At 41.0% G+C, this 57671-nt stretch carries 59 protein-coding genes and 1 tRNA gene (1 of these 60 running past the window's edge); 13 read left to right on the top strand and 47 right to left on the bottom strand.

All coding sequences use genetic code 11. The annotated features are described in order from the left end of the window. On the top strand, window positions 1-461 hold the 3' portion of the coding sequence (locus HKX40_RS01865; protein WP_171587880.1) for a hypothetical protein. It extends 310 nt beyond the left edge of the window; 461 of the gene's 771 nt are visible here — the last part of the coding sequence; the start codon falls outside the window, past its left edge; the stop codon is at window positions 459-461. A gap of 113 nt (window positions 462-574) precedes the next feature. Here HKX40_RS01865 and HKX40_RS01860 read toward each other — a convergent pair whose 3' ends face one another. From HKX40_RS01860 to HKX40_RS01850, 3 genes are all read right to left on the bottom strand, one after another. Further along, window positions 575-1504, bottom strand: a complete 930-nt coding sequence (locus HKX40_RS01860) for an electron transfer flavoprotein subunit alpha/FixB family protein (RefSeq protein ID WP_171587879.1) — start codon at window positions 1502-1504, stop codon at window positions 575-577. 1 nt (window position 1505) lies between these two features. After that, window positions 1506-2255, bottom strand: a complete 750-nt coding sequence (locus tag HKX40_RS01855) for an electron transfer flavoprotein subunit beta/FixA family protein (protein ID WP_171587878.1) — start codon at window positions 2253-2255, stop codon at window positions 1506-1508. A gap of 93 nt (window positions 2256-2348) precedes the next feature. Continuing rightward, on the bottom strand, window positions 2349-3230 hold the full coding sequence (locus HKX40_RS01850) for a histone deacetylase family protein (protein WP_171588064.1): 882 nt from the start codon (window positions 3228-3230) through the stop codon (window positions 2349-2351). A 184-nt stretch (window positions 3231-3414) separates the two neighbouring features. On the opposite strand from HKX40_RS01850, the gene mltB reads away from it, so the two are divergent. Further along, window positions 3415-4542, top strand: coding sequence for a lytic murein transglycosylase B (mltB, locus tag HKX40_RS01845; protein ID WP_171587877.1), 1128 nt, complete (start codon window positions 3415-3417; stop codon window positions 4540-4542). Between the two features lie 285 nt (window positions 4543-4827). On the opposite strand, the gene HKX40_RS01840 is transcribed toward mltB, so the two are convergent. From HKX40_RS01840 to orn, 6 genes are all read right to left on the bottom strand, one after another. Continuing rightward, complete coding sequence (locus HKX40_RS01840) at window positions 4828-6045, bottom strand: MFS transporter (protein ID WP_171587876.1); 1218 nt, start codon at window positions 6043-6045, stop codon at window positions 4828-4830. A 179-nt stretch (window positions 6046-6224) separates the two neighbouring features. Beyond that, the gene (gene pgsA / locus HKX40_RS01835; protein ID WP_425500431.1) at window positions 6225-6797 is read right to left on the bottom strand and encodes a CDP-diacylglycerol--glycerol-3-phosphate 3-phosphatidyltransferase; all 573 of its coding nucleotides are present in this window, start codon (window positions 6795-6797) and stop codon (window positions 6225-6227) included. Between the two features lie 29 nt (window positions 6798-6826). Next, a complete protein-coding gene (gene uvrC / locus HKX40_RS01830) occupies window positions 6827-8650 on the bottom strand; it encodes an excinuclease ABC subunit UvrC (protein ID WP_171587874.1) in 1824 nt (607 codons plus the stop codon). Beyond that, on the bottom strand, window positions 8613-9653 hold the full coding sequence (nagZ, locus tag HKX40_RS01825) for a beta-N-acetylhexosaminidase (RefSeq protein ID WP_171587873.1): 1041 nt from the start codon (window positions 9651-9653) through the stop codon (window positions 8613-8615). Before nagZ ends, uvrC begins: the two co-directional genes overlap by 38 nt. Continuing rightward, the gene (acpS, locus tag HKX40_RS01820; RefSeq protein ID WP_171587872.1) at window positions 9653-10081 is read right to left on the bottom strand and encodes a holo-ACP synthase; all 429 of its coding nucleotides are present in this window, start codon (window positions 10079-10081) and stop codon (window positions 9653-9655) included. Before acpS ends, nagZ begins: the two co-directional genes overlap by 1 nt. 66 nt (window positions 10082-10147) lie before the next feature. Next, window positions 10148-10708 carry an oligoribonuclease gene (orn, locus tag HKX40_RS01815; RefSeq protein WP_171587871.1) on the bottom strand — a complete coding sequence of 187 codons (561 nt, stop codon included), beginning with the start codon at window positions 10706-10708 and terminating at the stop codon, window positions 10148-10150. Between the two features lie 64 nt (window positions 10709-10772). Here orn and HKX40_RS01810 point away from each other — a divergent pair, with 64 nt between their 5' ends. The 3 genes from HKX40_RS01810 to HKX40_RS01800 all read left to right on the top strand — a co-directional run bounded on the left by HKX40_RS01810 (window position 10773) and on the right by HKX40_RS01800 (window position 14745). Then, window positions 10773-12032, top strand: coding sequence for a M48 family metallopeptidase (locus HKX40_RS01810; protein ID WP_171588063.1), 1260 nt, complete (start codon window positions 10773-10775; stop codon window positions 12030-12032). A 26-nt stretch (window positions 12033-12058) separates the two neighbouring features. Continuing rightward, window positions 12059-12946 (top strand): ribosome small subunit-dependent GTPase A, encoded by an 888-nt coding sequence (gene rsgA / locus HKX40_RS01805; protein ID WP_171587870.1) that lies wholly within the window; start codon window positions 12059-12061, stop codon window positions 12944-12946. Window positions 12947-13086: 140 nt separating this feature from the next. Continuing rightward, window positions 13087-14745 (top strand): phosphoethanolamine transferase, encoded by a 1659-nt coding sequence (locus HKX40_RS01800; protein ID WP_171587869.1) that lies wholly within the window; start codon window positions 13087-13089, stop codon window positions 14743-14745. On the opposite strand, the gene HKX40_RS01795 is transcribed toward HKX40_RS01800, so the two are convergent. The 3 genes from HKX40_RS01795 to rplS form a co-directional block, all read right to left on the bottom strand. After that, entirely contained in the window at window positions 14716-15438 is a 723-nt protein-coding gene (locus tag HKX40_RS01795) for a CoA pyrophosphatase (protein WP_171587868.1), read from the bottom strand. The genes HKX40_RS01800 and HKX40_RS01795 overlap by 30 nt on opposite strands. 38 nt (window positions 15439-15476) lie before the next feature. Next, window positions 15477-17024, bottom strand: coding sequence for a bifunctional peptide-methionine (S)-S-oxide reductase MsrA/peptide-methionine (R)-S-oxide reductase MsrB (gene msrAB / locus HKX40_RS01790; protein WP_216605135.1), 1548 nt, complete (start codon window positions 17022-17024; stop codon window positions 15477-15479). Between the two features lie 420 nt (window positions 17025-17444). Beyond that, window positions 17445-17816 carry a 50S ribosomal protein L19 gene (rplS, locus tag HKX40_RS01785; protein ID WP_171587867.1) on the bottom strand — a complete coding sequence of 124 codons (372 nt, stop codon included), beginning with the start codon at window positions 17814-17816 and terminating at the stop codon, window positions 17445-17447. 671 nt (window positions 17817-18487) lie between these two features. Between rplS and HKX40_RS01780 the strand changes: the two genes are divergently transcribed. Then, window positions 18488-18760, top strand: a complete 273-nt coding sequence (locus HKX40_RS01780) for a hypothetical protein (protein ID WP_171587866.1) — start codon at window positions 18488-18490, stop codon at window positions 18758-18760. A gap of 221 nt (window positions 18761-18981) precedes the next feature. Here the strand turns inward: HKX40_RS01780 and HKX40_RS01775 are convergent, their stop codons facing one another. From HKX40_RS01775 to HKX40_RS01710, 14 genes are all read right to left on the bottom strand, one after another. Continuing rightward, window positions 18982-20763, bottom strand: coding sequence for an acyl-CoA dehydrogenase (locus HKX40_RS01775; RefSeq protein ID WP_171587865.1), 1782 nt, complete (start codon window positions 20761-20763; stop codon window positions 18982-18984). A 445-nt stretch (window positions 20764-21208) separates the two neighbouring features. After that, on the bottom strand, window positions 21209-21541 hold the full coding sequence (locus HKX40_RS01770; RefSeq protein ID WP_171587864.1) for a DUF192 domain-containing protein: 333 nt from the start codon (window positions 21539-21541) through the stop codon (window positions 21209-21211). 174 nt (window positions 21542-21715) lie between these two features. Beyond that, entirely contained in the window at window positions 21716-22585 is an 870-nt protein-coding gene (locus HKX40_RS01765) for a type II secretion system F family protein (protein ID WP_171587863.1), read from the bottom strand. A gap of 155 nt (window positions 22586-22740) precedes the next feature. After that, window positions 22741-23586, bottom strand: coding sequence for a type II secretion system F family protein (locus HKX40_RS10825; protein WP_171587862.1), 846 nt, complete (start codon window positions 23584-23586; stop codon window positions 22741-22743). 11 nt (window positions 23587-23597) lie between these two features. Beyond that, window positions 23598-25253 carry a TadA family conjugal transfer-associated ATPase gene (locus tag HKX40_RS01755; RefSeq protein WP_171587861.1) on the bottom strand — a complete coding sequence of 552 codons (1656 nt, stop codon included), beginning with the start codon at window positions 25251-25253 and terminating at the stop codon, window positions 23598-23600. 14 nt (window positions 25254-25267) lie between these two features. After that, entirely contained in the window at window positions 25268-26812 is a 1545-nt protein-coding gene (locus tag HKX40_RS01750) for a type II and III secretion system protein family protein (RefSeq protein ID WP_246233518.1), read from the bottom strand. A gap of 42 nt (window positions 26813-26854) precedes the next feature. Further along, on the bottom strand, window positions 26855-27799 hold the full coding sequence (cpaB, locus tag HKX40_RS01745; RefSeq protein ID WP_171587860.1) for a Flp pilus assembly protein CpaB: 945 nt from the start codon (window positions 27797-27799) through the stop codon (window positions 26855-26857). A 260-nt stretch (window positions 27800-28059) separates the two neighbouring features. Continuing rightward, window positions 28060-29070: a hypothetical protein gene (locus HKX40_RS01740; protein ID WP_171587859.1), complete on the bottom strand. Its 1011-nt coding sequence runs from the start codon at window positions 29068-29070 to the stop codon at window positions 28060-28062. A 14-nt stretch (window positions 29071-29084) separates the two neighbouring features. Further along, window positions 29085-30041 carry a pilus assembly protein gene (locus HKX40_RS01735; protein ID WP_171587858.1) on the bottom strand — a complete coding sequence of 319 codons (957 nt, stop codon included), beginning with the start codon at window positions 30039-30041 and terminating at the stop codon, window positions 29085-29087. After that, window positions 30038-31477, bottom strand: coding sequence for a TadE/TadG family type IV pilus assembly protein (locus HKX40_RS01730; RefSeq protein WP_171587857.1), 1440 nt, complete (start codon window positions 31475-31477; stop codon window positions 30038-30040). The genes HKX40_RS01735 and HKX40_RS01730 overlap by 4 nt, the downstream gene beginning before the upstream one ends. 81 nt (window positions 31478-31558) lie before the next feature. Beyond that, window positions 31559-31789, bottom strand: coding sequence for a hypothetical protein (locus tag HKX40_RS01725; protein WP_171588060.1), 231 nt, complete (start codon window positions 31787-31789; stop codon window positions 31559-31561). 423 nt (window positions 31790-32212) lie between these two features. Then, complete coding sequence (gene ung, locus HKX40_RS01720) at window positions 32213-32869, bottom strand: uracil-DNA glycosylase (RefSeq protein WP_171587856.1); 657 nt, start codon at window positions 32867-32869, stop codon at window positions 32213-32215. 161 nt (window positions 32870-33030) lie between these two features. After that, entirely contained in the window at window positions 33031-34080 is a 1050-nt protein-coding gene (locus HKX40_RS01715; RefSeq protein ID WP_171587855.1) for a c-type cytochrome, read from the bottom strand. After that, the gene (locus tag HKX40_RS01710; protein ID WP_171587854.1) at window positions 34080-34724 is read right to left on the bottom strand and encodes a c-type cytochrome; all 645 of its coding nucleotides are present in this window, start codon (window positions 34722-34724) and stop codon (window positions 34080-34082) included. The genes HKX40_RS01715 and HKX40_RS01710 overlap by 1 nt, the downstream gene beginning before the upstream one ends. A 260-nt stretch (window positions 34725-34984) precedes the next feature. Between HKX40_RS01710 and HKX40_RS01705 the strand changes: the two genes are divergently transcribed. Continuing rightward, complete coding sequence (locus HKX40_RS01705) at window positions 34985-35683, top strand: glutathione S-transferase family protein (RefSeq protein WP_171587853.1); 699 nt, start codon at window positions 34985-34987, stop codon at window positions 35681-35683. 3 nt (window positions 35684-35686) lie between these two features. On the opposite strand, the gene HKX40_RS01700 is transcribed toward HKX40_RS01705, so the two are convergent. From HKX40_RS01700 to HKX40_RS01650, 11 genes are all read right to left on the bottom strand, one after another. Then, window positions 35687-36328: a phosphoribosylanthranilate isomerase gene (locus HKX40_RS01700; protein WP_171587852.1), complete on the bottom strand. Its 642-nt coding sequence runs from the start codon at window positions 36326-36328 to the stop codon at window positions 35687-35689. A 9-nt stretch (window positions 36329-36337) separates the two neighbouring features. Continuing rightward, a complete protein-coding gene (locus HKX40_RS01695) occupies window positions 36338-37984 on the bottom strand; it encodes a TRAP transporter large permease (RefSeq protein WP_171587851.1) in 1647 nt (548 codons plus the stop codon). A 2-nt stretch (window positions 37985-37986) separates the two neighbouring features. Then, window positions 37987-38598 (bottom strand): TRAP transporter small permease subunit, encoded by a 612-nt coding sequence (locus tag HKX40_RS01690; protein ID WP_171587850.1) that lies wholly within the window; start codon window positions 38596-38598, stop codon window positions 37987-37989. Window positions 38599-38758: 160 nt separating this feature from the next. Then, window positions 38759-39580: a tRNA pseudouridine(38-40) synthase TruA gene (gene truA / locus HKX40_RS01685; protein ID WP_246233534.1), complete on the bottom strand. Its 822-nt coding sequence runs from the start codon at window positions 39578-39580 to the stop codon at window positions 38759-38761. Between the two features lie 90 nt (window positions 39581-39670). Next, window positions 39671-40801, bottom strand: coding sequence for an aspartate-semialdehyde dehydrogenase (gene asd, locus HKX40_RS01680; protein WP_171587849.1), 1131 nt, complete (start codon window positions 40799-40801; stop codon window positions 39671-39673). Window positions 40802-40976: 175 nt separating this feature from the next. After that, on the bottom strand, window positions 40977-42053 hold the full coding sequence (gene leuB / locus HKX40_RS01675; protein ID WP_171587848.1) for a 3-isopropylmalate dehydrogenase: 1077 nt from the start codon (window positions 42051-42053) through the stop codon (window positions 40977-40979). A 9-nt stretch (window positions 42054-42062) separates the two neighbouring features. Beyond that, window positions 42063-42707, bottom strand: coding sequence for a 3-isopropylmalate dehydratase small subunit (gene leuD, locus HKX40_RS01670; RefSeq protein ID WP_171587847.1), 645 nt, complete (start codon window positions 42705-42707; stop codon window positions 42063-42065). An 11-nt stretch (window positions 42708-42718) separates the two neighbouring features. Next, window positions 42719-44119 carry a 3-isopropylmalate dehydratase large subunit gene (gene leuC, locus HKX40_RS01665; RefSeq protein ID WP_171587846.1) on the bottom strand — a complete coding sequence of 467 codons (1401 nt, stop codon included), beginning with the start codon at window positions 44117-44119 and terminating at the stop codon, window positions 42719-42721. 149 nt (window positions 44120-44268) lie between these two features. Next, window positions 44269-44345, bottom strand: a tRNA-Val gene (locus tag HKX40_RS01660). 80 nt (window positions 44346-44425) lie between these two features. After that, entirely contained in the window at window positions 44426-44920 is a 495-nt protein-coding gene (locus HKX40_RS01655; RefSeq protein ID WP_171587845.1) for a TIGR00645 family protein, read from the bottom strand. A 167-nt stretch (window positions 44921-45087) separates the two neighbouring features. Further along, window positions 45088-46512: an MATE family efflux transporter gene (locus tag HKX40_RS01650; protein ID WP_171587844.1), complete on the bottom strand. Its 1425-nt coding sequence runs from the start codon at window positions 46510-46512 to the stop codon at window positions 45088-45090. A 112-nt stretch (window positions 46513-46624) separates the two neighbouring features. Between HKX40_RS01650 and HKX40_RS01645 the strand changes: the two genes are divergently transcribed. Further along, entirely contained in the window at window positions 46625-47497 is an 873-nt protein-coding gene (locus HKX40_RS01645; protein WP_171587843.1) for a DMT family transporter, read from the top strand. Window positions 47498-47531: 34 nt separating this feature from the next. Here HKX40_RS01645 and HKX40_RS01640 read toward each other — a convergent pair whose 3' ends face one another. From HKX40_RS01640 to HKX40_RS01620, 5 genes are all read right to left on the bottom strand, one after another. Continuing rightward, window positions 47532-47918: a HEPN domain-containing protein gene (locus HKX40_RS01640; protein ID WP_171587842.1), complete on the bottom strand. Its 387-nt coding sequence runs from the start codon at window positions 47916-47918 to the stop codon at window positions 47532-47534. Continuing rightward, window positions 47906-48244 carry a nucleotidyltransferase domain-containing protein gene (locus tag HKX40_RS01635; RefSeq protein ID WP_171587841.1) on the bottom strand — a complete coding sequence of 113 codons (339 nt, stop codon included), beginning with the start codon at window positions 48242-48244 and terminating at the stop codon, window positions 47906-47908. The genes HKX40_RS01640 and HKX40_RS01635 overlap by 13 nt, the downstream gene beginning before the upstream one ends. A 153-nt stretch (window positions 48245-48397) precedes the next feature. After that, window positions 48398-48673, bottom strand: coding sequence for a HigA family addiction module antitoxin (locus HKX40_RS01630; protein WP_216605134.1), 276 nt, complete (start codon window positions 48671-48673; stop codon window positions 48398-48400). Next, the gene (locus tag HKX40_RS01625; RefSeq protein WP_171587840.1) at window positions 48670-49920 is read right to left on the bottom strand and encodes an APC family permease; all 1251 of its coding nucleotides are present in this window, start codon (window positions 49918-49920) and stop codon (window positions 48670-48672) included. Before HKX40_RS01625 ends, HKX40_RS01630 begins: the two co-directional genes overlap by 4 nt. Before the next feature lie 115 nt (window positions 49921-50035). Then, window positions 50036-50533: a DUF6622 family protein gene (locus HKX40_RS01620; protein WP_171587839.1), complete on the bottom strand. Its 498-nt coding sequence runs from the start codon at window positions 50531-50533 to the stop codon at window positions 50036-50038. A gap of 278 nt (window positions 50534-50811) precedes the next feature. Here HKX40_RS01620 and HKX40_RS01615 point away from each other — a divergent pair, with 278 nt between their 5' ends. Genes HKX40_RS01615 through HKX40_RS01600 form a run of 4 tightly spaced genes read left to right on the top strand, consistent with a single transcriptional unit; the run spans window position 50812 to window position 52040 of the window. Then, on the top strand, window positions 50812-51060 hold the full coding sequence (locus tag HKX40_RS01615) for a type II toxin-antitoxin system Phd/YefM family antitoxin (protein WP_171587838.1): 249 nt from the start codon (window positions 50812-50814) through the stop codon (window positions 51058-51060). Next, window positions 51050-51316, top strand: coding sequence for a type II toxin-antitoxin system RelE family toxin (locus HKX40_RS01610; RefSeq protein WP_171587837.1), 267 nt, complete (start codon window positions 51050-51052; stop codon window positions 51314-51316). Before HKX40_RS01615 ends, HKX40_RS01610 begins: the two co-directional genes overlap by 11 nt. Window positions 51317-51376: 60 nt before the next feature. Then, on the top strand, window positions 51377-51745 hold the full coding sequence (locus HKX40_RS01605; protein WP_343042940.1) for a type II toxin-antitoxin system RelE/ParE family toxin: 369 nt from the start codon (window positions 51377-51379) through the stop codon (window positions 51743-51745). Further along, entirely contained in the window at window positions 51732-52040 is a 309-nt protein-coding gene (locus HKX40_RS01600; RefSeq protein WP_171587836.1) for an addiction module antidote protein, read from the top strand. Before HKX40_RS01605 ends, HKX40_RS01600 begins: the two co-directional genes overlap by 14 nt. Before the next feature lie 69 nt (window positions 52041-52109). On the opposite strand, the gene HKX40_RS01595 is transcribed toward HKX40_RS01600, so the two are convergent. The 4 genes from HKX40_RS01595 to HKX40_RS01580 form a co-directional block, all read right to left on the bottom strand. Then, window positions 52110-52736 (bottom strand): LysE family translocator, encoded by a 627-nt coding sequence (locus tag HKX40_RS01595; protein ID WP_171587835.1) that lies wholly within the window; start codon window positions 52734-52736, stop codon window positions 52110-52112. A gap of 104 nt (window positions 52737-52840) precedes the next feature. Continuing rightward, entirely contained in the window at window positions 52841-53749 is a 909-nt protein-coding gene (locus HKX40_RS01590) for a DMT family transporter (protein ID WP_171587834.1), read from the bottom strand. Window positions 53750-53769: 20 nt separating this feature from the next. Continuing rightward, on the bottom strand, window positions 53770-55017 hold the full coding sequence (locus HKX40_RS01585) for an ATP-grasp domain-containing protein (RefSeq protein ID WP_171587833.1): 1248 nt from the start codon (window positions 55015-55017) through the stop codon (window positions 53770-53772). Next, on the bottom strand, window positions 55001-55786 hold the full coding sequence (locus HKX40_RS01580) for an HAD-IIA family hydrolase (RefSeq protein WP_171587832.1): 786 nt from the start codon (window positions 55784-55786) through the stop codon (window positions 55001-55003). The genes HKX40_RS01585 and HKX40_RS01580 overlap by 17 nt, the downstream gene beginning before the upstream one ends. Before the next feature lie 472 nt (window positions 55787-56258). Here HKX40_RS01580 and HKX40_RS01575 point away from each other — a divergent pair, with 472 nt between their 5' ends. Continuing rightward, complete coding sequence (locus HKX40_RS01575; protein WP_171587831.1) at window positions 56259-56552, top strand: nucleotidyltransferase family protein; 294 nt, start codon at window positions 56259-56261, stop codon at window positions 56550-56552. Window positions 56553-56749: 197 nt separating this feature from the next. On the opposite strand, the gene HKX40_RS01570 is transcribed toward HKX40_RS01575, so the two are convergent. Next, entirely contained in the window at window positions 56750-57238 is a 489-nt protein-coding gene (locus tag HKX40_RS01570; RefSeq protein WP_171587830.1) for a hypothetical protein, read from the bottom strand. Between the last annotated feature and the right edge of the window lie 433 nt (window positions 57239-57671).

Here is a 57671-nt window from a genome sequence, read left to right as displayed (position 1 = left end):
TAACACTGATTACCTTTGTCTTATTGAATTTCACCTTGCCTAGTATGCCGATTTCTATGGAGGCCTTTATGGATTTGAGTTCTGCACAGATGCAAACCATGCTAGAGCAGACTTTTACCCCCTCCACTATGGCAACAAGCATTGTAGTAATGTTGGTTTTCTATATCCTTACTTTCTGGATTTACCCACTGATATGCTGGGAAGATATGAGAGTAGTACAAGCATTTATGCAGTCTTTTAAAATTAGCATGTCGAATGCCCTACCCATCAGTCTTATGGTTATTTTCTTTGGGGTTATTGCTGTGTTAGGAGTTCTAATAACTTCCATGCTGTCATGGATTATGCCCTATTTAGTTTTGGTAGTCTTACTATTCGGAATCAATATCTTGATGGTAGCATTTTATATGAGTTTATTCTGTTCCTATATGGAAATCCTTTATGGAGAAAACCAATCTATATAGACACATATACACTAGTAAATTACTAAAAAAGCCAGCTTGACGCTGGCTTTTTATATCAGGAGAACTACACTGAAAGTAAGAAGTTCTCCTAAAAAGAGCTAAGAACTCTTTAATTAAAGTGCTTTTTCTAGCTCAGGAACAGCCTCGAACAAATCTGCTACTAGACCATAATCAGCTACACTAAAGATAGGCGCTTCTGGGTCTTTGTTAATCGCTACAATGACTTTAGAGTCTTTCATACCTGCCAAATGTTGGATGGCACCTGAAATACCCACGGCGATGTAAAGCTGTGGAGCCACAATCTTACCTGTTTGCCCCACTTGCAGGTCATTGGGAGCATAACCAGCATCTACCGCAGCACGAGAAGCACCTACAGCAGCCCCTAATTTATCCGCCAATGCATCAAGAATCTTGAAGTTCTCTGCACTACCTAGACCACGGCCACCTGATACGATAACAGAAGCAGCTGTTAGCTCTGGACGAGCACTCTTCACAACTTCACGACCCACAAAAGCACTTAATCCACTATCGGCAACAGCAGCAATAGACTCAACACTCGCGCTACCACCTGAAACAGCTACCGCATCAAATGCTGTCGTACGTACAGTGATAACTTTTTGTGCATCAGCACTCTTAACCGTTGCGATAGCATTACCTGCGTAGATTGGACGCTCAAATGTATCTGCGTCAATGACCGCTGTAATCTCTGAAATCTGTGCTACATCTAGCTTGGCTGCCACACGTGGGGCAGTATTTTTGCCAGATGCAGTAGCTGCAAATAAGATATGTGAATAGCCATTTGCTACTGCTAGTACTTGTGCAGCAAGATTTTCTGCCAAATCATGTGCTAAAGGATCAGCATCAGCCACCAATACTTTGGATACACCAGCAATACTAGCCGCTGCACTAGCAACCGCACCGACATCTTTGCCAGCTACCAGCACATGAATATCATCACTAAGTTTTGCAGCTGCGGCAACGGTATTGAGTGTAGCACCTTTAAGAGTGCCATTATCATGTTCTGCAATTACTAATACTGTCATCTTAAATCACCTTTGCTTCATTTTTAAGTTTGTCTACAAGTGTTGCCACATCAGGTACTTTAATACCAGCTTTACGTGCAGGTGGCTCGCTCACTTTGAGTACGCTTAAGCGTGGTGTCACATCGACACCGAGGTCTTCTGGCTTAAAGGTATCAATAGGTTTTTTCTTGGCCTGCATAATCTTAGGTAAAGTGGCATAACGAGGCTCATTAAGACGTAAATCTGTGGTAATAATCGCAGGCAATTTAAGACTTAATATTTCTAGGCCACCATCAATCTCACGAGTCACCTTGACACTATCACCCTCAACATCAACTTTGCTAGCAAATGTTGCTTGAGGCCAACCTAGTAAGGCTGCCAACATCTGACCTGTCTGGTTAGCATCATCATCAATAGCTTGTTTACCAAGAATGACCAGTTGTGGTTGCTCTTTGTCAATAACTGCTTTAAGTAATTTAGCAACCGCAAGAGGCTGTAATTGAGCGTCTGTCTCAACTAATACGCCACGATCAGCACCAATAGCCATCGCAGAGCGGATTTGCTCCTGACATTGAGTTACCCCGCATGATACAGCAACTAACTCAGTAGCTACCCCCTTCTCTTTGAGACGAGTTGCCTCTTCGACTGCAATCTCATCAAAAGGATTCATCGCCATCTTAACATTGGCAATATCTACATCTGTATTGTCAGATTTCACACGTACCTTGACGTTATAGTCAACCACACGTTTTACAGGTACCAATACCTTCATCCACTATCTCCTAGGATAAAATTAAAGTCAATGCTCTATAATAACACTGCCCACATACAAAAAGGGTAAAAGCCTTGCATTAAAGAGGAAAAGTCACAGTCCCGCTAGGGTTTTAATATGTTCTACTGCACTTCTGCCTAGTGAGGATAAGTCATATCCTCCCTCTAAAAAACTAATCACACGCCCTTCACAATACTCGTCGGCTACAGCCATTAATTGTTCTGTTAGCCAGACAAAGTCTTTTTCAACAAGAGTCATTTGCCCCATTTCATCTTCACGATGAGCATCAAAACCCGCACAGATAATCACCATTTCAGGTTGATACTCTCGCATATTGGGTAACCACTGCTCATTGACTACCTTTTCAACCTCTGCAAAACCCGAGTAAGCAGGCAATGGCGCATTAATCATATTGGGCGCAACATTTTCAGTCCCTGAATGAGGGAATAAAGGGTGCTGGAAAAAACTATACATGCGTACATAAGGATGATTTTCAAAAATACGCTCTGTGCCATTACCATGATGGACATCAAAATCAATAATAGCAATGCGACGCAAACCATATTTTTCGATGGCATAGGCCGCAGCAACAGCAGCATTGTTGAAGAAACAAAATCCTGTGCTACGATTAGGCTCAGCGTGATGCCCTGGGGGACGCACACAACAAAAGGCATTTTTGGATTGCTTGGACATCAACTGATCTACCGCCAAAATCCCAGACCCTGCCGCATGTAAAGCAGCTGTATAGGTATGCGGATTAAGGCAAGTCTCCTCGGTATCAATATTAAAATAGCCTTCTTCAGGGGTGTTTTCACGGATAAAATCAATATAGGACACATGGTGTACTCGTGATAAATCCACCACAGAAGCCTTGGGAGCATCCATATGAGTTAAGTAAGAGCTTAAACCACTTGCCAACAGCCTATCATTAATCGTATCAATACGCTTTGGAGACTCTGGATGCCAACGGTGCATCATGTGCAAGCGGCACGTAGGGTGCGTAATGAATAGCGTATCCACGAGTATCTCCTGTTTTAGCTTTACCTTAACGTTAAGTTTAACCAAATTTATCTTTTTTGTCCTTAAGTGTTTCCACTGATATTGGTAATCCTGTTAAACTGATACCAACTTTATCTTAAGCATTTTACATCCAACTCTTATGTCAATATACAAAACCAGTGTGCTATGGTTAGCAAGTAGCCTTGCCTTAACAGCCTGTGCTAGCCACTCCCCCTCTTCTCAAACACCTTCTTTCACTACATCAGCAACCACGGTTAGCTCAACTACCGTGTCTGCAGGATGGCAAACGGAGAATACGTCTTTAAGTGCAGATAAAGCTACGTTTATTGCGGAGGTATCTCAGCGCTATCAGATTCCTGCAAGTTTTGTTGAAAAGATGTTAGATAGTGCCAAGATTAATGACCGAGTACTACGCCTTATGAGCCCCAAAACAACTGCTAAAGTAAAGCGTCATTGGGCGACTTATCGCAGCCGTTTTGTAGAACCTATCCGTATCCGCAAAGGGACAGCCTTTTGGAACAATAATCGAGGAGATTTAGCTGAGGCTGAACGTCAATATGGTGTTCCTGCTGCGGTTATTGCCGCAATTATTGGGGTAGAAACAGTTTATGGTGAGCAAATGGGGACATTCAATATCCGTGATGCTCTTTATTCACTTGGGTTTTATTATCCCGATCCCAATCGTCCTGATAAAGGGAAAATCTTTCGTAACCAACTAGCTGCATTGATTGCTCTCACCTATACAGGACATTTTGATGGATACCATGCTGAGGGCTCTTTTGCTGGTGCCTATGGTATGGGGCAATTTATGCCTGTTAGTATCATGCATTATGCCGTAGATGCAGATAATAATGGTCGAATTGAATTAGATAATAGTGTCAAAGATGCAATTTTTTCTGTAGCTAACTTTCTTGCAAAACATGGTTGGCAACGAAATATGCCAATTTTTGCCCCGGTGAAGTTGCCAGCCAATCCAGCTAAGCTGGTGGATGGTGATTTGGAAGCACATAGTTCTTGGGCACAATTACATTCCAAGGGGGCGACCACCTCAGTGAAAAATGCAAACTGGCAACAAGGTCTACGACTTGATGTGATTGACTTGCGCGACGATGTGTATGGAAATCATGAATATCGTGTGGCAACACAAAACTTTTTTGCGATTACCAAGTATAACCGAAGCTATTTCTATGCTGCATCGGTCGCTGACTTGGCTACAGTACTCGCAAACCAACAACTTGCCTCTGGTTATCAAGTCACTAAGCCATAATTTTTCAACACCACTTACGCCATTAGTCACAAGGACAAGTTAAAAAGCGTGTTCTGCTAATGGCGAAGAGAGAATCAGCGTGCTTAAAAGCAACCCCAGACTTGATCTGCAAGACTAATAAATAGGCTGGGATCGCGGTACCACATGAAGACCCCAGCTAAAATAAGCAATAAGCACAAGTAGATAAATAATTTTTTCATCTATTTCAACAGACTTTCTAGCTCAACAACCCAATTAGCAATGATTCTATATATATTCTTGTCTAGATGAGCCTTTAATCATATTTTAAGCAATACTTTGAGCAAGACGGCGATGAGGTCCTTCATTTACCCAAATATGCACAAGTGCTGCAAGCACACTCAATCCAATAGAAATATACCACACCAAATCGTAGCTGCCGTAAGTATCATATAACACGCCACCTAGCCATACCCCAAGAAAAGAACCTATTTGGTGACTAAAGAACACACACCCACTTAACATTGAGAAATGACGCAAACCAAAAACCTGTGCCACGATAGCGTTGGTTGGCGGCACTGTTGATAACCACAGCAGACCCATAGTAGCAGCAAATACATAAACGCTCATAGGGCTAAGTGGTGTACTAATAAAGATAATAATCACAATAGCACGTAGCATATAAATACCCAATAACAAAAAGCGTTTAGGATATTTTTGACCTAGTAAACCAATGCCATAGGTACCAAAAATATTAAATAAGCCAATCAAGGCAAGTGCAATACTACCTACATGGGGCTGCATGCCAAAATCCTTAATGTAGGAAGGTAAATGAACACCGATAAATACTACTTGGAAACCGCAGGTAAAGTACCCCACAATCAACAATAAAAAGCTACGATAACTAAAGGCTTCTACAATAGCTTCTTTAATACTTTGTTGACCAGCATGATGCCCTCCTCCTATGGCAGACTCACGCAAACCACGAGCAAGAATAATAATAGATAAGCTGAGTATTGCACAGAAAACCAGGGCATTTTGCCAATCTAACCAGTCAATAAGCACATTTTCTACAGGCACCATAAAGAATTGACCAAAAGAACCTGCTGCTGCAATTAATCCCATTGCCCAGGATCGCTTATCAGGGGAAATATTGCGTCCCAATACCCCATATACTACAGCGTAAGTAGTTCCTGATTGAGCAAAACCAATCAAACACCCTGTACTTAAAAAGAAACCCAGCGGAGTTGTACTATAGGCCATCCCTAGTAAACCCAAGGCATAAGTAAGTGAGCCTAGCATCAACACACGGTAGGCACCTAGTCGGTCTGCCAACATACCTAGAAAAATACCGAAGAATCCCCAGCTTAAATTCTGTAATGCAATGGCAAAAGAAAATGTAGAGCGATCCCAACCATTAGTAGCAATAATAGGTAGTTGCCACAAGCCAAAGCCATGACGAATCCCCATAGATAGCGTTACGATGATAGAGCCACAAATGAGTAGCTGACGTAAAGGAATTGTCCCCGTATTTGTTGTATTCATTTCCCACCCTAAATTTCAATAAAAAAAGACTGCTATAAAAACAGCCTTAAAAACACTGAGTCTAATACATCAACACAAACTCACTTCTGTATTTTCTGCCGCCTTGATTAAGGTTATCACACTGAATACAGATGAAAAATTTACACAATTGATTAATCGCTAATGACAGAGAATCACACCTAGTGACTTTTAATAATTGGCCAAGCCTTGTGTAAATAATAGAACATTGACCAAATGGTAAGCACTGCCGCTACATAAATCAAAATATTGCCCAACCATAAACCATCAATACCTAAAATAGGCTGAGCAAACATCAATAGAGGAATTGCTGTCATTTGTGCAGCAGTCTTAAACTTACCTAGCCAGTGTACAGCCACACTACCCCGTGATCCCAAGGTTGCCATCCACTCACGCAGTGCAGTAATCGCAATTTCACGCCCAATAATGATTAACACAATAAAGGAATCAATGCGGTTTAAATCTAATAGAATTAGCAAAGCGGCACAAACCATCAGCTTGTCCGCCACCGGATCTAAGAATGCCCCAAAAGAAGTCGTTTGATTCCAGCGTCGTGCCAACCAACCATCAAACCAATCAGTCAGTGCAGCAAACACAAAAGCAACGGCACCAATCGTATCGCGCAAATGGATACCCATCCACTCTGTAGGAAGATAATACAAAGCGACCACCAATGGAATCATGGCGATACGCATCCAAGTTAAAGCGATGGGAATATTCATAAAATTCTTCATAGGCATTATGCTATCACTAACTTAATTAATTAATGCAAAGATTCATAAATTTTTTCTGCAAGTTGTTGCGAAATTCCATCAACTGAACACAAATCCTCAACACTTGCATTCACTACTCCAGAAAAACCACCAAAACGAGCAAGCAGCTTTGAGCGTCTTTTAGCTCCCACACCCTCAATTTCTTCAAGACGAGACACATTGCGCTGTTTGGCACGTTTGGCACGCATGCCTGTAATAGCAAACCGGTGTGCCTCATCGCGAATATTGGCAATCAACATGAGGGCGGCAGAGCCCACTCCCAAGGCTAGAGGGGGACGACCATCGGTAAAGACTAGAGTTTCCAATCCAACTTTCCTCCCCTCTCCTTTTGCTACGCCAATGATTTTGCTAATATCTAGACCATACTCCTCAAATACTTGGCGAGCCATTTCAATTTGTCCCTTGCCCCCATCAATTAAAACAATATCTGGCATGGTATCAGGCTCTTCACTCGCCTTGGCATAGCGCCGTTGTAATGCTTGGCGCATTGCAGCATAGTCATCTCCTGGCGTGATGCCCACAATATTGAAACGTCGATAGCGAGAAGATTGCATGTCGTGATATTGATATACCACACAAGAAGCCTGGGTTGCCTCGCCAGAACTATGACTAATATCAAAACACTCAATCCATAAATTATTAAGACTATCTGGGTCTAATGGCAAGCCAAGTAGCTCAGCTAAAGCCAGTGTACGAGCTTCTTTAGCGCTGTTTTCAGACAGTACGCGCACCAAGGCAAGATGGGCATTTTTTTGTGCTAATTCTAACCAAACTTTCTGAGTCTCATTAGGACGCAAGACCAAACGAACCTTACGGGACTGTTGCTCCATCAATAAATCCAGCAACTCTTTATCAGGGAGTGGATGTGAGAGGATAAGCTGTGAGGGAAGCTGGTTATCTAGATAATGAGAAGCAAGAAAGGCTGCTAATACATCCGCTTCACTGTCGCCATTAACTTGAGTAGGAAAAACGGCTTTATCACCTAGGTGTCTCCCTCCTCGGACCATTGCTAAATTCACACAGCATTTGCCTTGCTCAAAAACCACAGCAATAATATCCACATCCACCTGAGCATTAAGTTCCATGGATTGACCACTCATCACAGTAGCCAAAGAGTGCATTTGATCCCGATAAAATGCGGCTTGCTCAAAGTTCCACTCGGCAGAGGCTTGCTGCATTTTTTGCTCAATATTGCTGATTACATCACTAGCCTGCCCTTCTAAAAAACGCAAAGCATTATTTGTGTCTTGCTGATAGTCTTCTTCAGAAATCAATCCCACACAAGGAGCTGTACAGCGATTAATCTGATGCAATAGACAGGGACGAGAACGATTACTAAAAACACTGTCTTCACAGGTGCGTAGGCGAAAGACCTTTTGTAAAATCTGAATAGAATCTCGTACCGCATAAGAGTTAGGAAATGGTCCAAAAAACCGTCCTGGTTTATTTGTGGAGCCGCGGTAATACGCCAAACGAGGGAATGCATGGTGGCTTAACATCAAATAGGGATACGATTTATCATCTCTAAAAAGAATATTGTATTTGGGGTGTAGGCTCTTAATCAGATTATTTTCTAGAATCAACGCCTCTGCTTCTGAACGTGTCACCGTATACTCTGTACGTACTGAACGTGCAATCATATGAGCGATACGAGGACTGGCGAGATTTTTCTGAAAATAGGAAGAGACACGTTTTTTTAAATCACGTGCCTTACCAACATAGAGTACCTCGTCATTTTCTCCGATATGTCGATACACACCAGGAAGATGAGGCAACTCATTTAAAAAAGATTTGAGCTTGATAGGATCTTGCATCTTGATAGCGTGTATATTGTTGCAACTCTGGCCAAGACATAAACGGTTGTTTAGGCAAAAGCCGTAACAAACGTTGTGTCGAGTCTGGGTTAATAGGTATATCTAACTGAGATAATAACTGGTCGGCTAAATCAGGACGATTGCATACCAGCACCATATCAGCACCAGCCGATAGTGCCGCCTTTGCTCTATCAGTGATATTACCAGCAACACTGGCTCCCTCCATCGTAAGGTCATCTGAGAAAATCATGCCCTGATAATGTAAACGCTGACGCAAAATATCTTGTAGCCAAATCTTAGAAAAACCAGCATTTTTACTATCTACTTTGGGGTAAATCACATGGGCAGGCATTACTGCTGGCAGTACCATATCACCTAGCCAGGTATAAGGCATAGAGTCTTCATTGAGAATATCTTCTAGCTCTCGCTCATCAACAGGAATAGCGATATGTGAATCAGCATCCACAAAACCATGTCCTGGGAAATGCTTACCACAAGCTGCCATCCCAGCCAAAGCCATGCCCTGAATCACCGATTTTGCTAATAGTGTTACTACGGTGGGGTTGCGGTGAAAGGAGCGGCTCCCAATCACGGTACTCACCTGGTAATCTAAATCTAATACGGGAGCAAAAGATAAATCAACATCACAAGCACGTAATTCAGCCGCTAATACATAGCCTATCTCTGTCGCTGCACGCAGAGCCAACATGGGTTCAGTATCGTAATATTTCCCCAAATCTTGCATGGAGGGTAGATGGGTAAAACCATTATCACGAAATCGCTGTACTCTCCCTCCTTCGTGGTCTACTGCAATGAGCAAAGGACCAGGACGTGCTGCACGTATCTGCTGAGTCAAGGCACAAAGCTGCTCAGGTGACTCATAATTACGGGCAAAAAGAATAATGCCACCTACCAATGGGTGTTGTATACGTTTTGCTTCCTCATCAGTTAAGGTTTTGCCCTGTACATCCACAAGTACAGAACCAGGAGTTAGTTGCTTCATTATTTCTCTCGTTTAAGTGTTTCTATTATGACAAAAGCCATCACTAAATCCGATTCATCGGTTAGTGAAACATGAGCAGCACCAAACCGCTCTTCATACCAGCTTTTTAATGGCTCCGATAAAACTACCACAGGCTTGCCACTAGGTTCATTCAGTATCTGTACTCTAGACCATGCCATTGGGTGGTGTATCCCCAGGCCGATAGCCTTGGAGAAAGCCTCTTTACCAGCAAAGCGAGTAGCTAGAAAGCGTAAACCTCGTTGACTATCACGGACATAGCGAGCTTGGAATTTTTGTTGCTCTTGAGCTCCCAGAATACGTTTAACAAAACGCTCACCAAACCTTGCAAAGGAAGACTCAATACGATGTAAATACAGCAAATCCGTACCTATACCTGCAATAGAGGGAGAAGTGAGTAATTCTTGCATGATTATACCTATTTGAGCCAACTATCCTGCGAGTGTGCCTATGATAATACCGGTTATTCAGTACAGTTAAGCCTGAGGCATCTCTGCCTTAATAAAGTGCTCACGATAGTAGGCTAATTCATCAATAGATTCTTTAATATCAGCAAGCGCCTCATGGCGTGATTTCTTTTCAAAACCCTTGTACACATCTGGTCGCCAACGTTTGGCTAATTCTTTAAAGGTGCTGACATCTACCGTACGGTAGTGCAAATAGGCTTCTAATTTAGGCATATATTTAAACATGAAGCGACGATCTTGGCTGACCGAGTTACCACATAAAGGCACCACCTTCTCAGGAATATACTGTTTTAAGAAAGTCAATAACTGTTCTTCTGCCTCAGCCTCTGTTAGCGTAGAGGCTTTTACCTTATCAATTAATCCTGAACGACCATGAGTGCCTTTATTCCATGCGTCCATGCCATTAAGTACCGCATCGCTTTGATGAATTACAAGCACAGGGGCTTCGGCTACAATAGTCAAATCTGCTTCGGTAATAATCAGTGCAACTTCGAGAATACGATCTTTTTCTGGGTCTAGTCCGCTCATTTCCATATCAATCCAGACTAAACGTTGTGTATTATTTGCCATAAAGCTTACTTCCTCATAAAATTAACGTTATTTTCGCATAGACTGATGGACTAATGCCGTGATGATGACTATTTTTTCGATTATTTTTATTGTTTTACTTTTGATACAAACCCTGACACAGTGCTATCTTAGCGTGCGTCAAATCCGTTATGTTAGCCAACACAAGGGACAAGTTCCAGAGGCTTTTGCCCATAAAATTAGTTTAACCAGTCATCAACGTGCGGCGGATTACACTATTGCACGTCAACGTCTACACCTTATCGAAATTTTTATTAATGTCATTGTACTCCTTGGTTTTACCTTATTTGGCGGTTTGACAGCACTTAACAACCTTATTGCAGAACATATTAGTTCTCCTATCTGGTATCAAATACTTCTTTTAATTACTGTTTCTGCAATTTCCCAAATTATAAGCTTACCCTTAGCATGGTATCGCACTTTTGTATTAGAGCAATCTTTTGGTTTTAATCGCATGACACCAGGGCTTTTTATCAAGGATTTAATCAAAGAAACCTTATTAGGGCTTGTAATTAGCATACCTTTGTTTTATGGTTTATTTGCTTTTTTAGAGGCTTTTTATACTCCCTATTGGTGGGTTTGGGCTTGGGCAGGCTTCTCTGTATTTATGCTCATAATGATGTTTATCGGCCCCACCATTATTATGCCTTTGTTCAATAAATTCACCCCTTTGGACAACCCTGAGTTACAAGAGCGTATTCAGTCCTTAGCCAAACGCGCCAATTTTGCACTCAAGGCCTTATTTGTGATGGATGGTTCCAAGCGTAGTGCCCATGGTAATGCGTTCTTTACAGGGTTTGGTAAAAATCGTCGCATTGTTTTTTTTGATACATTGCTCAGTAAACTTACCCCTGCCGAGATTGAGGCGGTACTAGCACATGAGCTTGGGCATTTCAAACACAAACATATTATCAAGCGTCTTATCATGATGTTTGTGATGATGTTTGTCTTCTTTGCTGTGCTAGGCTTTTTAATCGATAAAGTATGGTTCTATGCTGGCTTAGGAGTATTCCCAGGCATTAGCCAACCCATCTATGGTATTGCTATTGTGTTATTTATGTTGGTATTGCCTGTTTTCACCTTTTTATATACCCCTATCAGCAGTTGGTTCTCACGTAAAGATGAGTTTGAAGCCGATAGCTATGCCGCAAAACAAAGTGATGCACATGAGCTAATCAGCGCTTTGGTGAAATTGTATGATGATAACGCTAGCACACTTACACCAGATCCAGTACATTCAGCTTTCTACGATAGTCATCCTCCTGCGAGTATCCGCATAGCCCATTTAAAAGCAGCCATGCACTGATTTGAGAAAAAACACAGGAAAAATCTATGAAAGGACGTGTAATTACTGCTTATGGACGACATTTTACCGTGCAGCTAGAAGATGGCTCTATTCGTCATAGTTATATGAAAGGCAAAAAAACAGGGGTATGCGTGGGTGACTACGTACGACTTGCCTTACAAGGAGCAGAAGAAGCTCGCATTGAGGAGGTCTTACCTAGAGAGAATCTGCTATACCGCTCTGATGAGATGCGTTCAAAACAATTTGCTGCCAATGTAAATCAGTTGCTTATTGTGATTGCTGTACAACCCACATTTTCAGATGATTTACTCAGTCGAGCCTTGGTCGGGGCTTGGAGTGCCCATATTCAGCCTTTCATTCTTTTAAATAAGGTCGATTTAGTTGAAGACTACCCTGCCGCAAAGGAAAGACTAAAAGATTATGCCAACCTCGGTGTACCGATTATTGAAACAAGCACGCTAAATCCTGAACAATTACGCGCCCAGCTACTCCCTATTCTAGAAAATAAAACCAGTTTACTACTCGGTCAAAGTGCTATGGGAAAATCAAGTATTCTAAATGTCATTGTCCCTGATGCACAAGCTCACACCCAAGAACACTCTGTCGCTTTAGATGCGGGTAAGCATACCACCACGACAACAAGTCTTTATGCTTTACCTAAAATTAAGGGGGCAATTATTGATTCTCCAGGTTTCCAGAGCTTTGGGCTTAGGCATCTAAAAGCAGCGGAAGTAGTAGATGGTTTTCCTGAGTTTCATGACTATCTGCATCTTTGTAAATTCTATAATTGCACTCACCTACATGAGCCAGGTTGTGGGGTATTGCAAGCCTTAAAAGAAGGTAAGATTTCTGCAAAACGCCATGAAATGTACGAACGTATTTTAAATGAGTGTATGGCACCAGAGAAATATTAAAGTAACTTCATAATACGACCTCTTTAAAAATCAAGCATAATTTATTTGAAAAAATATTGCGTTTTTTCTTTGTCTTAAGACAGCGTTAAGATTTCCCTCCTATTCTTGCAAATCATCCATAAACCACGGATTTTTTGCCTATGAATAGCTATAAAGATTTTTTCGCAAAACTGCCCTCTTTTCAAATCAATAACCAAGTTTTTATCATTATTTCGGCTTTGTTTTTTACTATTTTCCAAAACACAGCCTTTTGGAGAAAAGCCTATGAACTCCAGTCTATCAGCTCATTTCATGACGCCTTGTTTTTTGCCTCTTTATTCTTTTTTATTTTCTGTGCATTAATTATCATTTTTGGCTGTTTATGCTGGAAATTTACAAGCAAAGTTTTTCTGACCTTCTTTTTGCTGACTAGTGCCACAACCAATTATTATGCACTTACCTATGGCGTTTACATGGATAAAACTATGGTTGCTAATGTGCTGCAAACCACGCCACAAGAGGCTTCAGGATTAATTACAGGAAAATATATCCTGTGGCTATGTATTTTTGGCATACTACCTACGTTTTTACTCTGGCGAACCAAGTTATTGCCATCGAGTAAATGGTGGAAAACCATTGTTATTCGTTTGGCGCTCATGGTGTTTGCCTTTGCCTTATTATTGGCAACAGGTCTTCCCTTTTATAAAAATTATGCCTCTTTTATCCGTAATAACCGTGAAATCGTAAAACTGTTAACCCCAAGCAATTATATCGTTGGATTGATTGGATATAGCAAACAGCTTATAGCGAAAAATAAACCGATTGAACCTATTGGCTTAGATGCCAAGGTGGTCGGGGCTCCCATGAAACCTAGTTTATTGATTTTTGTAGTAGGAGAAACTTCACGTGCACAAAATTTCGCACTTAATGGGTATCAACGTGAAACCAATCCCAATCTTCGTAAATATGCTGATTTAGTGAATTTCACACAAGCCTCTTCCTGTGGTACTGCTACAGCAGTATCCGTCCCCTGTATGTTTTCTCATATGACAAGGGAAGAATATTCTGCAAGCCGTGCTGAATTCCAAGAAAATGTACTTGATATTATCCAACGTGTCGGCATTCAAACTTATTGGCGTGACAATGATAGTGGTTGCAAAGGAGTATGTAACCGTATCCCGAATCAAGAAGTCGCACAATATCTTTCTGCAACGTCTGAAAACTCTAATGATGGTCTTTTTTATGATGATTTGCTATTGGCTGACTTGAATAAACATATTGATACCCAAACGGGTAATAAAATGATTGTATTACATACCGCAGGTAGCCATGGTCCGACCTATTATCAACGCTACCGTCATAACCTAGCTGGTCTTTTTACCCCAGACTGTGATACCAAACAAATAGAACAGTGCGACCATCAACAACTAGTCAATGCTTATGATAATACCATCTTGGCTATTGATGATATGCTCAATAAAACTATCCAATTCCTGCAAGGTTATGAGGATAAATACAATGTTGCCATGCTTTATCTATCTGATCATGGAGAGTCTTTAGGAGAAAATGGTATCTATTTGCATGGTACGCCTTATGTGGTAGCCCCCAAAGAACAAACCCATATTCCTATGATATTTTGGGCAAATGCTGGTTTTTATCGAGATAATCAGATAAATTTAACTTGTATGCAGAAGAAAGCACAGTCCGAAGCAGTATCACAAGACAATGTATTCCATACGTTATTAAGTTTCTGGCATATTCAAACCAAGGAACTCAATCCTAAACTTGACTTATTTAGTGGCTGTAGAGAGGGAAAGTAAACGGTAAAAATTGCGGATGACTGCTGCAGTAGCTCCCCAGATAAAATAATTTTTCCACGGCATAGAGAAATACTGTCTTAACGTACCTGTACCAACAGGAACTTCGTGCAAAAAATGGTTATCTGGGTTAAGAAGAAAGCTCAGCGGTACAGCAAACACCTCATCCACCTCATCACGGCTTATAGTTAACTGATAATCAGATTTAACCAAGCCCACCACTGGAGACATAAGAAAGCCTGTTCCCGTAAAGAAATCAGGCAGCACTCCAATAATATCAATATCTTTGGAGGTTAAACCAATTTCTTCAAGTGTCTCTCTGAGTGCCGTATCCACAATAGAAGAATCAGTCTCATCTACCCTACCTCCCGGAAAACTAATTTGCCCGCTGTGCTTCTTGAGATGAGAAGCGCGTCGAGTAAGGATCATCTGCATGCCTTGCTTAGTCTCTACCAATGGCATCAAGGTCGCAGCAGGAATATAAGGCGTTTGCTGATGAAGCTGGCGTTTTTCTTCATTCCAGGCGGCAATAATAGGATCTTCTAAACAGGTGCTGTCTTGAACAAAAGCTGCACGAATAAAGTCTGGCGTGATGAGTGCATCTGGAATAGCCAATAACCCATTATTCGCCCTCTGTGACTGCTGAGTCTGCGGATCAAAACTAGGATTGCCATGTTTGATGTTGTTATTGACCATTTTTCCACTGATATGCTGAGTTGATTACACCAAGCACCCTACTTTAATACCTGAATGCGATTCAATAAGTAGCCATACCCTTGTGCCTGCATTTGATCTTTGGGAATAAAGCGTAATGCTGCCCCATTGATACAATAACGCAGTCCTCCCCTATCTCTCGGACCATCTTCAAACACATGACCAAGATGGGCATCTGCCACTCGTGAACGCACCTCGATACGATTCATGTTATAACTTGTATCGCGACGATATTTCACTACTTCTGGGGCAATAGGTTTCACAAAACTTGGCCAGCCACATTGCGAATCGAATTTGTCAGATGAGGAAAATAGCGGCTCTCCACTCACCACATCCACATAAATACCTGGTTCAAAAAAGTTCCAATACTGATTGGTGAATGCTCGCTCTGTTGCCGCATGTTGAGTAATTTCATAGGCTTGTGTGCTGAGCTTTTGGCGAATCTCTTCATCACTGGGTTTATGATAAGAGGTTGGGTCGACAATCACCTCATCGGCTTTAGTCACATCAATATGACAATAACCGTTAGGGTTCTTTTGCAAATAGTCTTGGTGGTATTCCTCTGCTGGGTAATAGTTATCCAGCGGTTTTACCTCAACAACGATGGGCCTATCCCAATTCTTACTTTCCTCTTGGATAGCCTTATCAATAATAGGTTTCTGAGCAATATCAGTATAGTAAATCCCCGTGCGGTATTGAATACCACGATCATTGCCTTGCTTGTTAAGACTGGTTGGATCTATCACCCTGAAATAATATTGCAAAATAACAGGGAGTGTTAGTTGATTGGCATCATAGGTGATTTTTACTGTTTCGGCATGACCACTACCAGCTATAACATCTTGATAACTAGGATTGGCAGTCTGCCCATTAGCATAACCTGACTCCACATCAAGCACGCCAGAAATACGTTGAAAATACGCCTCCATACCCCAGAAGCAACCACCTGCCAAGTAAACTATTTCGCTTTTTATAGGTTTTTGAGTGTTATCGTAAGCCTTTAATGGATGACTAGAAGTAGCTTTTTCAAGAGAAACTGTAGAATCTTTCATAATATTCTTTACATCGTGAATCGTGATGGAGCCTCGCTGCATACGCTCTATCTCACCAGTTTCATTAAGAAACATAGAAGTCGGATAAACTCGAACGCCTAGGCTTTTTGCTATTGTACCTTGTGGATTGAGAAGTACGGTAAGATTTTTAATCTGAGGAAGTTTTTTTAGCCATTCTTGAGTCGCTGCAAGAGGTTTTTCCCCCAGGTAACCGGGAGACATAATAGTAATCACATTAAAATCAGGCTTAGAAGCAGCAAGCTCGTTGAGCTCTTCAAGCTCAGACAGACATAAAGGACACCAACTCGCCCAAAATTTTACATAGGTTTTACGGCTTTTATCAATAGGCACCGACCTACCATCAGCATTTTTTAAGTCAGAAATTTGCTTAAGAATACCCCCTGGGAATATTGGCTGTATGCTAGACATTTGCTGTGTACTAGACGCATGTGCCACATTAAGAGCCAACATCAGCCCCAAAAATAAGAAAATACCTCCCGCTAGCCATCTTTGCAAAAACCTCCATAATTCCCCAACAACTAGAGTTAGCATCGCATGTATTGTTCTTGATGAGGCATCCCTCATTGATTGTTGATGATGTAAGTTGTTTTGAGTTAAAGGATGCTGAAGTAAAGAATCCTCTGAAGACAAAAAAGGATACACCAAGGTTTTTTGCATAATACTCTTCCACACCAATGTAATGAAACTTTTGAACTTAAAAATTTAGATTCTAATTATAAATGTCTATGCGTTTGGAGGATAGTTCAAACTAAACGTTTCTTAATCTAGGGAATAACTCAAACTAAATGTCTATGAATCAGGGGGATGGTTCAAACTAAGTGTCTATAAACTTGGAGGTAACTTAAACGCCAAAATGCAAAAAGCCGAGTTACTAAAAACTCGGCCTCTTTGCTAATTAAGCTACAACACAAAGTATTAGTCTTTGCGAGCAGATAATTTTTCTTTAATACGAGCAGATTTACCTGAGCGATCGCGTAAGTAGTAGAGCTTAGCACGACGTACATCACCGCGACGTTTAACTTCGATAGAAGCAATTTGTGGTGAGTATAATTGGAAAGTACGCTCAACCGCTTCACCAGAAGAAATTTTACGAACGATGAAAGCAGAGTTTAAACCACGATTACGCTTAGCGATAACAACACCCTCATAGGCTTGTTGGCGTTTACGGTTACCCTCAACAACGTTAACGTTAACCACAACAGTATCACCTGGAGCAAATTCAACAACAGGTTTACCACCAGTTAAGCGAGCGATTTCTTCTTGCTCAAGTTTTTCAATTAAGTTCATGTTTTTTCCTTAAAACCATCATACGCAACCCTAACCATTGATATAAAAACACTAAAAGCATATTTATAATCACTCTTACCCTTTAAGAGTGATAGTTGCCAGAGGATGGGAACTAAACTATTAATTCTATAGAAAAATATTGCTTTTATCAAGTAGTTAATGCCAGTTTATCAGTAATATCTCACCTAACAACCACGATGTAGCATAAATAATACGTAGAGACAATTTCTCTACTAAGCTTTTATTCTCTATATAGGCGGATTTCAAAGCGCTTTGTGAATGATTGGATTAATTGAGTGAATTAAACATAAAAACCACAATCATAAAAAAGCTCTTGCAAAAAATACTGTATAGTTGTACAGTACTATATATGCATACAGCATAGCCGTGCTTGATGCATTAGGCAGTCGGGTTTAGGGTTCCGATTTCCATCTACCTGCGAGGTGAGCATTTATAGCAGGTAGATGGTGCCTTCTTTTTAAGCATTGTACCGGCAGTGATAGGTTTATGACAGGTTAAAGCACCTTTCATAGCAGTATGGCCACACCAGTTATAGCTGTCATTTTAGGGTAAGCACAAACACATGCTGGTATTTATACAGTATTTAGATTTTATTGACTTAAGTGAAGTATTGTTGATACACACTTACAGTATAGATTAGGAGGTTTATCATGAAAACAACATCAACTGCTCATAATCGTCCATCACTTTCTACTGTAGCAACTAGACGTCATGTATCGTCTGTAGCACAGGGACCACTCCCCTCTTGCCGCCCTTTGCAGGACTGGGCCAATATGCCTCACCCAGTAGTTCGCGGTCTACGTAGTGACCTACGTGCATTAGTGCGTTACTTTTCTCGCTATGGGAGTGAGGCGATGATGGCTCTCCTATGGGCTAGTCTTATTCCCTCTATGACAGTATTAGGAACATTAGCAGGATACTAGCCTACCACCTAATCCTATGCGTTATCCGCTTGCTGTTATTCCCCAAAGACATAGTTATTTTGCTGTGGTTATACAACAAAGCCACCCAAGGCAGCCTATACAAATACCGGCTACTCATCCAGGATAAACTGCAGCGACAATTCTACCTCCACACACCAGCCACAATGCATAAGTCTCTGTCACTTGTCATAACAGAGACTTATTCCTAATCATATGGACGATTACACACGAATATCAGCTACTACTTTGCTAGAAAGTACTGCTGCGGAAAGTGCTTCTACGCGAGGTAGCAAATGTGCAGCATAGAATATCGCTGTCTCTAGTTTACGCACATACCGCTCTTCAGTCTTACCCTCACAAACTAATGCTGCTCGTGCTAAATGCCAGCCAGCATGAATATATCCTGCGAGCATCAAGAAAGGCACACTACTACTAAAGGCTGCACGTAATTCTTTGTTTGCCCCCATTGCAAGTACAGCATCAATGGCAGCACTGTAAGCCTCTACTGCACCCTCAAGTTGAGTCGCGATAAAGCCCAATCGCTCAGAACCTGCAGCTTTTAACGCCTCTACTGTCTTATCCATTTCTGCTACAAAATGCTTAGCCACAGCCCCACCATCTCGCCAGGTCTTACGACCAACAAAATCATTAGCCTGAATGGCTGTCGTGCCTTCATAGATAGGGAGAATACGTGCATCACGGTAATGTTGAGCAGCCCCTGTTTCTTCAATAAAGCCCATACCTCCATGAACTTGTACTCCCAAGGAGGTCACTTCAAGCGACATTTCTGTAGAGAATGCTTTCACAATAGGTACCATGTACTCTTGTAAAGCCTTAGCCTGCTTACGAACCGTCTCATCAGGGTGATGAGATGCAATATCTTGATGCATTGCTGTATACAGGGCAGTCGCTCTAGCCCCCTGTATAAGTGACTTCATAGTATGCAACATACGCTGCACATCAGGATGATTCACAATCGCTACAGCTTCGGCAGATCCCTCAATAGCATTGCCCTGGATGCGGTCCTGTGCATAAGCTAATGCATGTTGGTAAGCTCGCTCCGATATAGCAACCCCCTGCACCCCGACATTAAAACGGGCCTCGTTCATCATCACAAACATATGTGCAAGCCCTTCGTTTTCCTTGCCAATAAGATAACCAATGGCACCGCCTTCTCCAACCTCACCTTTATTGTCACCAAAAAGCAAGACAGCGGTAGGGCTAGCATGAATCCCTAGTTTGTGTTCGACCGAGGCACACCATACATCATTACGTTTACCCAGTGAACCATCTTCATTGACCAGGAATTTAGGTACGATAAAAAGAGAAATCCCCTTGACTCCAGGAGGCGCATCAGGCGTACGAGCCAGAACAAGGTGAACAATATTCTCTGACATATCATGCTCACCATAAGTAATAAAAATCTTTTGACCTGTGATGCGATAAGTCCCATCATCTTGTTTGATTGCTTTTGTCTTGAGCAAAGCCAAATCAGATCCAGCCTGTGGCTCTGTTAAGTTCATCGTACCAGTCCACCGTCCATCAATCATTGGTGGAATAAAGATTTGTTTTTGCTCTTCTGAACCTGCTTGGCGGACTGCCTCAATACAACCATCTGTCAACAAAGGGCATAGAGCAAATGCAATATTGGCAGTGTTTAAGTTTTCAGAAGTAATAGAGGCAATCAATTTAGGAAAATTTTGACCACCATACTCAGTTTCATGCTGTAATCCCTGCCAACCTGCTTGTGTGTAGGCAGCTAATGCCTCTCGAAAACCAGGAGAGGTTTTCACAACACCATTATCCCATTGGCAAGGCTGCTTATCCCCTACTGTGTTAAGTGGAGCCACTTGCTCCTCAACAAAACGGGCATTTTCTTCAAGTACCGCAGGGACAATGTCATCAGTAATTTCTTCAAACCCAGGCAAGGCTTGTACCTGCTTTAAGAGCCCCATATCAAAAAGGTTAAATTGAAAATCATCGACAGCTGCTTTAAAGCTCATGGCAATCACCTCTTTCAAACATTTGTTTAATATCAATGCAGTATAAGTGAATTTTTATAAAGACTAAATAGGTATTAGCCCAAATAAGGGTAATTCCCAGTAAAGATTCAATAAGCATCAATTCTAGCAGCGGTAATTCCTAGTAAAGACTCAATAAGCATCAGTTCTAGCAGCGGTAATTCCCAATAAAAGATTGGAATAACTACACCATACAAGCCATATATTCATACCTACAATTTATTGACCGCTATTTAACCTCCTCCCCTATGCTTGCACAAGAGGATTCCTACTGCGTCTAACGATACTGCCTGTTAGCTCACGTCAGTGGGTTCGTGCTGCTGACTGCACGACCAGCACAGCTCACTTCACACGCACTACGGGCAAGTCCTGCCCTAAATACTTTTACGCTGCCAGTATCGTCTGACCACGCTTTAATACAATAAACTTATTTGAAGTTTTTTAATGTAAATAAACTATTTACAGAACACTCCAAAACACTGTCCGCTTCACGGCAATAAGCCCATGACCAGGGCTGAAGTTGAGGAATATCTCTAACTACTTGACCCTGTTTATCAAAGAAAATCACCCTAATTGGAATGCGCATAAAAAAAGTATGCACAGCTTTGCAATGAGGGAGGTATAGTCCCTTATCTACAGTAAGAGAGTGCAGTCCCATCAATCCTACAAAACGCTGTTTAAATGTTGTTGCAATACATAATCGCTGCATATAAAACGTTAAATAACGTATGAACAATAAGTACTCATCCTCTGTCATCATTTCCTCCTCTTTACAAATAGACCTTTAGCAGTCATTGACCTCTTCGTCTTAACCATCTCATCTTAAAGTTATGCCTGCTAATACCCTATATAGGTTGTAGTACATGACAGCCTATCAGCAGATACCTTGTAAAGTAGTCCTATAGTGCAAAAAAGCTGTCCACAGTGTTTCCTCCTAGAAAAATCCCATATCAGTTATTTTGAGTAAAATTGGATAAGAAATTACGATAAAGGTGCAAGGAAAAATAAATACCACCAAAGGCAATAGCAATTTAACAGGTGCTTCAGCCGCTTTTTTTTCAGCTTGCAAAAAACGCTCTTGGCGAAATTGCTCCGCCTGGGCCCGCAATGTGGGACCTAAGCTGCTCCCCAAAGTCTCTGCCTGAGCAATACTGCCAACCCATTGACGCAATGAAGAGGTACCACAACGATCAGCAAATGCTTTCAGTGCCTCAAGACGGTTAACCCCTGCTCGCATTTCGTTCAGGACATATTGCAATTCCTGACGCAAAGGACTATCTGCCAAAGCATCACCAGCCACCATCAATGCCATCTGTAAGTTAGAACCGGCTTCTACACATAACGTAATCATGTCGAGGAAAAAAGGAAATGCTTTGTGAATAGCATATTGTCTTGTTTTTATGTGATGTCTCAAAAATTCCAAAGGCAAGATTACACCAAGCCAAAAAGCTATCAGCCCAATGACAATAAGCATCCATGCAGAATCCAGCAATAGGGACAGTATCCAAAGTACCATAACGGGGATAAGAATTGCTCCTAAAGCCTGCAAACCCACAATATCCTTGACATAAATCTCCCCCTTATACCCAGCCCTTTCTATTTGTTTTTCAAGATGTTTTTGAAATTTCCAAGATAGGAACGGGTATACCAATCCACTTAACACCGACACCCACGGCCATAACCATGCTAAACGCCGAAAATGAGGAGATTCAGACGATGTTTCTTGTACACCAGGACTTAAAATCAGGTATACGAATAAACCTAACGATACTCCTACTAACAATAAACTTAATATTAACAACACAGCAGACCCTCTCAATAAAGAATCAAATATTAATTTTGATGATGATGGAATTGATAAGGTAAAACGCAGTACTCCCTCTTCATAAAACGATTAAATATCAATTTTGATGATGGAATTGATAAGGTAAAATGCAGTACTCCCTCTCCATAAAACAATCAAATATCAATTTTGATAATTCTATGAATAAAATAAGCCCCACAAATTTCTAATATTAGTACAGTACCTAGAACAATCCCTCCCTCTTTGGTTGTCCACAGTAACTCTAGCAAGTTCATCTCACCAAAATTCAATACGAACATAAGAAGAATAGGTAAACAAATCATTACCTTAGCTTGAAACTTTCCCTGACTGGTCAATGCCTCAATTTTATCCTCAATCTGCTTTATTGATCGCAAAGTCCTAGCAACCCGTTCTAAAGCATCTGCCAAATTACCTCCTGATTGAGTGGCGATTTTTAACGACGAAACAACTAGCTGGGTTGCTTCTGTAGGGATTCTCTTAAGCAAGTTATCCAAAGCCTCATGAAAAGCCAAACCCAAGCGTTGTTCACGTAAAACTAGGCTAAATTCATCGGAGAGTGGTGGTTGAGATTCTTCTATAACTGTCTTTAAAGCAAGTTGCACTCCTGAGCCAGCTTTCAACGCCGAGGCTAGAGAACTCAGCATTAGAGGCAATTGTTCATTAAATCGACGGATACGTTTTTTCTTAAGGTACGACAAAAGAAGAGGTGGTAAAAACAACAATACACCCCCTGTCACCAGTGCAATCGCCACATTACGGGTAAAAACCCCCACTAATAACATGCATAACAGACACAACAATAAGGATGCTCCCCATACAGAGACAGGGTTAAGAAAAATAAACATCTCACTCAAATTGCGTGTGGCTTGCCCTTTAAAATGTAATTCATAACGTGACCATGCTTGTTGAAACTCGTGTATCAAAATAAAAAATAGGATAGAGGCACTAAGCACAGCACATACAATAGCGATAAATATCACAACTGCATCTCCTATAAAGAAGTCCCTGCTTGCACGACAGGAGAGTAACTATTAAACAACTCAGGGGAAATATCAACACCCTCTTCACGTAGTTTCTCAAAAGCATCTGGTATAATGCCACGTCCTACAAAGGCTGCCTTTTTATCAAAACCAAATAATTCTTGCGTTTTAATAACACCACTTTCCATACCTCCTACTTCAGCAATAGAAGAAATCACCCTTCTCCCATTAGAAAGTCTGGTTTGCTGCACAATAAAATCCACGCTATTGGCAATATGCTCACGGATTGCCCCCAAAGGCAAGTCCATATCACCAGCCATCATAATCATTGTTTCTAAACGAGACAAAGCATCTCTAGTGGAATTGGCATGTAGAGTAGTTAATGACCCCTCATGCCCCGTATTCATAGCAGAAAGCATATCAAATGCCTCTGCCCCACGACACTCACCTACAATAATACGGTCTGGTCGCATACGCAGTGCATTACGAACCAAGTCTCGGATGGATACTACGCCCCTCCCCTCCACATTAGCAGGCCTTGCTTCCAGACTAACAAGGTGGGCATGGTTAAGTCTCAATTCTGCGGCATCCTCAATAGTGACAATACGCTCTTGTTCAGGTATACAGTTAGAAAGAATATTAAGTAACGTTGTCTTACCTGAACCAGTGCCTCCTGATACGATAAGATTCATGCGATATTTGACACACAATTCGAGAAAGGTTGCCATTGCCTGATCAAGAGAACCTAGTTGAATCAACTCATGCATCTGGGGGCGATGTTGAGTAAATTTACGTATTGTCAAACTAGCTCCTCTCAATGCAATAGGAGGAATAACGGCATTAACACGGGAACCATCCAGCAAACGTGCATCAACCATAGGAGAGCTCTCGTCTATACGTCTACCGATAGGTGCCACAATACGATCAATCACACCTAGAACTGCTTTTTCACTACTAAACACGATATTCGCCTTTGAAAGTAGTCCCTTACGCTCAACATAGATTTCATCGAAGCGATTCACCATAATCTCGGTAATTTCTTTATCTTTTAACAACTCCTCAAGTGGTCCTAGCCCTACCGCCTCATCTAACACTGCTTGCTTAATAGCTTGCTTATCAAAGAAAAACTCAATCTCATCATCCTGAGTAATAATCTTGTCTAACCATTGACTTGCTTCTAAACGTAAGGCGTCATCACTCATTAGCGTGATATTGCGACGACGCAAGTCCAATGCTTCCACCAAAGCAGCATGCAGTCTCCGACGGTGATATAACTCTCTTTGAAGATTAGCTCCGTTAGAGTCTCGTAGTGAGGAAGTTGCTGTATTTTGCGGTTCTTGGTAAAAAACTACTGTATTCGACGCTTCTTCTTTTGACTTATCCTGCAACTCAACAATAGTCATCAAGCAAGGCCCTACAATGATTTCATCCCCTATTTTTAATGGACCGCCCATATGAATGCGCTCACCATTTAGTAAGGTTCCTGCCAAAGACCCCTGATCTTCAATATAAACATTATCTTCTCTGGCAATAAAAGACATATGATGTTTGGCAACACGCCATGATTTAATCACAAAATCCATTTCTGGAGAGCGCCCAATACAATAGGGAAAGCCAATATCCAAAAAAAGCTGCTTACCTTCTTCAAAACGCACTTCTATTCTCATTTCAGTCTCCTTTTTTATTCTTTTACAGGTAACACCACTCTAGATTTAGTTTTTTTATTGATAGTTCTAAGTCGAGGAGGAGTCTTAACCACTTTGAACTGAAGGTGTTCTGCTAATGGTTGAAAATCTTCAGCAGATGCATACTTATCAGTCAATCTTCTATCTTCTTCAGAGAAGCGTTCTTTCTCTATAACAGGTGATAATTCTGGTTGAATGTCTACATTAAGAATTGGACGCTCTTCAAAACTACTATCAACCACAGCCCTTGTTCTTGCCACTCGTTGCCGCATCTGGCGATTATTTGCCGACACTACCAGAGGCCTTACAATAATAACTAGTTCAGTCTCATTACTCTGAAAGCGTCGTGAACGAAATAGCTCCCCTAAAATAGGAATCTCACTCACTCCTGGCAAACGAGCCATACCCTGCATCTGATCTCGCGAAATAAAGCCAGATAATACCAATGGCTCTCCCGACTTTACATTAAACTCAGTAGAGGTCCGACGCGTTTTTAGTGCAGGTCCTCCAGCTAAATTCATGGAACTATCAACAGCACTAACCTCAACATTAATTTTGGAGCGAATAATCCCGTTCTTTTCGATACGCGGTGTAATATACAAACTCACTCCATAGGGTTTAAAAATAGTCTGTGTATTACCGTTAGCATCAACTACAGAATAAGGAACCTCCCCACCAGCAAGAAATTCCGCCGTAGCGCCACTACGTGCCATTAATTGAGGTTGAGCTAATATCACCGCCTGTCCATTGTCTGCCATTGCCTGTATTGTGGAGGATAACAAGGCATTAAGACCAGCATATCCTGCCCTTGCTCCAGCAACAGTATCCAGTAAAACATCTCCAGGACGACGTAACAACGAGGAGGAATAACTATCGACCACACCTCCAATTTGGAAGCCTCCTTGTGAGCTAGCCCCCCATTTAACACCAAGCTCTTGCACATAATGACGTGGCAATTCCACGATTTGTACATCTAACATCACCATCTCATCCCATCCAATTTGGCTACTCATATCAACAATTTGGGGATAATATGTTGTTAGTTTTTGGATTCGCTCCCTATCCGCATCACTGAGACGATCGCCCTCAATGATAATCTTGTCACCAACAATACTGGCTTTAGCATTAGAGATACGCTGAACAATCTTTAAAATATCTTCTTTAAGCTCTTGTGCTTGAGCAGAACGCACATCAATCTCAAAACTTCGACGCTGACCAGAAGTATTCCAAACCTCTAGTGTAGTTTTACCCTCACTGCGAGCAAAGAGTATCAACTCCTTATCGTCATCTGTATTGGCCTGAATAATCTTGCTATCTCCCACGGCAACTCGTGCAATACTGGGCAAAGCAATGACTTTGATAGTCCCCACAGTCATAGTAATGGTCTGTGATGGCACCTCCTTAGAGGGAACAAGTTCGGTTGACGCATCAACAGTAAACTCTTCTTTAATAGAGTCTGACATTGGCTGAGCCAATAACGACGTACTATACCCTAAACAAAATAGCATCCACCATAGTGATTTTGTTTTAATTATCTTCATATGTGTCTCTCATCAATATATTTCTGTCAAACCATTGAATGATTACTCTTGCATGCCCAATGCCTGCAACTGCTCCTCACTCGGCTTGGGTAAAGAACGAATCCATGCACTAACTAAATCTTCTTGTCCTGGCAAATCAATCATGCCTCTTTTTTGTTGAACATCAACTTCATCTTTATTTTGAACCAAGGCTGGTAGCTTACTGGTAACTTTATCCCCATAAACTACAGCGGGCTTGCGCTTGCTCTGCGGTGGTGGTGTGGCTATACCCAAGATAGTAGCCAAGTCTCCTTTTATAGCTTTTTGGGAAGATTGGTTATCATGAGGATTACGCAATAAAGCGGTAATAGTCCCAGCCTGTCTCGCTGCAACTAACTTGGCTGCTTCCTCTGGAGCAGTATCTAAAGTCACAGTAGAAAATGTACTCTCTTGCCCACTATCACTATGCCGACTCTGCTTACCTGTAGCCATAACCAAAACACCTTGTAATAAAGGTGCGGTGATTTGTCGCTGTCGGTATTCAAAAGAGACATATAAATCAATTAAGTCTCCTGGTACCAACATGCCTGATACTGAGTTAATACTATCAACAGGCATTGTAACTGCTCGTCTTCCCACATTGATTTTTTCTGAAAAGGGGCGTCGACTGGCTGTTGCTGTATTTGCCCATAACAACGGATCACCTCTTTTTAGAGCCACTGTAACTATCTGCCCCTCAATCTGTATAAACTCTTCGGGCTTAAGACTACCACTCACAATCCAGTCCTTGGGAATATCTCTTATCGCGACATGAGCCGACTCAATCTTAGTGCCTACCGGTAAATCATAAGCGGCGACCACCCTTGGCTCTGTTTCCACCTTGGACTGTGCCTCAATCTCAGTAATGCGATCTTGAATATATTGTTTTGCCATAACTACTGCTAGAATACCTGCTGTCGAGGCAAGTACAGCCAACACTAACGTTTTCTTATTGACCTTAATTCGCATTTACCACTCCTAACAATAACCAATTTCTGTAGACCAATAGCTAGCCACATAAGATGACACCTAATTTCTACAGACCAATAGCTAGCCACATAAGATGACACCTAATTTCTGTAGACCAATAGCTAGCCACATAAGATGACACCTAATTCCTACAGGCTAGTGCCACGCACTGTATAAATCACTCAGATCTCACACTGATAATCAACCATTTTGTATAAATCACTCAGTTCTCACTCTGATAATCAACCATTTTGTATAAATCACTCATTAGATAACCTTTGCTTCAGCACATATAATGCGGTTTCCCCCTCTTTTGTATAGATACCGCTCACATCCTCAATGCGATAAGTAAGGCGCTCTTTCTCCTTATGCCATAAGACTTGCCCTGCATTCAACTGACGTTTCCACAGATTCTGTCTGAGGTTGGTTTGCATCAAATTTTCAATACTTGCCTTACTAAAGGGAAGTAAATAAATCCATTGATGCATCAGTGTGGGCGTTTCTGACTCAATATCCATCAGTACCACCGCCTGTTCTGGTAACCAAGATAAGGCTTCTAACTGTATTGATTGAGTAGCACTGTCTAGTAAATTCAGTGTACCGGTATAACCATCAGGGGACTGCTGTTTAACCCACAACAAGGCATATATCCCTCCTTCCAGAGAGGATGTAAGAGCAAATTGCCCTGGCAGTACAATAATTCGTTGAAATGAGGATTGTTTGACCTTGTCCAACAAAGTTGAAAACCCTGTTTCTTGTTGAAAGGTCCAAGTAACATTAGCTAGAGAAAAACTAGTATTCTGCTGCAAAAATACAGCAGATGGAATATCTAACTGCTGGAGAATTTCCCGTCCTTTTTGACTTAACATACTATAGCTAGCATGAGAATCTATAGACATCTTGTTAAAAGCAGCCACACTGTTGTCATTTTGAGTGATTGCTGGATAAGAAAAATCTACAGGCATCTTAAAAGCAGCCACACCGTTGCCTTCTCGAGTTATTACTGAATAAGAAGAATCTACAGGCATCTTAAAAGCAATCATACTGTTATCCCCTTGAGCTATCACAGGAAAGAAAGTGGCTAACACACTGATAAATCCATAAGTCAGTCTATGAATAGTAGAAACTTGTTTTTTGATAGAAAATAGCGTCGAAACTAATACATAGACACCATTCAAAACCCAGTCGCCATTACGACAAACAGACTGAACGACTAGTCGTATCACCACAGTTGTGTGATACCACAAATACTCACTCCAAAAACAAACCATCGGCCACCTCATAACTACTTCTCCTGTAATGACTCTAGATGATGCTGGGGTAATTTTCCTGCCCAAGGAAGCAACCAATCAAAAATGGGATTTTCTCTAGCAAAACCTTCCGCTGGCTCTGCATATCGCTGGATATGCTTTCCTAGGGCATAACTTCGTTCAGCTACCTCTTGCCATGCTAAATCTGACTGTCCAGTCCTATAATGACTTGTTTTATCTGAATCACTATGCCCTGCATCTACCAAAATTGCTGTATTTCGATATATAGTCAGAGGCAACCGCTCCAAAAATCCAGCATCTAACCCAAGAGAAGTGCTGCTATTCTGTTTGTATCCTGTATAGATAGGACTGACGGCAAGTTTTATATTGACCACTCCCTGATCTTGAAGTCCCCATTGACGCCGCAAAGTTGCTGCTTGGGCTACTTGTTTTCCCGGTTGCTTATCATCATCCAATACTATTTGTCGCTCTGTACGCATATTGATAGATTCGGCAGTCACTATTCGCTGATGCCGTCTATCTCGCCATTGATGCTCATTGGAGAGCAAAAATTTATGCTTAATCTTTTTTTCATCAGGAGACTGTAATTGGCGGCTCCACTGAAAAGCAGCATAGCGACTGGCATGCATTTGTTGCATACCAATATCGAATAGTCTTCCTAGCCAAGGGATAGCAATAAAAAAACTAATCAACACAAGCACCAGTACCATTCCCTCAACAAGAGCTTGACCTACGCAAGAAGTGATTGATCGACTCAAATGACGACCATGCATCAATGCTCCACTCTGTTCTCGCTCTCCACAACAAGTCAATGCAGTGAATAGCTTGTGATGCATTCCATCATGGCTCGATTTCCTGTATTCGTCATCAACTCTCCAATAAAACAATCTATCCCCTGAAACGAGCAAATCACTACATGGAACAGGTAAAGTATTAGGGAGAATAACCAAAGGCTTATTATGCGGTATCATTTTGCCTCCTTCTTGGATAAAGCTATTAATCTAGCTTGCCAATAGGGGTGCCATAAATTGGGATGCTCTCTCTTGCCATCTACTCTAGGTAATGGCCGCTCAAAAAAAGTTTGTGCGGCTGTTTGCAAATGAAAAGTTTGCCCTCTTACTTTAGGTTGAAGCAGATGCAATGTGAACTCTAATTGTTTTTTAAATTGCGTATGGTCAATATCTACATAGGGAACTAAGCCTCCTCCTGACCACCGATGCCGATGCTGTACCGCTCTAGAGTTAGCTAGCGGATTATCATCTCCGCCAAAAATATTCCATTTGGCGACTCGTTGTACCCAGCGCCAGAAATCTTCTGCTGCAAAACTACCAGGAGGGTTTGTTGCATAAGCCATTCCTTCAGGTAACTTTCCTGATTGCCCTGATACCCATCCCCACCCCATAGGATACTCTCGGTAATAGCATCCTATCCATTTATTTGAGCGTAAAGCATGATAAGACTGTGTATCAATGGACTGCCATTGCCCTTTGTCATTTAATAATGTCGATCCTTGTCGGCGTAACTCATGTCGCCACAAAGGACACCTCTCACTAACTGGCAATAAACTCTTGGAGATATATTTACGCTCCCCTAAAAACCTGTAAACAGCAGCGACATCATTTAATAAAGAACGGTAATTGGCTATAGGTTTAAAAATGTGAGTAAACTGTTTATCACCACTGTCAGTCAACCACCAGCTTAATTGTTGTGACTCTAGTCCCCCCTGTCCACTGTATTGCTGTATTGTTGCAGTAGAGCCTTGCTTATGGTTTTGTTGTGCTGATACAGAAACATCCTCCCATCTATCTTGTCGTATGAATTCTAGGTCTGTATTCCCCCCACGGTAAAAAATAGTTTTAGAAGGATAGTTTTGCTGCAATACCGCATGAATAGCATGCTCTCTTGCTTCAAACATATCGTCTCGAATAGCATAGCTCACCTTGGCTAACACATGTTCAACAATTTCATCATGTCGACTAAATTGCTGTGCTAATGCAGCTCCAGGATTGGCCAAACCATTCAAAATACTCGCCTTAGCGGCTGAAGTATAGGCTTGCCCGTGCCGAGCACCAAAATGTGTAGCAATCACCCATGCAGGAGGATTTGCTCCACGTACTGATTTGGACATGGTGCTTGCCCAATCAGCCCAAGAAGCAAGCGTCACCAGATGCGCCATAGCCATTTGATGCCCTACCTGAGCAATATTAATATAGGCTTGCATATTGAGCGCTCTGGCTTGTACCAAAGCACCAGAATAAGCAGCCGCATCCAATGCATGAGTCTGCTTAGTCTTGATAGAAGCCAGCATTCCTATATGAAACATGCTCAATAAAGCAACAATCAACACTGACAAGATAGCTACACCCAGCACTAGCACTTGTCCTTGACGTAAATATATACCGCTCATCTGCTTGCTCTTGTTATACATCATTTACCCCACTTCTTTGCATTGGTTTAAAACATGCAAGACCACCTTCAAAATGATGTATTAATTGCCTGCGGAAGCATTGCCAGTGAAACTTTTAAGCGATTTAGCTGCTGTCTGTGCGGCAGCATTTTGAGCAGCTGTTTGTGCTGTCTGGGACTCTGCTGAACCATCTTCTCCTGCCAACTCTTTGGCCATAGCAGCAGTTTGCGAACGAACCACTTGACCGAAAAGCTGATAAACACCAATAGCAGCAATAGCCACCAAAGCAACAATAATGACATACTCTGTCATACCTTGTGCCAAACGGCGATTCAATGCTAAGCGTGATAAGTTCAACTGTAATGCGGCTAGACACCGAGGGATAAAGAAAAGTTGTTTAAACTCTGGTTTGTGAGCTGAAGCTATATTTTTCATAGGAACTCCTGTTGCAAGAAATAAACAGGCTCCTAGTGTGGCGTAGTATAGATGAAAAATATATACGGAAAACTACATACGGACATTTTTGTCCATGCTGTTGATAAATTTTTTTATCAAAATAAATCAACACATTATAGATTAATTTTAATAATTAACTTTAATAAAAATTAAATATTTTACAGCTTCTGATTTAATAGCCAGCACCTTAATAATAGCCAGTGACTCCTGTTTCTATATTTAATTACCAGCACCTTAATAATAGCCAGTGAGTCCTGTTTCTATGCAAACCCCAGCTGTTTAAATCTGCCAATCTATCTCTTTTTTTCCTTTGGCTAACAGATAAGCGTTGGTCTTAGAGAAATGGCGACATCCAAAGAATCCCCTATGTGCGGACAATGGTGATGGATGAACACTGCGTAATACTAAATGTTTGTTGGTGTCAATAAAAGCCCCCTTGCGTTGAGCATGACTTCCCCACAACAAGAACACTAGCCCCTCTCTATGCTCGTTTAAGGCTCGAATAACACTATCGGTAAATGTCTCCCATCCCCAGCTCGCATGGGAATTGGCCATCCCCTCTTGTACTGTCAATACGGTATTTAATAGCAGCACTCCTTGATCAGACCACTTTTTCAAGTAGCCATACATAGGTATCTGAAAACCAGGAATATCTCCTTCTAACTCTTTATAAATATTTTTAAGGGATGGGGGCAGTGTGACCCCCTCTCGCACAGAAAAGGCTAACCCGTGAGCCTGACCAGGGCCATGATAAGGGTCTTGACCTAGAATAACAACCTTAACATCACCAAACTCAGTATAGCGAAAAGCATTGAATACATCCTCTTCTGGAGGATAAATTGTATATTGCTGACGTGCTGTTTTGACCCGTTGTAGCAACTCTACAAAATAAGGCTTAGACTTCTCACCACCTATAGCCTCTCGCCATGTTTGCATCACTATTATCCTTATCTATACCGCAATAGCCCATATTATGGCATAAAACCTATTTATGCTACAAAACCTATTTATAAGCCCTTTCAATATTTAAAATGCCTTGTCCAGCAGTCCAGTTAAGCACTTAAACTATAGTAAGTGCTTAACTTGTCTGACAAAAACTACTTCGCCTTACCACTAAAATCACGAGGCTGTAGAATTTCAGGTTTTAAAATAGGTTTACCACCTAAACTTGATTTTTCACCTAGCAACTGGCCATTTAGTTCAGTGCCATAAAGCGTACCTTTGTGGAATGTCTTTTCATATTTGGCACGCGTTTCTTTGACATCGCCGGTAAAACGAGGGTCTTGTGGACGCTCTTGACCATCAACAAACTGGGCAATATCCCATGCTTCTTGATCTGTCACAGCAGGAGCATGTCCTAATGGCATATTGTGTTTAATAAAGCCTGCCATGGTATTAACTCGAGCTGCACCTGCTCCCCAGTTAAAGGATTTGTCGCCCCATAAGGCAGGGAATTGAACCTTGTCATCAATAACCAAACCTGCTCCATCTTCACCATGACAAGCGGCACAGTTCTTCATATAAGCTACTTTACCACGCTCAAAATCAGGCTTGAGTTCTGGATTCTTGGGACTAGGATAACCTCTACCATAAATCTTAGCATCAGGATACATCGGCACCCCTTTAGCCAACCATTGATGATAAGCAGCCAGTGCCAACATGTCATCACTACCATAAGCCGGAGGGATACCGTTCATAGAATAGCTAAAGCAGCCTACAATACGCTCTTCGAGACTATTGACATGGTCATTTTTACCTCGGAAATCAGGTAGTGTCACAGCTGCTGCCCATACAGGACCAGCAAAAGGCCGTCTGCCCTCTCCCAAGTGACAGCTAGAACAATTCATGTTGTTAAAGACGTTTTTCCCTTTAAGCTGTTGTGTATTGACAAATAAATCATGGCCGCGACGAATAGCTTCTTTCAACTTAGGATGTAGTTTCGAAGCCTCTAAATCATCCATAGTTGGCGGAATATGGACAAACTCATCATCCTTAGGCTCTGGCTGATTAGGCAACATCTGTTTGAGAAAAGCTCTCTCTTCTGCTGTCAGATCTTTACCCATCTTGCTAATAGGCATAGCTTGTGCATTAAAAGCCCAAACGCTTGCTAATACAGCTGCTAATATCGATATGTTTTTTAACATCATTATTCCCCTTTCACTGCAGATTGAGCCGCAAACCAAGCCGCTAATGCTTTAATCTCAGACTCGTTAAGACGTTCAGCAATAGGCTTCATCAAATGAAGCAAATCATTATGACGCTTACCATTGCGCCAAGCATGTAATTGCTGCTCAATATATTCTGCTGATTGTCCATTTAGATTAGGGAAATGTGTACCTACCCCTCGTGCATGGGGGCCGTGACAGGTAATACAGGGAGGAATATAACGATTCCAATCACCATGCATAATCAACTTCTCTGCCACTTTAGTTACCTCTTCTGTGGGGGCCTCTGCCTTGTCATGCACAACAGGTAAACTTGCATAGTAATGAGCAATATCCTGCATTTGCTCATCAGTCAACATCGTCGCCATGGGTTTCATCGTAATATTATCCCGCGTACCCGACTTAAAATCTTGCAACTGTTTGACAATGTATTCTGGGTTTAAGCCAGTCAAGCGCGGACGAGCCTCTAAATTAGGTACTACAGAACCACGACCATCAGGCATATGACAGGCAGCACAAACAGTTGCTGCCTTTTTACCTCGCTCTATGGATTGAGCATCTTGTGCTTGAACAGCAACAGGAAGCAACAATGAAGCGAGAGTCGTCAACGAAAGTAACTTTTTCATTTCTTCTCCCTTTTGTTTAATCACTTCTTCATTTTAAAAAGGCATAATTATATAACCAATAGGTATTTACCCCTTTTCTACTGAACATCTATCTGGAACTATTTGTATCTTTATCGCTCAACTTGTTGCAATCAAACAACGTTCCACCACTTTTCCATTAGCGTTTTCCTCAGTCTTAAGGCAGTAATATTTTTTCTTTATAGGCTTTATTGTTTTTTTCGCCTAAAATACGTGGAGTTAGCAATGTTTTAAGGAACGCTATGATTACACTTTATCGCCTAGACACACCCGGTGCTTATCGTGTTGTTTGGTTATTAGAAGAATTACGTTTACTCTACCAAATCGCCACACCGGCTGAATCCATGCAATGTGCCTTATCAGAATCCTGTGCACAGCCAACGATAAAGGATGGTGAGATAACCATAGTAGGCAATGCTGCCATCACAGAGTATTTATTAAACAAATACGACCGCCAAGGGCTGCGTCCCCCCTCTGCATCTGAGGCATATTTGCGTTATCAGCAATGGATAGGGATAACGGAGGCAATACTCCTGCCGTTATTACAACAGTGGTCTGATGCTGAACGACTTTCAAATGCTAGAGTCCCTTTCTTTGCTCGCTCTATCCTGAAAAAAACCACTCAGAATGTGCTGTCTCACCCTATCGCAGAAAGTATTACTACTTTGCTGCAACAAGTAGAAGCAGAACTGGCACAGAATCGTTGGATTTGCGATAGTTACTTTTCTGCCGCAGATATTCAGCTCACCTATGCCATTGAGATAGCAAGCTCTCGCGGTCTTATCAATCAAGAGGCATTCCCTCACTGTTATGAGTTTTTAGCAACTGTTCTGGAGCGTCCTACTTACCAAAGTGCATTGGATAAATTAGCCTCTATCCCGGTTGCTCCAACTTATACAGGAAGTCATTACGAGGGAGACATCCCTGAAGAACATGCTTGATGGCTACTTGATGCTCTTTTGATTAACTTTTTGCATAAACGACTTCATTTTATCCAGTGATTTAACACCTGGACTTTCCTCCACTCCACTACTTAAATCAATGAAGTCGTAGTTATTGAGTAACTCATCCACATTGCCCTCATGAATACCGCCTGCTATGACAATATGCTCAACAGGCAGGTGCAAACCATCAAGCAGTGATAAGTCAAAACGTATACCTGCTCCACCAAAACAGGCACTATATGCATCAAATAAAAACTTCTGAGCATGAGGATATTGATGAATATAGTGCTGCAAATCTGCTGTGGTTTGCAGATATGGAGCCCCTACTCGCACAGCTCTCCAATAAGGATAATGAAACTGCTCGCAAAATGCACCTGACTCATCACCATGAAATTGAATAATATCAGGTGCTAGCTGAGCAATGACATCCTGAACTTCTTTTACACTAGGATTGACCATTAGCACAACAAGTTTAAGCCCAGCAGGAATAGTCCGTCGTAATTGGGCTGCTTGTGCCAAACTCAAAGCCCTCTTGCTCTTAGGGTAAAGGACAAAACCGATTGCCTCTACCCCAAGTTGAGCTGCTAGCATAATTTCTTCTTCACGACGCAAACCACAGATTTTGACTTTTGTTTTTAACATCGTTTTAAATTAATAAAAGCCAGGGACTGCATCACTTTCTTCATTATGAGTCGGAGCATCAATAATAATCGTATTAGGATCCACAGTAGAATGTGAGTTCTTATAATGAGTCACTACCCCAGGGAATGCCAATACCGCCAATACCATCAACAACTGAATGATAATAAATGGAATAGAACCACGATAAATATCGCCAGTGGTAATGCGTGCAATATGACGACCAGTTACCTTATCAATGTAGTCTTCTTTTGGAGCTACAGAGCGTAAGAAGAATAAGGCAAAACCAAATGGGGGATGCATGAAAGAAGTCTGCATATTTACAGCCAACAATACACCAAACCAAATAAGGTCAATACCCATCTTGTCGGCTACAGGTGCCAATAGAGGTACGATAATAAAGGCCAATTCAAAGAAGTCTAAGAAAAATGCCAAGAAGAAGGTAGCTAAACTAACAACAATAAGGAACCCTGTCTCGCCTCCAGGTAAAGAAGAAAACAAACCTTCTACCCAATGTTGACCACCAAACCCAGTAAAGGTCAAAGTAAAGATAGTAGACCCTACCAAGATAAAAATTGCAAAACTGGTTAATTTTGTGGTGTTGTCCATGGCTTGCTTGAGTAAATCAAAGCTCAAACGTTTACGCACCATAGCAAGTAAAATAGAACCAACAGCCCCCATTGCACCACCCTCGGTGGGTGTTGCTACACCGATAAAAATCGTACCCAATACAAGAAAAATCAGGAATAATGGCGGAATCATCACGAATACAACCCGCTCACAAATTTTAGAGAGTAAATGTAGACCTGAAAGCTTATTAAGCACGGCTACTATAAATACAATCACACCCCAAACTAACATACCCACAACAACATGCTCATCAATAGGGGCATTTTCTCGTAAGAGATACGGCAATGAATAGTGTGATGCAATACCAGCCAAGACCGATAAAATGATAAGTGACTTCATCCCACTAGCCCCGTTATCCTCGCGATAAATACGATCTTCTGGAGGAATAGCTGGTGCTGATTTAGGCTTAAACAATGCCATTAAAATGACGTAGAGAATATAGACAGCTGTCAATAGCAACCCTGGCAACATAGCACCACGGTACATATCGCCAATAGAACGACCCACTTGGTCAGCCAAAATAATTAATACCACTGAGGGTGGAATGATTTGAGACAAAGTTCCAGATGCAGCAATCACCCCTGTAGCAAGGCGTCGATCATAGCCGTAACGCAACATAATCGGCAATGAAATCAAGCCCATAGAAATCACAGAAGCCGATACCACACCCGTAGTTGCTGCTAGCATCGCACCTACCACAACAACCGCAATCGCCAAACCACCACGGATAGGACCAAATAACTGTCCAATAGTCTCAAGCAAGTCCTCTGCCATGCCAGAGCGCTCAAGAATAAGACCCATTAGAGTAAAGAACGGTACGGCAAGCAATGTATCATTTTGAATAATACCGAAAATACGCTCAGGTAATGCTTGTAGAAAAACAAAAGAAAACTCACCTAAATAGATACCAAGCAGCGTATACAGAATACCATTGGCTGCCAGAGAAAACGCCACAGGAAACCCTAACAATAAAAAGCAGATTAGGGTAAAAAACATAATAGGCGGCATATTTGCTGTAAGAAATTCCATGATTAGTCCGCCTTTTTAAGAGATTGTTGTTGTTCGAGTTGAGCTTGTTGTGCAATAGAATCCATCATACTGTCCTCAGATTTACCTCGTGACTTTTCTAAAGGATTTGGCCCTTTACCACATAAAAACGCTAAGCACTTAATAAAATGAGATACGCCTGCCAAAGCCAGCAAAGAGAACCCTACAGGGATAACTAACTTAATTGGCCAACGAATTAACCCCCCCGTATTTGACGACATCTCCCCTGTTGTATAAGCCAACTCAACAAAAGGAATAGAAAGGTAAACAATTAATAAACAAGCAGGTAACATAAAGAAAGCCACCCCTACCAATTCAATAATCATTTGAACTTTGGGCGAAAAGCGTTGATTAAGAATATCCACACGCACATGCTCATTTTTCATGAACGTATAGCCTGCAGCCAATAAGAAAATAGCACCAAACAAGTACCATTGAATTTCCAACCATGCGTTAGAACTATCATTCAGTATCTTACGCACAATAGCATTGCCTGCACTGATGATGACAACCAACAGCGTCAACCATGTCACTGCCTTGCCAACCAATAGCATAAAGGCATCAATGGCTTTAGATATTATTAATAAAAACTTCATTGTCTTATCTTTTTATGATGTACTTTGCACATCGACCTATTTAATAAAAATTCTTTCCTAAGATAAACACGCTATCACCATGTGGATGGTTAAAGCGCTTTTATCATAATAAATTTTTGCGTATTTTACACCCTGAATTACCCTAAAACCTGTAGCACTACTAGATAGCCTGTAAGAATTGAGGCAGCACCGGAGTATTCAGATTAAATTTCGGCATAGGTAATGCAAACTCTGGTGGATAATCCACATCGACTAGATACAAACCATCTGGCATAAAAGTCGGTGCAGAAAAACTACGATTTTTACTTGCTAATAAGGTTTGTATCCAATGAGGAGAAAAGCGTCCTTTGCCCACATAGACAAGCGCCCCAATCAAATTGCGTACCATGTGATGTAAAAAAGCATTAGCCTTAAGAGTGAACACCAAAAAAACACCTTCTTTATCAATAGTCAAAGTGTGTAAGGTGCGTACAGGACTTGCTGCCTGACAGATAGAAGAGCGAAACGCACTAAAATCATGAGTACCCACTAGATACCCCGCAGCTTCGCGCATCAAATCCACATCCAGAGGATGAAAATCCCAACCAGCACGCCCTACCCAACTAGGTGCAAGATTAGCCTCATTACGAATAATGTAGACATATGTACGAGCTGTCGCACTAAAACGAGCATGAAAATCATCACTCACTTCAGTAGCCCAACGCACACGAATAGTAGGAGGTAATAACGCATTTACCCCCCTAACCCAAGAATACATTTTACGCATAGCATGGGTGTCAAAATGCACGACTTGAGACAATCCATGCACACCAGTATCAGTACGTCCAGCACAAATGGTTGCAACAGGCTCAGCAGCGAACTGACACAAAGCCCCCTCCAGAATATCCTGAACAGTATTACCGTTGGGTTGTGTTTGCCAGCCATTAAAGGACTGCCCATCATAAGCAATCCCTAATGCCATCCGTATGGTTGATGACTCCATCGCTATTTGCTTATCCATATTGATGCGTTGACCACCCAATGAGGTAATATCCATGACACCCACTCACTGAGCATGCTAACACGGTATTGATTAAAGCTCACCAATAGCAATGCGTAGCATACGGCGTAGTGGTTCTGCCGCCCCCCATAGCAACTGGTCCCCGACGGTAAAGGCACTGATGTACTCAGGACCCATATTTAATTTGCGCACACGTCCCACTGGAATATTCAATGTACCTGAGATAGCCACAGGAGTAAGTTCGTTCATAGAATCATCACGCGTATTAGGAATAAAACGAGCCCATGCAGAGCTGGTCTTAATCACTTCCTCTACTTCGCTAAGCGGAATATCGCCCTTGAGCTTAATTGTCAAGGCTTGACTATGAGAGCGCATGGCACCAATACGAACACAAAGACCATCAATAGGCACTAATGGCAAGTCAAAACCATGACCACGACCTAGGATTTTATTCGTCTCTGCCTGTGCTTTCCACTCTTCACGTGACTGACCATTGCCAAGATCTTTGTCAATCCAAGGGATGAGATTGCCTGCTAGAGGCACACCAAAATTATCACGAGGCAAATTAGCATCACGTTGTTTTGCTAATACCTTGCGGTCAATTTCTAAAATAGCAGAGGCAGGGTCTGCTAATAAATCCCCAACTTCACCATTGAGAATACCAAACTGAGTGAGTAACTCTCGCATATGCTTAGCACCACCGCCAGAAGCAGCTTGATAAGTCATGGAAGTCATCCAATCCACCATATTTTCACGGAAAAGACCGGCCAACCCCATTAACATACAACTCACGGTGCAGTTACCACCAATAAAGTTTTTAACCCCTTTAGCCATTGCCGCATCAATTACATGACGGTTTACTGGATCAAGGACAATAATGGCATCATCCTTCATACGCAAAGTAGAAGCCGCATCAATCCAAATTCCATCCCAACCTGCTGCACGAAGTTTAGGATATACCTCAGTCGTATAGTCACCGCCTTGTGCCGTAAGGATAATAGGCAATTTCTTGAGTGCTTCAATATCAAATGCGTCTTGTAACGCTCCAGCACCCTCTGCCCAGCTTGGAGCAGCCCCACCAGCATTACTAGTGGAGAAAAATACTGGATTGATAAACTTAAAATCACCCTCTTCTCTCATGCGTTGCATAAGAACAGAGCCAACCATACCACGCCAACCGACGATACCTACAGACTGTGTCATATTTATCTACCAATAAAAAGTTAAAAATTCCAAAAGCCTCTGCTTTTCAGAGGCTTTCGAGATAAAAATTAAGATTGTAACGCATTATACGGAGAACATCAGCAAGAACAAATAATACCCATACTATGTTGTTGTAAAAGCAACCTATTTTTACTGATGAATCCATGTGAATAATTTAGTTTAAAGCAGCGATAACTGCATCACCCATTTGAGAAGTACCCACTTTATTTGTGCCTTCTTCATAAATATCCGCAGTGCGGTAGCCTTGTGCTAGCACCTTAGCCACAGCCTGTTCGATATTTTGAGCTGCCGCTTCATTATTAAATGAGAAACGCAACATCATAGCGGCTGATAAAATGGTCGCCAATGGATTGGCAATATTTTTACCCGCAATATCAGGAGCAGAGCCATGACTAGGCTCATAAAGCCCTTGTTTATTGGCATTAAGTGATGCTGATGGCAACATACCAATAGAACCAGTCAACATGGCAGCCTCATCAGACAAAATATCACCGAACAAGTTACCCGTCACCACAACATCGAACTCTTTAGGTGCACGCACTAACTGCATAGCGGCATTATCGATATACATATGGCTAAGGGTTACATCAGGATATTCCTTGCTAACATCCACCATAATATCACGCCATAATTGAGAAGTTTCAAGAACATTTGCCTTGTCCACAGAGCAAAGTTTTTTCTGCCGCTTCTGTGCCGCTTGAAATGCAATATGAGCAATACGACGAACCTCTGTTTCTGCATAACGCATCGTATCAAAACCTTCGCGGTCCCCGACAAACAGCCCATCTTCTGCTTGACGCACACCTCGTGGCGTACCGAAATAAATATCCCCTGTCAACTCGCGAACAATAAGGATATTTAAGCCAGATACGACCTCTGGTTTAAGTGTAGAAGCATTGGCCAACTGCGGATACAACACCGCAGGACGTAGGTTAGCAAACAGACCAAGATTCTTACGCAATCCTAAAATCGCCTGTTCAGGACGGAATTCTCGAGGAAGCGTGTCATATTTCCAATCACCCACTGCACCAAACAGTACAGCATCTGCTTTTTTAGCAAGCTCTAATGTACTAGGAGGCAGAGGATGACCAAACTGATCATAAGCACGACCACCTACATCCGCCTTTTCGAGTTGTAAATCCAACTTAAGTGCCGCTAATACACGCACTGCTTGCTCTACAATTTCCTCTCCGATACCATCACCGGGCAATACTGCGACAAGATTTGACATAGTAATTTCCTAATTTGTTCCAACTAACCAAGGCATTTTTGCTAAACGCTCAGCCTCAAAGGCTTTAATCTTATCCGCCTGACGCAAGGTTAAGCCAATATCATCAAAGCCATTTAATAAACAGTAACGACGGAATGGTTCCACATCAAAAGTGATTTCACGTCCTACTGGTGTAATAATAACCTGTTTTTCCAAGTCTATTGTTAGACTATACCCCTCTGTTGCATATACTTCATCAAAAAGCTCAGAAACCGTCTCCTCAGGCAAACGAATAGGCAACAAACCATTTTTAAAGCTATTGTTAAAGAAAATATCTGCAAAAGATGGCGCAATAATGACTCTAAAACCATATTGCACCAAAGCCCAAGGGGCATGCTCACGACTAGAACCGCAACCAAAATTTTTACGAGCAAGTAACACCGAAGCCCCCTGATAACGAGGTTGATTCAACACAAAATCAGGATTTAACGGACGCTTGCTGTTGTCCATGCCAGGTTCGCCGTGATCAAGATAACGTAACTCATCAAATAGGTTAGGACCAAAACCAGTACGTTTAATTGACTTTAAAAATTGTTTTGGAATAATTAAATCAGTATCCACATTCTCACGGTCTAGTGGTGCAACTAATCCCTTGTGCACTGTAAATGCTTGCATCTTTTTCCCCCTTAGAAGTTTCTTACATCAACAAAATGACCTGCAATAGCGGCAGATGCTGCCATCGCTGGGCTGACTAGATGAGTGCGTCCACCTTGACCTTGACGCCCTTCAAAGTTACGGTTGGATGTAGAAGCACAACGCTCTCCTGGCTCCAAACGATCAGCATTCATTGCTAGACACATAGAGCAACCAGGTTCACGCCATTCAAAACCAGCCTCAATAAAAATCTTATCTAAGCCTTCTTTTTCCGCTTGTGCTTTTACCAAACCAGAACCAGGTACGATAAGTGCTTGCTTCACATTTGCTGCTACCTTTCTTCCCTTGATAACGGAAGCTGCTTCTCGCAAATCCTCGATACGCGAGTTGGTACAAGAACCGATAAAGACTTTATCAATACTAATCGTATTGATAGGAGTGCCTGCCGTTAGACCCATATAGGACAAGGCGCGTTCTATACCACTACGTTTCACAGGGTCTTGCTCATCTGCTGGATTAGGCACAACATCCTCAATACTTAGCACCATCTCAGGTGAAGTTCCCCAAGTCACTTGAGGTTTAATATCTGCTGCATTAACTTCAACCACTGTATCGAAATGCGCCCCTTCATCAGAATGCAAAGTACGCCAGTATTCCACCGCTTGATTCCACGCTTCACCTTTAGGAGCATAAGGACGACCTTTAAAATACTCAATCGTCTTATCATCTACTGCCACCAAGCCAGAGCGAGCCCCCGCTTCAATCGCCATATTACAGACCGTCAAACGACCTTCCACTGACAAATCACGGATAGTGCTACCCGCAAACTCAATGGCACAGCCAGTACCACCTGCCGTACCAATCACACCGATTACGTGCAATACAATATCTTTAGCCGTACAACCAACAGGAAGCTTACCCTCCACCTTGACGAGCATATTCTTATTTTTCTTCATCAAAAGCGTTTGTGTCGCTAACACATGTTCTACTTCTGACGTACCGATACCAAAAGCCAACGCACCAATGGCGCCATGCGTACTTGTATGCGAATCACCACAAACTACAGTCATACCTGGCAATGTCGCCCCTTGCTCTGGACCAACCACATGCACAATCCCTTGACGAATGTCGTCCATACGAAACTCTGTAATCTTGTACTCTGCACAGTTTTTATCTAATGTATCTACTTGCAATTTAGATATGGGATCATCAATGCCTTGTGCACGATTAGTGGTAGGCACATTGTGATCAGCTACTGCCAAATTAGCACTTAAGCGCCAAGGTTGACGATTAGCCATTGCCAATCCCTCAAAGGCCTGAGGACTGGTGACTTCATGCAATAACTGACGGTCAATATAGATTAAACAGGTACCATCCTCTTCCTGGCTCACCACATGAGCCTCCCAAAGTTTATCGTAAAGCGTTTTTGCCATGTCTTTCTCCGACTGAAAAAAGTAATGATGCGTCTATTATCAAGGTTTTTATTTTTTTAACAAGCCTAGCAATTATACTAGTACTCATACTACTATGTTTTTTATAGACAATAAAAAAGCCACTAAACAAGTAGTGGCTAAAAGAATTCTGGTAGGCGATACTGGAGTCGAACCAGCGACCTCTACGATGTCAACGTAGCGCTCTAACCAACTGAGCTAACCGCCTAAAAAAGTGAAATTATATAGGAACGATTTATTTTTTGTCAACGATTTTTATGTACAAGAATCGACTGAATATGTATTGACCTAATGCTTGGTAATCTTATCCAAAAAACCCATTGCACAAGCCGACAATACAAATGTCAAATGCAGAACAACATACCAAAGCAATTTGTCATTCTCAATTTGGCGTAATTCCATAAAGACACGAAGCAAGTGAATAGAGGAAATCGCAACAATAGATGAGGCCACCTTTAGCTTGAGCGTACCTGCATCCATTGTCCCCAGCCAGTCCAGTTTTTCCTTGCCTTCATGAATATCTATCGTCGACACAAAATTTTCGTAACCGCTAAACATCACCATCACAAGCAAACCACCTACTAGCGATAAGTCAATCAGCCCTAGTATCAATAACACAAGGTCAGATTCCCCTGTCTCTAAAATATGAGGAATCGTGTGAAAGATTTCCTGAAAAAACTTAACAGTGAGCATTAATAGCGCTAGCGACAATCCTAAATAAATAGGGGCTAATAGCCAGCGTGCGGAGTACATAATATTTTCTAACCATTTTTCTGTTTTCATTGTTAAAAAATCCTTTATTGTGAAAAACCACCTATTAGAACATAATGGTACTATTCAAAACACGAAAAATTCAGTCCATTATACCAATGCGGAGCATTATAATCTCAATCATGAATGACTGTGATGACAATGCGTGGGGGGTATCTTCTTATCACAATAAGAAAAATTTACAGGCATTTATGCCTCATTCCCCTACTCACCACCACAAAAATACTCACACCAATGACATTAAGGATAGCAAGTGACACTATAGTCACTTCAAAATCCCCCATCCAGTAACCTATCAGATAGCACAAGGTATGAAGACATAAGGCAAAAATAAAATCTATTATCAATGCATTAGGGGCTAAGTTCATGGCTGGCAAGGTTTGGGATAGAAGAAAAATCAACCCTCGTCCAATGACTGTCGTAGGAATAAGTAATAAAAAATACTGTAATAGCCCAACGGCTTGCGGTGTGTGCGGTAACATGAACTCAGCAAAAGGCTCCCTAATTATATACAAAACCACAGCAATACCAGCTTGCCATACCACCATTAAAAATACCGCCGTGTGAAGATATTGTTTAATAGTGGTTCTATCATTCTGCTGAAAATACTTACTCACTGCGACGCTCGTCGCAATACCTATGGCAAAAATTGGTGTCATTAGTAAAGGTTGCACTTTTGCAATCACCCCCATCATAGCCACTTCAATCTCCCCTAACTTTGACATATAGTAGGTTGAAATCAACACAGATACAGGCCAAAACATAGATGAAGTTGCCGTCACCAATGCCATTTTGAAAAGTTGAAAGACGCTTTTCAGCTGGCTTATATACAGCAGTGAGTCGGGAAGCGTTGATGCTTGTCGTTTGTTATCTTTTGATATTTGTGAATGATAGTCAGATGATAATGAATAAGACCTTTCTATATTTTGCTCTTTGCAGGGCAGGCATTGTCTTTCTAAAACTGAATATCCTGTTTTTTGTCTAATCTGTCTAAAAAACAAACCGATAGCACAAAGCTGAGCTAATACTGTGCCATATACCGCTCCTGCAATCCCCATACCTATAGGGGGAAACATCAATATTGGCGAAAAAATAGCATTTAACACACATGAAACAATGATGATACTGGTTTGTTGACGATAGAGTTCAAACCCTCTCATCATTGCCGCCCCAGACGTGAATAACAAGGTTGAAAAATAGGTTGCCATCCATGTTCCAAAATACACCCAAGCCTGCTCAACCACCTCGGTGTTGCCTGAAAATCCCTCTATCATGGCGTGTAACAACCCACTATAGATAGCCCATGCCAGCAACGATAATACCGCAATCCCTATTAACATCGGCTGAACGACTTGCTGACGAAAAGTACTTTCCGCTTGATACCTTGCAGTAAAAATAGAAATGGCCAGTGCAAATCCACTTGCTACCGTGTTAAACAACCACATAAAAGGGCTTGCAATCCCTGCGGCGGTTAATTCATGCGTTCCTAATAAAGCAATGAAATAAATGTCGACGACCCCATAAATAGAGGTTGCCGCCCATGACAACATGACCGCCATAGCTTGCTTATTTAAAGTCCCCAATGGCGAATAAGATAGTCTCATCGTTTTAGCCCCTCTTCCTTTATTCTCAGGCACAATTATTTATTGTCTTTTATCTCATTCCTATTTTAAAATTAAAATTCTTTAAAAACACTGTTGAGATTGATTTTTCTCTATGTTCTACCTTTTATTAGCTTCATTCTTTTGGGGAACGTCGTTTATCGCTGGTAAATATGCCTATACTATGGCTGATCCCTCATTAATTGTTTTGTTTCGCTTGATTATTGCCAGCCTTATCACCTTACCGCTCACATGGCGATATTTGCAGCAGCAAACATCATCACAGACAGCTTCAATCTCTTGGAAAAAAATTGCGTTTCTTGGCTTTCTTACCTATCCAGTCACCTTTTTATTTCAATTTCTTGGATTAAGTCTCACCTCTGCCAGTAGTGCGGCAACGGTCATTGGGATAGAACCGCTTATTGTTGCCATATCAGGAGCAATTTTCTTTAAAGATAAACTTTCTCCTAGCATCCTCCTACTAGGTGTGATGGCATTTGTAGGAGTAGCATTGGTCGTAACACATGATCAAGGTGGAACGGTCTCTTTATGGGGATGTACACTCGTTTTTTTCTCTACGATTGCAGTAGCCTTTTGGTTACGCCTTTCTCAACAAATTCTCCAAAAAATGGATGCTAAAGTTTTTACCGCCCTATCCATTCAGTTAGGTACATTGGTCGGTCTCCCTATCATGTTATTAGCCACACAAGATTGGCATATTCATTATACAGCTGAAGGGATGGCTGCCATTCTTTACCTAGGAATTGGATGTAGCCTTGTCGCTAGCTGGTGCTGGAACAAAGGACTAGGAAAAACATCAGCCAATATTAGCGGTATATTCCTTGCCCTAGAACCAGTGTTTGGGGTGTTATTAGCTGTTATACTTCTTGGCGAAACCCTCAGCCTAACAGCGATTATTGGCGTGGTTTTGGTGATTAGTGCAGCAGGGATTTGTATCCTGTTGCCTGACCAATCGCAGGCGGTGTAGAGGATTAAGCGAACAAGGGTTAATAATTTTTTATCTAACTAATCATACCTAGTTTTTTGATAGCCTCTAACAACTCATCTGCCGTCTGAATACATGACAACGCCTCATCTTTTTCCGCAAAATCACCTGAATAATCAGAAATAAGACGATACTCGTATGCTCGACCAATTTTTTTTGAAAAACTCTGGTCTATTAAATTTTCTTTAATAAGGAATTGAAAAAACGCACTAATCAGCCCACTGTGAGTACGATTAGAGGCAGCTTCTGGATTATTGGAAAGTAACAATCCGCACCGTATCGTATGTAAGATAGAATAATAGGCTCTGTTCACTGCTGAATCGTACTCACCAACATCAAAGCTAAGGTGAGCTATTTTAAGACAGTCTTGCGATTTCTTAAATTCTATCTTTAATGCATCCATACCGAAACACCATCTTTTTTCACATTATCAATAAACCATTTTTGCTGTAATGTGCGAGGATTTTCCCATTCATGTCGCAAAACAGTAAAAGGACTCACCAGTATAAAATGCTTTAACAACAAATCTGTGCCTATATCTGTAATTGCTAGCATCTTGGTACGTCTAGGGTCAGTTTCATCATTTAGAATCACAGCTATATCTAAATCACTATCAGGTCTAAAATCTCCTCTAGCTCGACTCCCATAGACAATGACATCGTGGATATTGAATTTTCCTCGGATATTTTCCACAAATTCCCGTGCAATTTTTTCTGAAAAAGAGTCCATTGCCATCTCCTTATTAAGATTTTCTCCTATTATAACAAGCCAAAAAGATATTTTTCATAAGTGGTCTTTCAGCTAATCCTGTACTAAAAAAGCGACAATACCAGTGCAATAGCATGCCATTACAACACAAAATATTACCCCCCAGAATATTCATTAAGCAAACAAAGGTTTAATATTAAAGTGAGCGTGTTGCTGTACCTGCCACAAGTCATAATTTGCTTGCATAGTTAGCCAAAACTCTGGGGTGTTATTCAATAATTGACCTAGCCTTAACGCCATTTCAGGCGAGATAGCGGACTTCCCATTCAAAACACGCGATAGCGCTACACGCGAAACATCTAGTCGTTGTGCCACCTCTGTGACACTAAAACCATCAATGTACTCCCTTAATACTTCACCGGGGTGAACGGGATTATACATACTCATCATTTTCCCCCTATTCCCCTACGCTCCAAGCCAACACCTAGCACCATCAACCCAAGAGGATAGATGATTAACCAACCAAAACCTTGCATTAAAAACACCCAACTGAGTCCAGCGATAATACCGATCGCTTTTTGCCACCATGTTTTTACTTCTCGCCAATAAGCAACAACAGCACCGCCGTAAAGAATAATAAACCCTTGTGTTGTCAGCAAAAAAGCATAATGTACTTCGATTTTAAAATACCATAAACACGCAATAACGACAGTATACAGTCCTAACAAAGCGATTAGCATAGATACAGGAATGCCCTGTCGATTGACAACACTTAATTTTTTAGGCAACAAGCCTAATTTGGCTGCCGAAAAAAAAGCCCTAGAGCTACCAAAAACCCAAGCATTCGCATTGGCGACTAATATGCCAACCATCACGACAAGAACCACACGCCCGACGATACCAACAGGAAGCAAGGACACAATCCCGTTCAACCCGGACACATCCAGTCCTTGTTGTGCCCCTGCAAACACTGCCAAAGCAAATAGCAAATAAATGATTGAAACAACACCAAAACTCAACCAGAAAATCAGAGGAATATTTCGCTGAGGGTTTTCTATTTCTTCAAAGCCAAAGGTCATATTCTCCCAACCCTGAAAAGCCCAAAAGACAATTGACATTGCCAACCATAATTGAGGTAGAGGTATGGCTATCACTTGACTCCAATAGATGCTATCCGTTGCTTGCGTAATCGATGGCAAAGAACGAATACAAATATAGACCACCACTCCCAGCACCAGCACAACCACTACTTTATTGATAGTGCCTAGCTTTTCGACCCCTCTGATGTTGATTAAAGTCGTCATCACTGCCAATATCAACGCACAAGGAACAGTCCATTTTGCCGTATCTACCTCAAGCAATGCCGCCATATAACTTCCTCCCACGAGGAAAAAAGCAGGCATACCAACAGCCAATGTACCGCAGGTAATCATCATGATACCTGCTCGACTCCACTCCCCCAAACCTTTACTCGCATACAATGAAATACCTTCAGAGGAAGGATAACGACTACCCAACCAAGAGAACACATAAATAAGAGCAGGCATGAATAACACAACCGCTCCCCAACCCAGTAAAGCGGTAAGCGTATCAGTGGTTTGAATTGCTAACCCCGGTAACCCAAACAGCCCTGATCCCACCACCATGGAAATAGCAATAGCCACACCGTTGAGTAAGGTAATCTTAGGCTTTAGCATAGCGTCTCCTCTACTCATTATATTTTTTTGAGATTAAAAATTTCTCTGTACGATGATGAGCCAGAATAGGTACCTATCTAGTCCTACTATCAAAAATAGATATTAAAAACCACCACTACCTAGTTTTTTTATAAAAATACAATAGTTCCCCAAGAAAAACACTTGCACATATTCCTTGTATAGCGCCGAAAATAATGGCGAATGAAAAATCATCAGTAAGAGATGGATGTTTAATCACCAAAAACACATTTAAAACGTATTTAACCAAGAAGATCAAGATAACAGATACCAGCGTAAATCCATTACCTGATATAAAAAGCCTACGCTCCGAGCGATGATAGACAACTCTTATCCCCATTGAAATCAAAATTTTCTCAACGATAAGCACACCCACCACCAGGAAAATAAAGTTGGCAATCATCGCTGAAAGCAACAACTCTCCACTATACATTGAAATAATAGAAAAGAAAGATAGGAAAGAAAATATGATAGGAAGTGGCATAACTCGATAGACAGGGATTGTTCTATCTTTTAAGGAAAGACTTCCGATGACTAACAAAAAAATCAATAGACCCCAAACCCAATATGGCGTATGAGTAATAATGTCTAGCATGCTCCAATTCTCCTACCGAAATAAATAGCTATTGTAATGGATTTAAAAGATTTCACTATTAGGAATTTCACGCTATATTCAGCAAGGAGTAGTTGCTGTAAAATGCACTTTTTATGGTTTGCTTTCTATGGTTACGATTTTTTAGCTAAAGTCTATCCTAAACTTGACACTTAATCGTTTGATTATAGTTAAAGACAAAGTACAATGAAGTTAAGCGCTATAGTGTCTTTAATGGTACAATTAAAAGTATATTTAATAACCTCAACGAGGAGTCTATTTTGATTACTCCATTACATGCTGAATTTACTGCTAGTATTAGCGATTTTAAAAAAGCACCGATGCAAACTATCAAAGAAGCAGATGGTGAAGTAGTCGCTGTGTTAAATCGTAACAAACCCGCTTTTTATTGTATACCTGCTTATAAATATGCAGAACTTATTGAACGCTTGGAGGATTTAGAACTCAATGCAATTGCAGATAAACGTAAAAATGAAAAGCGCATCAAGGTATCTTTAGATGACCTATAATCTCGTTTTTACGCAATCCGCACAAAAAGAATGGCAAAGCCTAGACAATACAGTAAAGACAGCTTTTAAGAAAAAACTTACTAAGGTACTAGAAATGCCTCATATTGAGAAAAACCGATTATCTGGATATGCTGGCTTTCGGTATAAGATTAAATTACGTACTGTTGGCTATAGGCTACTTTATGAAGTCATTGATGATACCGTTACCGTTGAAGTCATTGCCATTGGTAAGCGAGATACGATTTATAACCGCTGAATAAATCTAAAAGAGTATTCTAGTATGACTGATTTTTGGTATCTTGCAATAATGTAGACAATCGTCTACAATCATAGCATTAATAATATACCCTCTAAGAGGAGACATACTCTGATTACTTTAAAAAGTACAGATTTATTTGATGAATGGTTTAAGCATTTAAAAGACTATTCTGCAAGACAGAAAATTGCTGTTCGATTAGATAGAGTTGTGTATGGGAATTTTGGTGACCATAAACGCCTGAATGAGTATCTTTGGGAACTGCGTATCCGAGAAGGTAAAGGGTATCGAGTTTACTACACACTCATCGGTGATACAGTCTGTTTTCTATTAGCTGGCGGTCACAAAGGAACCCAATCGAAAGATATTAAATTAGCGACTCAAATAGCTGAAGACTTAATCAAGGAACATATCAATGAATGCCACTAAGAAATACGGTGTGAAGTCTTGGGACTTAGCAAATTTTTTATACTCTGAACGTCTTATACAAGGGTATCTGGCAGAAGCGCTAAAAGCATCCATAGAAGACAATAATCCCAGTCTATTTATTGATGCCCTCAGTACTGCAGCACGAGCATACGGGATGCACAATCTTGCCGAGGCAACTGGACTTGATCGTGCGGGCTTATATAGAGCTTTACGTTCAGGTTCTAAACCTCAATTTGCAACCATCATCAAAATTGCTCATGCACTTAAAGTCGACTTAACCTCTCTTGCAGGCTAGCGACAAGCATTATGCTTTTAAACCCTACACAATCATAGAATGATTGAATTACGTTGCTGATAACTACTTTCAAGCTAAAATCGCCCTTCCCATTGTATAAATCGCATATAACGCCACCAACAATAAAATACTGCCAGAGGCTTTGCTAATCACATTTACCGTACGATTATTGTTGATTTTGGAAAAAATAAAGGAGTAACAAGACAAAATACTATAGTCTAACGCCACCCACACCATCACAAGCACCAACATAGACACGCCAACATTATTAGGATAAACACCCAAAAACATAGGGAAAAAGGCAATAAAGAACAAAATATCTTTCGGATTAGAAATACCAATCAGAAAACCATCACGGAAATGACGACGAGTGACTTTACCCGCATTTTCGCTAATGGTTTGTTGAATGTTTGCCTTATCTCTCAAAATACCAATAGCAAAATACAATAAGTACAATGAACCCACCAGAGTAAGCCAACTCAAAGCCACTTCACTTACGGAAAATACCCCCTGAATAATGGCAAAAGACACAGCAATCAGAATAAGAGAGGCGGTACTTGTTCCCATCACCGTTTTTACCCCCGCCCAAAAACCGTCTTTAATACTCGCACTCACCACTAATACGGTCACAGGACCAGGCGTACCTAAAAAAAGCACAATGGAAAGCACATAGGTGGCAAGTAACGAGTAGTTCATTAGTGTTGTCTCCAAAATTCCATTTATATTCGTATTATTTTAAATGAAATTTTTTAAGTTACTCAATCGAACAACTCTAACATCCTTATCGTTACTTGGAGAATTCACTTTTTCTCTTTTCCTTGTAATGTTATGAAATGGGCGAGAACACTCGCTACTATAACTACACACCCAACAAAAGTCATACTAGACCATGCCAAACGTGCATCGAATTTTTGGAAAAACAATGTTACCAGAGGAGAAAAAGATAATAGAACAGAGACTGTAAGGGGCGAAGATAAAATAATTCCCTTTTGTAATACCCACAAAGGAATCAATACGCCCACAATAGAAATAAGCGTAATTGGTAAAACATTATTGGTGTTATTCACTAATAATACATCATTATGCCAAGCTAACATTCCGACAATCAACACTAATAAATAAAACCGATGTGCCATAATTTGGCTTGCATTCCAACCTTGAGCAGCTAACCCTTTTGTCGACAGCGTAGTCATCACTTGACCCAATCCACCAATAAAAGCGGACAATAAGCCAATTGCAATACTTATGAGTGATATTTTTTCTAACCCACTGCTAGAGAAGGAGCTCCACACCAGCAAGACCGTTCCTAACAACATTCCCACAGCGACAAAAAAACTCCTCTTTTCCCATACTTTTGTAGACAAAAAGTTTTTAATCACAATGAACATAGGACCAATACATCCCATCAATGCACTAACAATTGCTGGCTCGATATATCGTAATGCATAATAATAGCCAATCCAACTTACACTACTTGCCACATTAAGAGATAACAAATTTCTGGTAGAAAATGTAGGTACACGAAGGGAACTCTTACCCATTGTCACTCGTAATCGTACTTGAAAGAAAATAATAACAACTAAAAAACTCCAAAAGAGTAAAGTAAATGGATGTACCTGTTGTAGCAACCAACCCGAAAGTACTGCATTAACGTTGGATATAATTAAAAATAACAGAACACATAATACGCCCAATAATGTATCACTCATGTTGCCTCCACTACCAACAATTACTCAAGCTCTATCGTTATAGAGGCAAACAAAGATTCAGCCAACTCAATAGCTTGCTCTTGTGAATCACCTACAACGCCTAAATAGCCAAAAATATCATTTCCTTCAGGAGGTCTTCGATGAAAATCTCCTTCTTTTGCTAATATACCCAAATTAAAAACATTAGGATGGCTCCTCACAAATTCAGGAATATGAATTCGCTTAATTATCCCTTGCTGGCAAAGCATAGTTAAACCCACAGCTACCTTTCCTGTTTTACTTAAAGGTTTTTCTTGAACATAAGTGTTTGTCGCCACACAGTAGGCGGTCTTAATGGGACAGTAACCATAGCTTAGCTGAGCCATTTTATAAAGACTACCTCCACCAACCCTTGCCGCGATTTCCACAATATACGGTTTATCGTGGTGGAACCTAAACTCTGCATGAACAACACCATGAGTAATACCCTGAGCCGTAACCCCAGCCTGTAAGGCTTCTTGTAACAATGCAATTTTTGATGAAGACAAAAGCGATGGTGTTCTATAAAGATCATTATCAAAAGTATCTAATTCGATAGATATACGATCTGCTATAGAACCGATATGAGCCACACCATTTTTTACCCATGCTTCAACACAGTGTTCACTTCCTGACAGAAATTCCTCTATAAGCATACTATTAGGACCCAGCAAAATAGTTTGGGCATCATGCTGACAATAAGAATACCGCTGATTAGCTTCCCATGCTTTAGGGAAAATATCTCTCAGTTTTTTTTCGTCATGAATTAAATAAGTATGCTCTGCGTTACCGCCAAGAGTCGGTTTTAATATGACAGGATAGCCAATAAGTGAGGCTGCCGCCACTGCCTGATCTAATGTATCACAACATTGAAAATGAGGGTGGGGTGCCGAGTATTTCTGGTGAGCTAAACGCATATAGAATTTATTGCGACTCTTCTGAGCTGCATCAACAGACAAACCAGGAAGCTCCAACTCCTGACTAATAGCCGCTGCAGATATCACAGAAGCCTCATCTGTAGTAATTACAGCATCAAATCCTATTTGTTCGTGCCATAATTTGGCTACTTTTATGGCTTCTTCTAAAGTTTGCTCTGAAAAATAACGAATTCCCGCAAACATAGGGTAGGTGGAAGGATTATTTTTAGATGTGAGGTGATAGATTTCAGCACCATTTTCCCGAAAAATATCATACCGTCCAAAGAACACTTCTCCTCGTGAATTGACCTCAATATTAAGCAGCTTCATCATCTTTCTCCAACATAGTAATAAGATCAGAAATGTGAGGAAGGAATTCGTCTTTTGAGATACGATATGTCTCTAGGTGTGAGGGCTGAAACTTACCGCTTCCTACGAGCAAAGATTTCAAGCCCGCATTTCTCGCTCCCTGAATATCTGAACTGACATCGTCTCCGATAACAAGAACCTCTTTTTTATCCAATCCCATCGAAGCAACAGCTCTTTCAAATAGGACGGGTGATGGTTTACCCATTACGACAGCAGTCTTGCCTGTTGCCTGCTCTAGCGCCATCGTGAATGCGCCACTATCCAACCACTTTGCATTATCACGAAAATAAAAAGGATTTTTGTGAAAAGTAATTAATTCAGCCCCAGACGTTAAATAATTAAAAATTCTATTCAGTAAAGAATAATTAAACTCACTATCCAAATCACCCATGACCACAAAATCAGGATTATCTTGTGTTTTGTTTACTCCTGAGAAAAGAGGCAATAGCTTTTCTGGGATAGCTAAAAATACGGTTTTATCACAATGATTATTCAGATACTCTATGCACACAGAGACAGCGGTCTGGATTTCTTCGGGATCAATATTAAATCCCATACTGCCTAACATATGACTAAGCTCAACAGGGGACTTGCTGGTCATATTGGAAATCAACCTTAACTGACACCCCTTTTCCTTTAAACTGGATACAGTCTCCAATGCCCCCGGTAGTGCTTTTTGATTTAACACCAGTGTGCCATCAATATCAAATATAATTCCTTTGATGCTTTTCATAAGTCACCTGCCATTTGTGATTGTGATAAAGTGGTAGCTAATGCATTGAAATTATTTAATATTCGTATTATTATTTTTTTTTTTTTTTTTAATTTAAGTCAAGTTCTATTCACTAGTAAAAATACCATATTCAGAAAAAACATTGCCAGATAGAATAAAATAGCAGACTTACCTTGATTATCAAATCCCATACACAGGCACACTTTTGCATCAAGAAGTCTTCACTTCGTCGCAGAGCTCCTCTGAAATTTCAGTTTACAGGAAATTTCATCGTCCTATCAGTGATTTTTTGGGGGAGAGAGGTCACTTCAATTGGATAGGGCTGTCTTGCTACAATACCAATTTTAACACTCAGAAACTTCCGTTGATTTGGGTAACATTGATACGGAAGGTTCTATCGAGATAAAATAATCGACTGTGTGACTATGCTTTTTTGTATATAATTAAACGTAGGCTACTTAGGGAGATAGATATGAAGCCCTCTGAAATTCTCGCCTTACATAGGGATGAAATTCTTGCTTGTTTTGCTCGTCACCCAAAATTAAGTAATTTGCGTGTGTTTGGTTCCGTTGCTCGCGGCGAAGATACAGAAAACAGTGATATTGATTTTTTAATTAACATAAAACCAGGAACGACATTAATTGATATTGGTGCATTTTGCTCAGATTTACAAGAAATTGTAGGAGATAATTTTGATTTAACGGAAGAATGCAGCTTACCAACAAGATTTAAGGAAAAGGTTTTGAGGGAGGCTGTAGTTGTATGAATCAATTAACGAACTACATAGAGAGCCTGTCCGGAATTTTGTGCAAATGGATTTTAAATACGGTCGGTAATACGCTCACCAAACATAATACTAAACTGATTTAATGCCGAACGCCAGTCTCGTATCTGCATAGTCCATTTCTTACTGGCCTACATAATAGCCAAATAGACAACCCCTATGCTACCCCCACCTTGCACTTAAAAATCTTCTGCGTATTGCAGAAAATCAAACTCTCCTTCTTTCCCTGACAATAGGTGTGCTGCATAGCTATCAATAGCTTCTGCTGGATGAGAGAGTTTTTTAATTTGCATGACATCTGTTCTTGGTACGACATACACATTACGCTCGGTGTTATGCGATGAGACAAATAGCTGGAAACCATTTTTTCCCCAGTCTCCATCTAACCGTGTATCTAGCAAACACCGTAATTCAAAGTATTTATCATCCATAAACTCTTTAATGTGATAGCTTTGGCGGAAAGGATGATTAAATTTCGCCTCTAGAAATTCAGCATATTGAGGTAATACGCGCCGTTCCTTATCTGCTAACTCCCTGATAAGTGAGCATATTGGTGATACAGAATACGTCTTTGCTGAAGGTAAAACACCTCTATGAATATCAATCGCTATTGATTCTGCCACATCCCATCCCTGAGCACGATAAAGCCAAGAATTAAGAATTGCCAAAGGAATAGTAGGGTAGTCATTCTTACCTTCCTCATAGGTATATGCCGTGTATTTAATGTAACAAACTCTATTATTGACTATTAATCCTAATTGAGTGATATCGTCAAAATTGGGGTAGGGAGACTTATGCACTGCATAGAAAAGTTTACCATTGCTCAAATAATGATAAGTACCTGGTTGCCACCGCCTAAATGGTTCTACTAAATAATCAAATAACCCATCCCCATGTTCTTGGATGAAATTGTAGGCATCAATCTCCCTTCCAAAATCATCTAACTTAATAGACTCATAAGGAATTTGATTTAAATCTGTATTGTAGCCATCCCCTAAATTAAGACAACAAGAAAGTAGAACTTTTTTGAACTTTACCGTAAACTTATTTCAAAGGAGTTTTACCATGAGCAAACGCACTAGCGAAAGTCAAATCATCAAC

The sequence above is a fragment of the Pelistega europaea genome (genome assembly GCF_013133775.1).
Classification (GTDB): Bacteria; Pseudomonadota; Gammaproteobacteria; order Burkholderiales; family Burkholderiaceae_B; genus Taylorella; species Taylorella europaea.
This window is presented reverse-complemented; position numbering and strand designations above follow the sequence as displayed.

Coding starts and splice junctions, on each gene's coding strand:
- uvrC (WP_171587874.1), bottom strand. CDS start 8,650: ATGCAAGATCCTATCAAGCTCAAATCTTTTTTAAATGAGTTGCCTCAT.
- HKX40_RS01840 (WP_171587876.1), bottom strand. CDS start 6,045: ATGAATACAACAAATACGGGGACAATTCCTTTACGTCAGCTACTCATT.
- HKX40_RS01725 (WP_171588060.1), bottom strand. CDS start 31,789: ATGACAGAGTATGTCATTATTGTTGCTTTGGTGGCTATTGCTGCTATT.
- HKX40_RS01850 (WP_171588064.1), bottom strand. CDS start 3,230: ATGCACCGTTGGCATCCAGAGTCTCCAAAGCGTATTGATACGATTAAT.
- HKX40_RS01640 (WP_171587842.1), bottom strand. CDS start 47,918: ATGGATGCATTAAAGATAGAATTTAAGAAATCGCAAGACTGTCTTAAA.
- HKX40_RS01645 (WP_171587843.1), top strand. CDS start 46,625: ATGTTCTACCTTTTATTAGCTTCATTCTTTTGGGGAACGTCGTTTATC.
- HKX40_RS01730 (WP_171587857.1), bottom strand. CDS start 31,477: ATGAGCGGTATATATTTACGTCAAGGACAAGTGCTAGTGCTGGGTGTA.
- HKX40_RS01735 (WP_171587858.1), bottom strand. CDS start 30,041: ATGATACCGCATAATAAGCCTTTGGTTATTCTCCCTAATACTTTACCT.
- acpS (WP_171587872.1), bottom strand. CDS start 10,081: ATGCAAGAATTACTCACTTCTCCCTCTATTGCAGGTATAGGTACGGAT.
- HKX40_RS01635 (WP_171587841.1), bottom strand. CDS start 48,244: ATGGACTCTTTTTCAGAAAAAATTGCACGGGAATTTGTGGAAAATATC.
- HKX40_RS01750 (WP_246233518.1), bottom strand. CDS start 26,812: ATGAAGATAATTAAAACAAAATCACTATGGTGGATGCTATTTTGTTTA.
- HKX40_RS01775 (WP_171587865.1), bottom strand. CDS start 20,763: ATGAGCTTTAAAGCAGCTGTCGATGATTTTCAATTTAACCTTTTTGAT.
- HKX40_RS01690 (WP_171587850.1), bottom strand. CDS start 38,598: ATGAAGTTTTTATTAATAATATCTAAAGCCATTGATGCCTTTATGCTA.
- HKX40_RS01695 (WP_171587851.1), bottom strand. CDS start 37,984: ATGGAATTTCTTACAGCAAATATGCCGCCTATTATGTTTTTTACCCTA.
- HKX40_RS01620 (WP_171587839.1), bottom strand. CDS start 50,533: ATGCTAGACATTATTACTCATACGCCATATTGGGTTTGGGGTCTATTG.
- HKX40_RS01800 (WP_171587869.1), top strand. CDS start 13,087: ATGAATAGCTATAAAGATTTTTTCGCAAAACTGCCCTCTTTTCAAATC.
- rplS (WP_171587867.1), bottom strand. CDS start 17,816: ATGAACTTAATTGAAAAACTTGAGCAAGAAGAAATCGCTCGCTTAACT.
- HKX40_RS01810 (WP_171588063.1), top strand. CDS start 10,773: ATGACTATTTTTTCGATTATTTTTATTGTTTTACTTTTGATACAAACC.
- nagZ (WP_171587873.1), bottom strand. CDS start 9,653: ATGAAGCAACTAACTCCTGGTTCTGTACTTGTGGATGTACAGGGCAAA.
- HKX40_RS01795 (WP_171587868.1), bottom strand. CDS start 15,438: ATGGTCAATAACAACATCAAACATGGCAATCCTAGTTTTGATCCGCAG.
- HKX40_RS01580 (WP_171587832.1), bottom strand. CDS start 55,786: ATGAAAAGCATCAAAGGAATTATATTTGATATTGATGGCACACTGGTG.
- HKX40_RS01860 (WP_171587879.1), bottom strand. CDS start 1,504: ATGACAGTATTAGTAATTGCAGAACATGATAATGGCACTCTTAAAGGT.
- leuB (WP_171587848.1), bottom strand. CDS start 42,053: ATGTCAAATCTTGTCGCAGTATTGCCCGGTGATGGTATCGGAGAGGAA.
- ung (WP_171587856.1), bottom strand. CDS start 32,869: ATGCAAACATGGCGAGAGGCTATAGGTGGTGAGAAGTCTAAGCCTTAT.
- HKX40_RS01755 (WP_171587861.1), bottom strand. CDS start 25,253: ATGAGAATAGAAGTGCGTTTTGAAGAAGGTAAGCAGCTTTTTTTGGAT.
- HKX40_RS01740 (WP_171587859.1), bottom strand. CDS start 29,070: ATGGTTTGTTTTTGGAGTGAGTATTTGTGGTATCACACAACTGTGGTG.
- asd (WP_171587849.1), bottom strand. CDS start 40,801: ATGACACAGTCTGTAGGTATCGTCGGTTGGCGTGGTATGGTTGGCTCT.
- HKX40_RS01705 (WP_171587853.1), top strand. CDS start 34,985: ATGATTACACTTTATCGCCTAGACACACCCGGTGCTTATCGTGTTGTT.
- HKX40_RS01655 (WP_171587845.1), bottom strand. CDS start 44,920: ATGAAAACAGAAAAATGGTTAGAAAATATTATGTACTCCGCACGCTGG.
- HKX40_RS01575 (WP_171587831.1), top strand. CDS start 56,259: ATGAAGCCCTCTGAAATTCTCGCCTTACATAGGGATGAAATTCTTGCT.
- HKX40_RS01710 (WP_171587854.1), bottom strand. CDS start 34,724: ATGAAAAAGTTACTTTCGTTGACGACTCTCGCTTCATTGTTGCTTCCT.
- HKX40_RS01600 (WP_171587836.1), top strand. CDS start 51,732: ATGAATGCCACTAAGAAATACGGTGTGAAGTCTTGGGACTTAGCAAAT.
- HKX40_RS01650 (WP_171587844.1), bottom strand. CDS start 46,512: ATGAGACTATCTTATTCGCCATTGGGGACTTTAAATAAGCAAGCTATG.
- cpaB (WP_171587860.1), bottom strand. CDS start 27,799: ATGCGAATTAAGGTCAATAAGAAAACGTTAGTGTTGGCTGTACTTGCC.
- HKX40_RS01630 (WP_216605134.1), bottom strand. CDS start 48,673: ATGATGAGTATGTATAATCCCGTTCACCCCGGTGAAGTATTAAGGGAG.
- leuD (WP_171587847.1), bottom strand. CDS start 42,707: ATGCAAGCATTTACAGTGCACAAGGGATTAGTTGCACCACTAGACCGT.
- HKX40_RS01715 (WP_171587855.1), bottom strand. CDS start 34,080: ATGATGTTAAAAAACATATCGATATTAGCAGCTGTATTAGCAAGCGTT.
- HKX40_RS01700 (WP_171587852.1), bottom strand. CDS start 36,328: ATGTTAAAAACAAAAGTCAAAATCTGTGGTTTGCGTCGTGAAGAAGAA.
- pgsA (WP_425500431.1), bottom strand. CDS start 6,797: ATGAAGAATTTTATGAATATTCCCATCGCTTTAACTTGGATGCGTATC.
- HKX40_RS01590 (WP_171587834.1), bottom strand. CDS start 53,749: ATGAGTGATACATTATTGGGCGTATTATGTGTTCTGTTATTTTTAATT.
- HKX40_RS01780 (WP_171587866.1), top strand. CDS start 18,488: ATGAAAACAACATCAACTGCTCATAATCGTCCATCACTTTCTACTGTA.
- orn (WP_171587871.1), bottom strand. CDS start 10,708: ATGGCAAATAATACACAACGTTTAGTCTGGATTGATATGGAAATGAGC.
- HKX40_RS01855 (WP_171587878.1), bottom strand. CDS start 2,255: ATGAAGGTATTGGTACCTGTAAAACGTGTGGTTGACTATAACGTCAAG.
- leuC (WP_171587846.1), bottom strand. CDS start 44,119: ATGGCAAAAACGCTTTACGATAAACTTTGGGAGGCTCATGTGGTGAGC.
- HKX40_RS01585 (WP_171587833.1), bottom strand. CDS start 55,017: ATGATGAAGCTGCTTAATATTGAGGTCAATTCACGAGGAGAAGTGTTC.
- HKX40_RS01595 (WP_171587835.1), bottom strand. CDS start 52,736: ATGAACTACTCGTTACTTGCCACCTATGTGCTTTCCATTGTGCTTTTT.
- truA (WP_246233534.1), bottom strand. CDS start 39,580: ATGGAGTCATCAACCATACGGATGGCATTAGGGATTGCTTATGATGGG.
- mltB (WP_171587877.1), top strand. CDS start 3,415: ATGTCAATATACAAAACCAGTGTGCTATGGTTAGCAAGTAGCCTTGCC.
- HKX40_RS01770 (WP_171587864.1), bottom strand. CDS start 21,541: ATGATGACAGAGGATGAGTACTTATTGTTCATACGTTATTTAACGTTT.
- rsgA (WP_171587870.1), top strand. CDS start 12,059: ATGAAAGGACGTGTAATTACTGCTTATGGACGACATTTTACCGTGCAG.
- HKX40_RS01625 (WP_171587840.1), bottom strand. CDS start 49,920: ATGCTAAAGCCTAAGATTACCTTACTCAACGGTGTGGCTATTGCTATT.
- HKX40_RS01610 (WP_171587837.1), top strand. CDS start 51,050: ATGACCTATAATCTCGTTTTTACGCAATCCGCACAAAAAGAATGGCAA.